Source organism: Sphingomonas sp. GW821-FHT04B01 (genome assembly GCF_059420425.1).
Genome location: NZ_JBWKTR010000002.1, coordinates 224,530 through 282,200 on the forward strand (window position 1 = coordinate 224,530; position 57,671 = coordinate 282,200).

Below are 57,671 nucleotides of genomic sequence, written 5' to 3' on the forward strand. Positions count from 1 at the left end.
CCAATAGGGCACCACCCAGTCGGTGTGGTAATGCGTCGCATAGCCGACCGGGCGATAGACCGCGCCGCCCAGCGCCATCGTCGCCACCTCGCGTGCCCGCCGCCAGGCGTCGGCGGTCGGCGTCCAGCGGGTCAGCGCATGGTCGCAGGCGAAGCTGAACTGGCAGCCTGTGCTGCGCTCCTGCCCCTCGAAGATCACGCCGCAGACGGTCTTGGGGAAGGCGGGATGGCGCAGCCGGTTGAGCACCACCTGCGCGACCGCGCGCTCGCCTTCGGTATCGTCGCCCGCCTCGTAGAGCACGCCCGCCGCCATACAGTCGGTCGCCCGCGCGCGATCCTCCGCGCCGCCGGCGAAGCGGAACGGCCGCGCCGCCGGATTGGGCAAATCGGAGAAGGGTACGCCGGCGTTGAACGCCTTGGCGTCCTCCGGCGTCAGATCGATGAACGTCACCGGTTCGACCGGCGGCAGTTCGGCGGGCGGCACGACTCGCCGTTGCAGCACGACACGCTTGTGCGGCTGCGGCATCGCGGGCGGATGGGTGACGACGAGGGCGGGGACGGCGACCGCGACGATCGCAGTCGCCGCCAGCACCGCGCGCAGCCACATCGGGCTGCGCGCCTGGGAAGGAACCGTCACTGTTCGGGCAGGAAGTCCGGCACCGACAGATAGCGCTCGCCCGTGTCATAGTTGAAGCCGAGCACGCGGACGCCGTCCGGCAGATCGGGCAGCTTCTGGAGGATCGCGGCGAGCGTCGCGCCCGACGAGATGCCGACGAGGATACCCTCTTCGGTCGCCGAGCGGCGCGCCATGTCCTTGGCGACCGCGGCGTCGACCTCGATCACCCCGTCGAGCGCCTGCGTGTGCAGGTTGCGCGGGATGAAGCCGGCGCCGATCCCCTGGATCGGATGCGGCCCCGGCTGGCCGCCGGCGATGACCGGCGAGGCGGCGGGTTCGACCGCGAAGACCTTGAGGTTCGGCCAATGCTTTTTCAGCGTCTCGGCGACGCCGGTGATATGGCCGCCGGTGCCGACGCCGGTGATGATGACGTCGATCGGCGAGTCGCGGAAATCGTTGAGGATCTCCTGCGCCGTCGTGCGGGTGTGGACATCGATGTTGGCGCCGTTTTCGAATTGCTGCGGCATCCACGCGCCCGGCGTCGCATGGACCAACTCGATCGCGCGCTCGATCGCCCCCTTCATCCCCTTCTCGCGCGGAGTCAGGTCGAAGGTCGCGCCATAAGCGAGCATCAGCCGCCGCCGCTCGAGCGACATCGATTCGGGCATGACGAGGACGAGCTTGTAGCCCTTGACCGCTGCGACCATGGCGAGGCCGACGCCGGTGTTGCCGCTGGTCGGCTCGATGATCGTGCCGCCGGGCTTGAGGTCGCCATTGGCTTCCGCCGCCTCGATCATCGCCAGCGCGATGCGATCCTTGATCGAGCCGCCGGGATTGGAGCGTTCGGATTTGATCCAGACTTCCGAATCGGGAAACAGCTTGGCGACGCGGATGTGCGGCGTGTTGCCGATCGTTTCCAGGATGGTGTTGGCCTTCATGGCTTGGCTTCTCCGTGCTGCGGTTCGATCTGTAACATGTCTGGCGGGTCGAAGGTCCGTGCGGCGCGCAGTTCGGGGAACAGCCGCGCCCAGAGCAGGGTGACGACGATCGCCGCGATCCCGCCGAACGCGACCGCGCCGACCGGACCCAGCAGCGACGCCATCAGCCCGCTTTCCGCCTCGCCCAGTTCGTTCGATGCCGAGATGGTGAGCTGCGACACCGCGCTCACCCGGCCGCGCATCTCGTCCGGCGTGTGGAGCTGGATCAGCGACTGGCGGACGTAGACCGACACCATGTCGGCGCCGCCCGCGACGATCAGCGCGGCGAGGCTGAGCGGGAAGGACGTCGACAGGCCGAAGGTCAGCACCGCCACGGCGAAGACGACCACCGCGATCAGCATCTTGGTGCCGACGTTGCTGTCCATCGGCCGTACCGAGAACCACACCGCGGTCACCGCCGCACCGATCCCCATGCCCGCGGCGAGCACGCCCAGCCCCTGCGCGCCGACGTGCAGGATATCGCGGGCGTAGATCGGCAGCAGCGCGGTCGCGCCGGCGAGCAGCACGACGAACAGGTCGAGCGTGATCGTTGCCAGCACCAGCCGGTTGTTGCGGACGTACTGGAAACCGTCGAGGATGCGGGTGAGCGGGTGTTTGTCGGTCTGCGCCGGCGGCTGCGGCACCGGCCCGATCAGGAACATCGTCGCCAGCGCCAGTACGAACAGCCCGGTGATCGTCGCATAGGCGACGTCGGGATGGATCGCATAAAGCAGCCCGCCGACGCTTGGCCCGGCGATCGACCCCACCTGCCACGCGATCGACGAGATCGCGATCGCGGTCGGCAGGCTCTCGCGCGGCACCAGATTGGGGGCGAGCGCCGAATAGGCCGGGCCGGTGAAGGCACGCACGACGCCGATTACCACCGCCGCGAAGAACAGGGCCGGCAGCGTCAGCTCGCCGAGCCAAGTCAGCACGCCGAGGAACGCGGCGACCAGCGCGATCACCGCTGTCGTCGCGCGGACGATCCAGCGCCGGTCGACGCTGTCGGCGACGAGGCCGGTGACGGGGGTCAGCACGAACAACGGCACAAACTGCGCCGCGCCAATCATCCCGAGTAGGAACGCCGCCTGCCGCACGTCCATCGTTTCGCGGGCGAGGCCATAGACCTGCCAGCCGATGACGATCGCCAATGCGGTCTGCGCGATCGTGCCGGACAGGCGCGACAGCCAATAGCTGCGGAAATTGGCGATGCGGAAGGGGTGGGTTGCCATCTGGCGCGCAGCTTTGCCGCGTGCGCAACCGAAGGGCAACATAGTTGCGCTTTTCAGCGGATGCACGGGAGGATGACGCCGCCTCCGCACTCGCTATAGACGCTGGCATGGCCGATCCCCGCGAAACCGAACTCGTCCTCGATCCCAAATACGACGCCGCCGGGCTGATCACCGCGGTCGTCACCACCCGCGACGGCGCGCTGCTGATGGTCGCGCACATGAACGCCGAGGCGCTTGCCGCGACGCAGGCGAGCGGCGAGGCGACCTTCTGGTCGCGCAGCCGCGCGCGGCTTTGGAAGAAGGGCGAGACGTCGGGCAACGTGCTGCGCGTCGTCGAGATGCGCATCGACTGCGATCAGGATGCGCTGTGGATCATCGTCGATCCCGCCGGGCCCGCCTGCCATACCGGCGCGGCGAGCTGTTTCTACCGCCGGGTCGACGGCGATCGGTTGCAGGCGATCGGATGAGGCGCGCGCTGCTCGCGGCGCTGCTACTCGCCGGCTGCGGATCGCCGCCGCCGGCGCCGCAGGATACGCCGGGCAGCCGGTTGGAGCGCGCGGCGCTGCGTGCCGGCCTCGTCGGCGATCCCGCGCGCGCCGGCCTCGCCGGATCGTGGGCCGCCGACACCGACCGGCTCTGCATCGTCCCCGCCGGCCGCGACCTCTTCCGGATCGGCGCGTTGATCGATTACGGCGAGGGGCAGGGCTGCGCCGCTGCCGGCACCGCCCGCCGGCGCGGCCAGACCGTCGCGGTCGCCTTCGGCCCCTGCCGATTCGACGCGCATTTCGACGGCGAACGCATCGTCTTCCCCGCCGCGATGCCCGCCGATTGCGATCGGTACTGCACCGGCCGCGCCTCGCTCGATTCGCTGACCGTCGAGCGGCTCAGCGGCGCAGTGGCCGAGGCGGCGACGCTGCGCGCGCCGTCTGGAAAACGGCTGTGCAGCGCAGGTGAGTAGGTTGACGTTGACGTAAACGTGACGTAACGAATCGGCCATGGCCTCGTCACCCGCTTATGCCGTGATCGAACATCGCCACGATCGCGACTCCTTCACGATTTCCGATCTGTGCGAAGAGTTCGGCGTCACCGCGCGGGCGCTGCGCTTCTATGAGGACGAGGGGCTGATCGCGCCCGAGCGGCGCGGTACCCAGCGCATCTACTCGCATCGCGACCGCGCGCGGCTCGCCTGGATCCTGCGCGGCAAGCGCGTCGGCTTCAGCCTCGGCGAGATCCGCGAGATGATCGACCTCTACGATCTCGACGACGGCCGCCGTCTCCAGCGGCAGGTGTCGATCGACCGCTGCCGCGCACGGATCGAACTGCTCGAACGCCAGAAGCACGACATCGACGCCGCGATCGCCGAGCTCACCGAATTCGTGGCGGTCGTCGAGGCCGTCCATATCGCCGACACACAAGGATAATCGGATGCCCCAGTATACGCCCCCCGTCCGCGACACGCGTTTCATCCTCGAGCATGTCGTCGGCCTGCAGAAATACGCCAATCTGCCCGGCTTCGACGCCGCCACCCCCGACGTGGTCGAGGCGGTGCTTGAGGAGGGCGGCCGCTTCGTCGCCGAGGTGCTGTTCCCGCTCAACCAGTCGGGCGATCTGGAAGGCTGCACCCGGAACGAGGACGGCAGCGTCACCACCCCCGCCGGCTTCAAGGACGCCTATAACCAGTACGTCGAGAGCGGCTGGGCGACGCTCGGCAACGCGCCGGAATATGGCGGGCAGGGCATGCCGCACGTCGTGTCGATCGCCTTCCAGGAATATATGATCTCGTCGAACATGGCCTTCGCCATGTATCCCGGCCTGACCCACGGCGCGATCGCGGCCTTGGTCGCCAAGGGCAGCCCCGAGCAGCAGCAGATGTACGTCCCCAAGATGGTGTCGGGCGAGTGGGGCGGCACGATGAACCTCACCGAGCCGCAATGCGGCACCGACCTCGGCCTGATCCGCACCAAGGCGGAGCCGCAGGCGGACGGTTCCTATGCGATCACCGGCACCAAGATCTTCATCTCGGCGGGCGAGCACGACCTCACCGACAACATCATCCATCTTGTGCTGGCCAAGACGCCGGGCGCGCCCGACAGTTCGAAGGGCATCTCGCTGTTCGTGGTGCCCAAGGTGCTGGTCAACGCCGACGGCAGCCTCGGCGAGCGCAACGCGGTCACCTGCGGCTCGATCGAGCACAAGATGGGCATCCACGCCAATTCGACCTGCGTGATGAACTATGACGGCGCCAAGGGCTGGCTGGTCGGCGAGGAGATGAAGGGTCTCGCCGCGATGTTCATCATGATGAACGCGGCACGGCTCGGCGTCGGCCTGCAAGGGCTCGGCATCGCCGAGGTCGCCTATCAGAATGCCGTCCAGTACGCCGGGGATCGTCGTCAGGGCCGCGCGCTGACCGGGCCGAAGCAGCCCGAGGAAAAGGCGGACACCTTGTTCGTCCATCCCGACATCCGCCGCATGCTGATGGAGGCCAAGGCGTGGACCGAGGGGCTGCGTGCGCTCTGCCTGTGGGGTGCGTTGCAGGTCGATCTGGAGCATCATGCCGGCACCGATGCCGAGCGCGAGATGGCGGGCGACCTGATCGGCCTGCTCACGCCGGTCATCAAGGGCGTCGGCACCGACAAGGGCTATGAGGTCGCGACCAACGCGCAGCAGGTCTATGGCGGCCACGGCTACATCGCCGAATGGGGCATGGAGCAATATGTCCGCGATGCCCGGATCGCGATGATCTACGAGGGCACCAACGGCGTGCAGGCGATGGACCTCGTCGGCCGCAAGCTCGCGCTGAAGGGCGGTCGTGCGGTGCAGGCGCTGTTCAAGATCGTCGCCGAGGAAACCGCGGCGGCCGAAGCCGTCGAGGCGACCGCGGGGATCGCCACCGCGCTCAAGAAGGCGCTCGGCGAGCTGCAGGCCGCGACGATGTGGTTCATGGCGAACGGCATGAAGAACCCGGAGAACGTCGGTGCCGGGGCGGTGCCGTACATGCATCTGATGGGGATCGTGGCCACCGGCCTGATGTGGCTGCGCATGGCGAAGGCGGCCGCCGAGCTGAAGGTTGCGGGCGAGGGCGACCCGGCGTTCCTCGACGCCAAGCTGGTCACCGCCCGCTTCTTCGCCGAGCGGATCGCGCCCGACGCGGGCGCGCTGCGCCGCAAGATCGAGGGTGGCGCGGAGAGCCTGATAGCGCTGCCGCCGGAAATGTTCCGCGCGGCGTGATCCGCGGGGGTGCCGGCGGTTGGCGCGGCAGTCCTGCGATAGTCGCCAAGGTACGCAAGAGCTGTACCCCGGCGGAGGCCGGGGTACAGCGACGCTTCATTGAGATCTTTCGCTTCCCGTGATGACGGCATGGGTGAGGGCCTGACGCAAAGGGTGGGCCGGGCGGCCGAGATTTACCCAATAGGTCCCGGCACGGTATACTGTGCCGCAAGACGATCAGATCGGCCGCCGCTAGGTCCGCCGATCGGAAACGAGGGGATGCCGTAACCAACGCGCGAGCGGCGCCCGCCCGCGTGTTCGATGCGGAGACGAAGCCATGACGTCCAAGACCCAGATCGTCATCGTCGGCGGTGGTGCGGCGGGCCTCGAACTCGCCACCCGGCTCGGTGCGCGCTACGGTCGCAAGGCGCACGACATCATCGTCGTCGATCGCAACCGCACGCATATCTGGAAGCCGCTGCTGCACGAGGTGGCGACCGGCTCGCTCGACGCCAACATGGACGAAGTCGGCTATCGCAGCCATTGCCATCGCTGGGGCTACCGCTTCTTCTACGGGACGCTGCGCGCGATCGACCGGACCGCACGGCAGGTCCATCTGGCGCCGGTGTACGACGATCAGGGTCGCGAGGTGATCGCCGCGCATGCGATCCGCTACGATTATCTGGTGCTCGCCTATGGCTCGGTGACCAACGATTTCGGCACGGCCGGCGTGGCGGAGAATTGCACCTTCCTCGACAGCCGAGCGCAGGCCGACCGCTTCCGCGACCGGCTGCTTGATCATTGCCTGCGCGTCTCGCGGACGATGACCGCCGATCCCGCCAGCGACGCGCACGTCCGCATCGCCATCGTCGGCGGCGGTGCCACCGGGGTCGAGCTGGCCGCGGAACTGTTCAACGCCGCCGCGGCGCTCGGCCATTACGGGCTGGAGGTGTTCGACGAGAGCCGGCTCGCGGTGACGCTGATCGAGGCGGGTCCGCGCATCCTTCCCGCTTTGCCCGAGCGGCTCGCCGATGCCGCGCGCGGCGAGCTGGAGGCGCTCGGCGTCCGCGTGCTCATCGACACGCCGGTGATCGCGGCGGACCGCGACGGCCTGACCACCGGCAGCGGCGACCGGATCGACGCCGACCTGATGGTCTGGGCGGCGGGGGTGAAGGCGGTGCCGATCGCCGACGGGCTCGACGGGCTCGACCTCGCCCGCGGCGGGCAGGTGGTGGTGACGCCGACGTTGCAGAGCGTCAACGACGATCGCATCTTCGCGATCGGCGATTGTGCGGCGTGCCGGCTGCCGGACAGCGACCGCCCGGTGCCACCACGGGCGCAGGCGGCGCATCAGATGGCTGCGGCGGTGTTCGTCAACCTCAAGCGGCAGATGGCGGGCAGGCCGTTGCGGCCGTTCGTCTACCGGGATCACGGCTCGCTGGTGTCACTGAGCCGCTTTTCTACCGTCGGCACGCTGATGGGCAATCTGGTCGGCGGCAAGCTGGCGATCGAGGGGCGGCTGGCGCGGTTCGTCTATCTGTCGCTGTACCGCATGCATCTGATCGCCATCCACGGCTGGATCAAGGGCTGCGCGCTGATCGTGATCGGCCACGTCAACCGCATCGTCCGGCCGCGGCTCAAGCTGCACTGATCCTGGCGGGCGCTGATATCCAGCCTTTGCGCGGGGCAAATCAAGCTGCTTTGCCAAGGCGCTGCGCTCCGCCCAGATGACGGGCCGCAGCAAGGATCGAAACCATGGTTGAGCTCAGCGCCGACGAATATCCGTCGATCGCCTTCCCGCAGGAGATCGACGTCGTCGTCGAGCAATTGCAGCGCGCCCGCATCGCCTGGCGCACCGCGCACCCGCACAACGACGAACGCGGCAGCCGCTTCCCCTCGCGTCAGGCGCTCAAGCGGATCACCGGAGAGCTCGGCACCGCCTTGTTCCCGTTGCGGCTCGGCCCATCGGAGCTGACCGCCGCCAACGAAAATGCGTTCATCGCCGCCTCGCTCGAATCGACGCTGGCGCAGCTCGCCGCGCAGATCGACCTCGAACTGGGCTATAGCGGCAGCGAGGGCGACGTCCGTGCGACGGCGCTGCGCGCCGAGCGGCTGATCGGGGCCTTTGCCGCCGGCCTGCCCGAGATCCGCCGCATCCTCGATAGCGACGTGGAAGCCGCTTATGCCGCCGATCCCGCGGCGCGCAGCGTCGACGAGGTGCTGGTCGCCTATCCGTCGTTCACCGCGATCATCCATCATCGCATCGCGCATTTGCTGTATCGCCTCGGCGCGCCGCTGGTCGCGCGCCTGATCGCCGAGATCGCGCACGCCGGTACCGGCATCGACATCCATCCCGCCGCGCGGATCGGCCGGCGGTTCTTCATCGATCACGGCACCGGCGTGGTGATCGGCGAGACCGCGATCCTCGGCGATCGCGTCCGCCTGTACCAGGGTGTCACGCTGGGTGGCGACCCCGATCTATTCGGCGACAAATCGGGCGCGCCGCGCCATCCGATCGTCGCCGACGATGTGGTGATCCACGCCAATGCGACGATCGTCGGCCGGGTGACGATTGGCGCGCGCTCGCGCATCGGCGGCGGCGTCTGGCTGCGCCAGGACGTGCCGGCGGACACGCTGGTCGAGGCGCCGGCGCCGCTGTTCCGCGCCTTGCCGATCCCCGCCGCAACGGGTTGATCAGGCGGTCAGCGCCATCAGATAGGGGTGCGCGAGGACGCGGTCGGCGTTGCGTGCGCCGATCGCGGTGTCGTTGACCAGCCGGCTGCCCGCGACGGTGCGATAGAGCGCCACGCACGCGTCGATCCGGGCGAAGCGCGCGCCCGCCGCGGCGGTCCGGGTGTAGAAGTCCCAGTCGTTGCAATTGTGGAAGCTGGGGTCGAATCCCCCGACCTGCGCCACCATCGCGCGGCGGACGATCGACCAGCTCGGCCCGATGACGCCGCCGCTGGCCAGGCCGCGACGGATGCAGCCGCCGTCCCAGCCGCATTCGGGCGCTTGCGGCGCGCCGTCACCCTCGACGCGGGCGAAATGGCCGACGACGATGTCGTGCAGTCCGCCCGCGGTGCCGTCGAGCAGCGCCCGCGCCGCGCCGGGCAGCCAGACGTCGTCGCTGTCGAGGAAGGCGATCCAGTCGGACCGGGCGGCACCCGCGCCGGTGTTGCGCGCCTGCGATGCGCCGACGTTGCGCGGCAGCACGATCGCATCGACCGAGGGATGCGCCGCGGCGAGGCCGCGGATTACCGCCGCGCTGTCGTCGGACGAGCCGTCGTCGACGACGATCACGCGGGCGGGCGGATGGTCCTGCGCCAGCACGCTGGCGACGGCATCGGCCACGACATGGGCACGGTTGTGGCAGGGAATGACGACGTCATAGGTCGCGAGCGGCGCGAACAGTAGCGGAACATGGAGCATCGCCGCTCCATGCCAGTTTCCGCCGCGCGATCAAGCGTCGGGCGGCTCAGCTGCCGCCGAACCGCATCTTCGCGCCCGCATAGAGATAGCGGCCGACCGGCGAGATCGGCACGTTGGTCTGGAATCCGATATCGGGCTTCTGTTCGGTCAGGTTGTTGACCCCGCCGTAGAAGGCGAAATCGCGGGCGACCTCGATCTGCGCCTGCACGTCGTGCTGCCACAGCGCCTTGTAGCGGAAATAGCGGGGATCGATGAGATTGGCGTTGCCGTCGCTCTCGAAGCGGCTGAAGCGGCGCACGCCGTTCTGCCAGCGCAGATTGTAGCTCAGGGTCAGCGGCCCGTCGCTCCACGTCGGCGACAGCGTCGCGTTCCAGCGCGGGCGGAAGATCTGGTCGACGTTGTTCTCGACCTCGGCGCCCGGCGTCGCGACCTGTTCGAGCGTGTTGAGATAGCCACCGACCAGCCGCACGTCGAAGGTCCCGGCGCCGGTGGTGCGGAAGCGATAGGCGACGTTGAGCTCGGCGCCCGAGGTGCGGAAGGCGGAGACGTTCTGCGGCGTGATCGTATAGCCGTTGATGAAGCCGCTGCCGGTGCGCCGGCTGATCTGCCCGCAGAACGGATTGGCGAGCGTCGGCTGGTCGACGCAGAGCGCAGCGATGCTGTTGGCGGCATCGCCATTGGGGTTGTTGATCGCGTCGCGCAGGCGGATGTCGTACCAGTCGACGCCGATCGACAGGCCGGGGACGACATCGGGGCGCAGCACGACGCCCGCGGTCCACGTCCGCGCCACCTCCGCCTTCAGATCGGGATTGCCCGACACCGAACCGGGGATGAAGATCGCAGCATCGGGATTGTTCGCCGCGGTGAAGGTCGCCGGATTGCCGCCCAGCCCGCTGATCAGCGCGACGCAATTGGCGGCGCGCGACGCGCTGCCGAGATTGCGGTTGCCGACGTAGCACGGGTCGGAAAAAAAGGCGCTCGACCCGGTCGTCGGGCGGAACAACTCGCCGATATTGGGCGCGCGTACCGAACGCCCGTAGGAGCCGCGGAAGCTGATCGCGCGGATCGGCGCCCAGATGCCGTTGAACTGATAGGCTTTTGTCGAACCGACCGTCGAATAGTCGGAATAGCGTCCCGCCGCGCCGACGGAGAGCAGGTGGAAGAACGGCCGGTCCTTGAGCAGCGGCGCGTTGAGCTCGCCGAACGCCTCCCACACGTCGAAACGGCCGCGCGACGCGGTCGGGATGATATATTCGTCATATTGGTAGAAGGCATTGTCGACGAGCGACTGCGCGGGCGTGAAGCGGCTCGACTCGCGCCGGTATTCGCCGCCCGCGGCGAAGGCGATCGGGCCGCCGGGCAGCTCGAAGAACCGGCCGAAGTCGCCGGTCAGCGCGGCATTGACGACATGCTGGGTGATCCGCGCGTTGCTCACCGGATTGTCGAGATAATAAGCGTAGGAGGCGGGATCGACGGTGGCCCCGCCGAAGGTGTTGACCGGTATGCAGCCCGCCGCCTGAGCGGCGGCCGATCGGCAGACGATCGTGCCGCCGGGGCCGCGTACCGCGTCGAGCGCTTCGAGGAAGCGCGTGTTCACCCGGTCGTTAAGCTTGGTCGCGCGGACGTCGGTCTGGCCGTAGGTGTAGGAGACGTCGTAGCTGGCATGGTCGTTCAACCGCCCGGCGACGTCGACGACACCGCGATAGGTGCGGCGGCGATCGGTCTCGCCGCGACGGGGGATGTCGAAATTGTTGCGGTTGACGTCGATCGAGGTCAGGCCGGCCGCGCGCGCCGCGGTGAGGATGGTCGCGGGGATGAACGGATTGTCGAGCGCGATCGTCGCCGGATAATTGCCGCCATAGCCGCTGAAGCTGGTGATCGTCGACTGGACGAACTTACCTTCGAGGCTGACCTTGAACGCGTCCGATGCGTCGTAATGCGCGAGCGCGTTGACCGCGTGGCGACGGGTGCGCGGGAAGATGTCGCCGATATAGCCCGCCACCGGCGTATCGTCGCCGCCGATGCTGTAGCCGTCGTTCTGCAGGACGCGGCCCGGCGTGTAGATCGCGCCGTCGCCGCGGAACGTCTGGTCGCCGATGTAGATGATGCCCTGGTTCGAACTATAGGGATAGCGCAGGTCTCCGAGCGGTGCCTTCTGGTAGCTGCCCGCCTGGCCGGGGACATAGCCATCGACATTAACGAAATACTGGCGTTGCGCGGCGGTGAGGTAGGAACGGTCGTCGTTGGCGAGCGGTTCGTCGGCGTTATATTCGTAGGCGAGCGTGACGTTGCCACGGCCATCGGCGAAATTGTGTCCCGCGACGATCGACGCGAAGCGGTTGGCGGCATCGCCGCGGTCGGAGATGCCGAATTGCGAACGCGCCGAAATGCCGTCGAAGTCGCGCTTCATCACGAAATTGACGACGCCGGACACGCCGTCGGCACCGTAGACGGCCGAAGCGGCGCCGGTCAGCACGTCGACGCGGTCGATCAGGTCGGTCGGGATCGCGTTGATGTCGACCGCGGCGGTGTCGGGCTGCCCCGCGACGTGGCGGCGGCCGTTGACCAGTACCAGCGTGCGGTTGGGGCCGAGCCCGCGCAGGTCGAGCAGGTTGAGGCCGACCTGGCCGAAGCTGCCGTCCGCCTGGTTGCTGCCCGCGGTTCGCGTGCTGTCGAGCGAGTTGGTCAGCGCCGGCACGCGCTGAAGGAAGGTGGTGACGTTGGTGTTGCCCGATTGCTGCAGGTCGGCCGCGCCGAACGACACGATCGGATTGGGCGCGGCATAATCGGGGCGCTGGATGCGCGATCCGGTGACGATGATGTCGTCGGCCGGTGCGTCGGCGGCAGGCTCGTCCGGGGGTGCGGCGGTCTGTGCCTGCGCGAGCGGCGCAAGGAAGAGCGCCGCACCTGACAATAGGCAGCGGCTGCGGTGAATGCGGCGCGACATGATGATCCCCCTGTGTGCCGGCTCGGTTTCGGCCGGCGTTCTGTTGTCGCGATCCTTACCGGCATCGCCCGGCGGTTCAATCGCCGCCGCGGCCACGTAGTAGATAAAACAGTCGACATATGAACGATTTAATCGATCGTATGGGTGGTGCCCCGGCAGCGGATGCGGCATCGTCGCCGCGATGGGAGAGGGCAGCACGGACGTCGCATGGACGCGCAGGTCCGCCCTCGGGCTGATCCCGGCGCTGGCGCTCGCCGGCTGTGCGGGGCCGGGCGGAACAGAAGCGCCGCTGTCGATGTGGGCGATGAGCTATGAAGGTGACTATTCGCCGCTGCTGATGCCCGCCTTCACCGCCGCGACGGGCGTCCCGGTCGAGGTCCAGTCGCTGCCGACCACCGCGAGCCACGAGAAACTGCTCACCGCCTTCGCCGGCGGGGCGATGCCCGACGTGTTGATGCTGTTCAACGGCTGGGTGCAGGAGTTCGCCACGATCGGCGCGATCGCGCCACTGCCGTCGCCCGACCTCGTCGACGACATGTTTCCCGGCGTGCTGGCGGCGACGCGTTTCGCGGGGCGGGACTATGCGGTGCCGTGGTCGGTCGCGCCGCAGGTGCAATTCTACCGCCGCGATATTCTCGGCGAGGCCGGCTATGACAGCCCGCCCGAGGACTGGGATGGCTGGCGGGCGATGGCGCGCGCGATCAAGCGCCGCCGGCCGGACGATTACGTCTTCCTCATGCTGCTCAACTGGCCCAACGGGCTCATCACGATGCTGTCGCAGGCCGGCGCGACGATGCTGCGCGATCGCAACACGCGCGGCGCCTTCCAGACCCCCGAGGCACGCGCCGCCTTCGCCTATTACGTCTCGCTCTACACCGATGGTTACGCGCCGATGGCGCTGTCGACCGAGGTGCAGGACCCCGTCGCTGCCTTCGCCACCGGCTATTGCGCGGTCTGGCCGAGCGGTCCGACGACGCTCAAGGATTTCGCCCGCCGTGCCGATCTGCTCCCGCGCGCGCGCTGGGCGACTGCGCGGCTGCCGGGACCGCACGGCGCCGGTCCGGTGTCGGGACTGAGCGCCAGCCTGTGCGTCTCGACACAGAGCAAGCGCCCACGCGAGGCCTGGGCCCTGGTCCGCCATCTGACCTCGATCGAGAGCGAATTGCGCTACCAGCGGCTGATCGGCAATCTGCCCGCCCGCGTCGGCGCCTGGACCGCCCCGCAACTCGCCGCCCCGGTGCTGCGCCCGTTCGCCGACCAGATGCGCCAGCCCGCCGCCGCCCCGCCGGTGATCGAATGGGAGCAGATCCAGACCGAGGTGCAGTTCGCCGCCGAGCGGATCGTCCGCGGCGTCCAGTCGATGGACGAGGCGTTGGCGGCGCTCGACCGCAGGGTAGACGGGCTGCTCGCCAAACGCCGCGCATTGGTCGAGGCGGGTCGGATCGCATGACCCGGCAGGAGCGGACCGGCTGGCTGTTCACCGCGCCGGTGCTGGCGATCATCGCGCTCGTCTTCGTACTGCCGACCGCGCTCGCGCTGGCGTTGTCGGTCACCGATTATTCGATCTACGCGCTCGCTGATTGGTCGAACCTGCATTTTGTCGGCCTCGGCAATTTCACCGGTCTGCTGTCGACGCCGTTGTTCTGGCGCGCGCTCGGCAACACCCTGCTGTTCGCCGCGCTCGGCGTGCCGATGGCGATCGGCACCTCGCTCTTCGTCGCACTGCTGCTCAACGATGCGACGGTGCGGTGGAAGCCGCTGTGGCGCGTGCTGCTGTTCGCGCCTTATGTGACCAGCGTCGTCGCGACCGCGGTGGTATGGCGTATCCTGTTCAACCAGCGCTTCGGCCTGATCAACCGCGCGCTCGCCGCCGTCGGCATCGCGCCGGTCGACTGGCTCGGCGACCCGCATGTGTCGATCCCCGCGATCCTGCTGTTCGTGACCTGGAAGATCTTCGGCTACAACATGATCGTCTTCACCGCCGCGCTGTCGGCGGTGCCGGGCGACCTGATCGAGGCGGCGCGGCTCGACGGGGCGGGGCGGTGGGGCCGCTTCCGGCACGTCACCCTGCCGGCGATCGGCCCGACGCTGCTGCTGGCGACGGTGATGAGCGTCGCCGGTTTCCTGCAGATCTTCGCCGAACCCTATGTGATGACGCTCGGCGGCCCGGCGCAGAGCACGACGACGGTGCTCTACTTCATGTTCGACGAGGGTTTCAAATGGTGGAACCTCGGGCAGGCGAGCGCGGTCGCGTTCGTGCTGTTCCTGATGATCCTCGCGGTGACGATCGCGCAGACGCGGATCGGAAGGCGCCACGAATGGCTGTGACGCGGCTGCGCACGATCGTCTCGACCGGCGCGGTGGCGGCGCTGACCGCGCTCACCATCGCGCCGCTGGCCTATATGGTCGTCGTCTCGTTCATGCCGCGCGGCGAATCGACCACCCTGCCGACGCCGCTGTGGCCGTCGCATTGGTCGGGCGAGAATTATTACGAGCTGCTGGTCCGGCGATCGATCGACGGCGCCTGGTTCGACTATCGCATCGTGCCGGCGCTGGTGAACAGTCTGGGGATCGCGGCGGTCTCGACGCTGCTCGGGCTGCTGCTGACCGTTCCGGCGGGCTATGCCTTCGCCAAGCTGCGCTTCCGCGGGCGGGCGCGGCTGCTCCAGCTGCTGATCGCGTCGCTGGTCGTGCCGGGGCAGGTGGCGATGCTGCCCTTGTTCCTGATCTTCAGGGAGCTGGGGCTGGTCAACAGCTATGCCGGCGTGATCCTGCCCAGCCTCGCCGGCATCTTCGCGATCCTGTTCGTCCGCCAGGCGACGCTCGCCATCCCCGACGAGATGATCGACGCGGCGCGGATCGACGGCGCGGGCGAGACGCGGATCTTCGTCAGCATCGTGCTGCCGCTGCTCACCCCGATCGTCGTCACGCTGGCGCTGTTCCTGTTCCTGGGGAGCTGGAACGATTTCCTGTGGCCGCTGATCGTGCTCGCCGACCAGCATCTCTACACCCTGCCGGTGGCGATCGCCGCGATCGGGCGGGAGCATGCCGCGGACGGCGAATTGATGATGGCGGCGGCGGTGGTGGCGACGATGCCGGTGCTGCTGCTGTTTCTCGCGCTCCAGCGTTATTATCTGACCGGACTGCTCGGCGGCAGCGTCAAGGGGTAGGCGCGGCCGTCCGCGGCGAACAGATGCGTGTCCGCCGCGGCGACGTCGAAGCGCAGCGTCTCGCCGAGCGTCACCGCGCGATCCCCGGGCAGTTGCGCGACGATCGTGCCGATCGCCCCCTGCGCGCCGAGATGCGCGAACGACAGCGGCCCGAGCCGCTCGAACAGCTCGACCACGCCGGCGAAGGCGCCATCCGCGGCCGCGACGAGATGCTCGGGCCGCACGCCCAGGGTCGCGGCGCCACCCACCGCATCGGCGGGGACGCGGGCGGCGGTGCGCACCGTGGCGCCCCCGGGCAGACGAACCGCGGCGCCGTCCTCGCCGGCCTGGGCGATCGTCACCGGCAGCAGGTTCATCCCCGGCGAGCCGATCGCCGCGGCGACGGCGAGGCTGGCGGGGCGGCGATAGACGTCGAGCGGCGCGCCGACCTGCTCGACGCGCCCCTCGCTCATCACGACGATGCGGTTGGCGAGCGTCATCGCCTCCAGTTGGTCGTGCGTGACGTAGATCATCGTCGTACCGAGCTGCTGGTGCAGCCGGGCAAATTCGTGCCGCATCCGCGCGCGCAGCGCGGTGTCGAGGTTGGACAGCGGCTCGTCGAGCAACAGCACGCGCGGCCGACGCACCACCGCCCGCGCGATCGACACGCGCTGGCGCTGGCCGCCGGACAGCGCGCGGGGGCGCCGGTCGAGCAGGTCGGAAAGATCGAGCATCGCCGCCACCGCCGCCACCCGTTCGGCGATCTCGCGCTTGGCGACGCCGGCGACCTTCAGCGGAAAGGCGATATTCTGCGCGACCGTCATCTGCGGATAGAGCGCATAGGATTGGAAGACCATCGCGACGCCGCGTTCGGACGGTGGCGCATGGGTGACGTCGCGCCCGTCGATCGCGACGTGCCCGCCGCTGGGGTCTTCGAGCCCGGCGATCATCCGCAGCAGCGTCGACTTGCCGCATCCCGACGGGCCGACCAGCACGAGGAATTCGCCGTCCTCGACGACGAGGTCGGTCGGCTGCAGCACGGTCACGCCGCCGAAGCCTTTGGTCAGTCCTGATATTTCGACGCTGGCCACGCTCGTCTCCCGATGCTCGGTCCTGCGAGGCGGCGGTGGCCGCTGTCAAACCAAAGTTACGGCCCCAGGTTGGCGGAATCGTGCGGGCCGCGCCGCGCTTGTGCGAATCGTCGGCGGGTGGCTAGGCTGGCGGCATGACCGAAGATGCAGCGACCCACCGGTTGGGCGAAGCCCTGAACCATCTCCACGCGTTCGCCGCGACCTTCGACGCGGGCGCGTATGTCGACGAGGCGAGCGCGCTGACCGCCGCCGACCTCCGCCTCATCCTCGACACGCTGGAGCAGGTCCACGGCATCGTGAAGGCGGCACCGGGCCTGTGAAGCGGCGCCACGCCGGGATCGATCTCGGCGCGACGGTCGCCACCGTGCTCTTCCTGGTGGGCTTCGGCGGCATGATCTACGCGTTGGGGGCGAAGATCGGGCTGTTCTGACGCGTACGCCGGCGCCGGGATAGCCGTTCGAGCGGTCAGGCCCGTCCGTCGCCAGCCAGCGCCGCCATCACGATCCCGCTATAGACGCGGTGCGTCGCATTCTCGGCATGATCGCCCACCGCCGCCGGCGCGATGCCGAGCGACGCCGCCGGGGTGAAGGTCAGTTCGCCGAAATAGATGCCGTCGCTGCCGTCGTAGAGATCGACGCGGACGAATTCGAACGGCGCGGACAGGGCGCGGGCCGCCGCCATCATCGCCGCGATCCGCTCGGCGGTGGGCAGCGCATGGCCGGCGGGCGGCGCCAGCCCGTCGTCGCGGTCCATCGGCTCGAAGCTCGGGACGCGATAGAGCCGGCTCCACGGCCGGCCGAAGCGGCTGTGATCGACCTGGCAGACCAGCGGCTGCCCGCGCACGCAATGGAATTTGTAATCGTCGGGCGATGTCCCCGCGGCGCTCGGGACCAGCGCCTCGACGATGATCTTCCGCGGCAGCCGCCAATATTGCATCTCCCGCAGGATCGACGCGTAATCGGCCTGCGCCAGCCAGAACAAGCGCCGCAGGTCCTCCGGCCCGGTGACGTCGCGCAGAAAGACGGTGCCGCCGCTGGCATGCGTCGGCTTGGCGATCGTCGCGGTGCCGACGAAGGGATGCAGCCGATCGAACAGCGCCTCCGGCGACGGTACGTCGTCCATCGCCACCACCAGCCGCGTCTCCGGCACGCGCAGGCCCGGTGACAGCCGCTGCGCTTCCCGTTTCGCGGTCTCCTTGTCGACGAAGGCGCGTTCGAGCGGCGTCCAGCGCGGATCGATCATCCGGTCGAAGATCACGTCGTTGATCGTCGAGCGCGGGTCGGCGGCGGGCAGGGGCCATCGCCCGAAGCGGCGCCGGAAATGCGGACCGGCGATGACATGGTTGAACGCGCGCGTCATCGGCGCGGCGGCATCGAACGCCACACCGTCGGCGGCCTGGCAGGCGTCGTCATCGGCCGCGGGCGTATCCGCAACGCGGCAGGAGACGGGCGGGCGGGTGCGATCCATCCCTTCGGGTAGCGTGGGGTTCGGGTGCAGGCAATCGCCACGACGGCGGACGCCCATATGCTCCGGCCACAAGCCATTAACAATAAGACATGGTTCAGCAATTGATATTGCTAGTGACTCGCAACAACGATGCCGTTAGGTCGCCGGCATCGAAGGGGAAGTGAAGTGATTTATCTGGGCGTTCTACTCGCAGGCGTGGCTTCGGTGAATGGTGCCGCGCCCATGCCGGCCTCGTCGGCCAAGGCCGAACCCGTCGCGGCTGGCGCTGCCGATCCGCAGCGAGATGACGAGATCCTCGTCGTCGGCAAGAGCTATGGCCGCGGCGTCGGCAAGACCGTCACGCCGCTCAAGGACACGCCCAACACGATCACCGTCGTCGACCGCGAACAGATCGAGGCGCAGAACCTCTTCACGCTCGAAGACGCGCTGACCGCGACCAACGGCATCACCGTCAACGGCGTCGGCAGCGAGGACCCGTCGTTCCTCTCGCGCGGCTTCGCGATCAACAACTATCTGATCGACGGCGTCCCGACGCTGTCGGTCAACTTTCCCTCGGCGGTGCCCGATCTGTTCTTCTACGACCGGCTCGAGGTGCTGCGGGGGCCGGCCGGGCTGTTCAGCGGCTCGGGCAATCCCGCCGGCAGCATCAATCTCGTGCGCAAGCGGCCGCTCGATACCGCCCGGATGCAGGCGAGCGCCGGCTACGGCAGCTACGACAATCTCCGCCTGGAACTCGACGTCTCGACCCCGGTCGGCGGCGTCGCCGCGCTCCGCGCCGGCGTCATGGCGCAGGATCAAAACCAGTTCTTCGACACGGCGCATCGCAACCGGCTCGACGCCTTCGCCGTGGGTACGCTGGAGATCGGTTCGCGGACGACGCTGACCGCGGGCGCGAATTACGATCGCTTCCGCCCGGCGGTCCAGTCCGGCCTGCCCGGCTATGCCGGCGGTGCCGACGGCAGCGACGGGCGTCTGCTCGACGTGCGGCGCTCGACCTATCTGGGCGCCGACTGGAACCGCTTCGATGCGAAGACCTGGTCGGGCTTCGTCGAGCTGGCGCATCGCGTCTCCGATCGCTGGACGTTGCGCGCGACCGGGCTCTACACCGATGTCGACCGCGTCGACGTCTACAGCTATATCGGCGCGCAGCCGGTGACGCCGGCCAACCGCGGCCTCACCAACCAGATCGCCTATCGCGGCGACAGCAAGCAGCAGACGCGGTCGTTCGACGTCAACGGCATCGGCAGCTTCCCGCTGTTTGGGCGCGACCAGACGCTGATCCTCGGCGCCGATTACCAGGCGAGTGCCGGCACCTCTTATTTCACCCGCCTGTCGAATTATGCGCGGATCGACGTCTTCAATCCCGTCTCGCCGGCCGAGCCGCCGCTCGATCCCTATGGCCCGCTGCCGCCCTATCCGGTGCAGGGCACCGCGGGGATCTGCACGCCGGTGCAGACGCCGCCGCAATGCGTCACGCAGGTCTATGGCGGATCGGTCACCCACCTCGAACAATATGGCCTGTATGGCCAGATGCGGCTCAGCCCGCTCGCCGGGCTGACGCTGATCGGCGGCGGAAGGCTGACCTGGTTCGATACCGACACGCGCACGGTGTTGCCGACCCCGGGGGCCCGCACCGGCTATACGATCGACAACCGCTTCACGCCTTATGCCGGATTGGTCTGGGACGTGACCCGCCACCTCAACCTCTACGCCAGCTATGCCGACAGTTTCACGCCGCAGGCGCAGCCGGTCGGTCGCCAGCGCGGCGACGGCGGCAGTATCGAGCCGATGGTCGGCGAGCAGTTTGAGGCAGGCAGCAAGGTCTCGCTGATGCACGACCGGCTGTTGCTCTCCGCCGCGGCCTATCAGATCACGCAGCGTAACCGGCTGTTCAACGACCCCGTCGACGCCAATCTCTACTACCAGCTCGGCAAGGTACGCGCGCGCGGCATCGAGCTGGAGGCGACGGGCGAGATCCTGCCGGGCTGGCGGATCAACGGCGGCTACAGCTACACGCGCACCAAGTTGTTGGAGGACATCAACCCGGCGCTGGAGGGCACATCGCTGGTCCCGGTGATCCCCCGCCACATGGGCAAGGTGTTCACCAATTACGCGCCGACAAACGGCATGCTGGCCGGCGCCAGCATCGGCGGCGGCCTGACCGTCTTCGGGGCGACCTCCGGCGGCACGCGGTCGTCGATCGCCGCCAACGGCACGCGCGTGCTGTCCACCCTGGTTCGACAGGGCAGCTACGCCGTGCTCGACCTGCGCGCGGGCTACAAGCTCACCGAGCAGCTCGGCGTGTCGATCAACGTCAACAACGTGCTCGATCGCACCTATTACGCACGCATCTTCTCGACCGCGCGCGGGAATTACTACGGCAGTCCCCGCACGGTATTCGCGACCTTGCGCTACACGCTGGGATAAGGCGTGTTGGATGTCGCGACGGCGCCGGCGATTGCCTCTGCTGGCGACGTCTGTCGATCGCGGCATTCGATCCGGCGAAAGCGGGGCATCTAGGCACCAACGCTCGAAAACTGCTGACGATAGGCGGTCGGGCTCGTGCCCAGCCTCGTGCGGAAATGATGCCGCAGGGTCTCCGCGGAGCCGAAGCCGCTGCCCTGTGCCACCCGCTCGATCGACACGCGGGTCGTCTCCAGGAGCAATCTGGCGCGTTCGAGCCTGAGGCTGAGCAACCACTCGCCCGGCGTCGTGCCGGTCGTGTCGTGAAACCGGCGAAGAAAGGTTCGTCGGCTCATGCAGGCTTCGGCTGCCAGGGCATCGATATCGACATCGACATCGATCCGGCTTCGCAGCGTATCGAGCAGCGGAGCCAAGGCGGCGTTCTCCCTGACCGGCAACGGCTGATTGACGAACTGGGCTTGTCCGCCCTGCCTGTGCGGCGGCACCACCATTCGCTGGGCGACGCGATTGGCTGCGATCGGTCCATGGTCGCGCCTGATCAGATGCAGGCAGACATCCAGTCCGGCAGCGCAGCCGGCGGACGTCAGTATATCGCCTTCATCAACATACAGAACGGCGGGCTGGACGTCGATCGCGGGATAGTGGGTCGAAAGCACCGTCGCATGGTGCCAGTGAGTGGTAGCGCGGCGACCGTCCAGCAATCCGGCGGCAGCCAATACGAAGCTGCCGGTGCAGATCGAGACAAACCGGCAGCCGCGCCGGCCAGCACGCTGCAAAGCCTCTACGAGCGCGTCCGGGACCGGCTCGTTTACGGCGCGCCAGCCGGGAACGACGATCGTCCCGGCTTCTTCGAGGAGTTCAAGCCCGCCGTCGATTGCCAGTCTTACGCCTCCGCCCGCGCGCAGCGGCGTCGCTTCCGCAGACGCAACAGCCACATCATACCATTGCTCCTCCCATCCGGGCGGCGGCGGCCCTAAGGTTTCGAGGGCAGTGCTAAATTCGAACAGGCAAAGTCCGTCATACGCCAGGATCACCACGAAGGGTCTGCAGGCCGGAGCCGACTCTGGCATGATCTTGACGATAGCTGTCATCGCTGCCGATGGCCAGCACGAGCACGCAAGCGCAAGCCATGCCCTCTTCTGTCATGCGGTGGGCCGGCACGATGATCGATCCTCATGAATGCAGCGCAGCGTCGACCCGTCGATGCTCGGTCGACGTTTGGACAACCACATGATCGCCATCGCCATGCTCATGGGCCTGCTCGCCGCGCTGAGCTGGGGGGCGGCTGACTATCTTGCGGGCAGTACAGCCAAACTGGTCGGGATACGCAGGACTGCACTGTTCACGCAGTCGATGGGATGGCTGGCGGTCACGCTGGTGCTGATCGCAATGCCGTCGCTGCGGGGAAAGGCATGCGCGGCATCCGCTTCGGGATGGTCGTACGGCGTTCTTGCCGTGGCGTTCAATCTCGCTGGCTCGATGTCGCTGCTCCGCGCCTTTTCGATCGGTCGCGCCTCGTTAGTCGCACCGTTAATCACGACTTATGCCGCCGTGACGGCATGTCTCGGTCTGGCGATCAGCGGCGATCGATTGAGCGGTTTTCGTCTGGCCGGACTCGTGATCTGCCTGATCGGCGCGCCGCTGGCGGCGGTCGCCCCAAGCCGCCAAGACGGGCGTCGAGCCGACGGCGTCGGTTACGCTGTGCTGACCGCTCTGTGCTTCGGCGTCGGCTTTTGGATACAGGGCAAGTTCTCCGTTCCCGCGATCGGCGCGACGCCCATGCTGTGGCTGTTTTTCGGGATCAGCATTCTCGTGCTCGCGCCGACGCTTGCGTTGCGCCGGGATCGGATCTTGCCGCACCGGAATGCGCTGCCGCTGCTCGTGCTGCAAAGCCTGTGCAATCTCATGGGCTATGGAACCTTCGCAGTGGGGTTGGCGACGGGTGCCGTCACGATCGTCACCGTGCTGAGCACCTTCGCCGCAGCCGTTACCGCGATATTCGGCCTCGTCATGCGGAGGGAGAGGTTGTCCCGCCCGCAAACCGCCGGCGTGTCCGCCATTCTAATCGGCGCGGCCCTCCTCGCCGTCTGATCTCGCGCGGCCGGCGGGTCGGGTTCAATCGTAGTAGAACGGCGACCGCGCCGTCCATCCGGAGCGCGGATACCGCCGGTGCAGTAGCAGGAACGCGCGGCGACCGAGATGGTCGTGATTGCCACCCCAGCGCGCGACACGGATCAGGCGATACAGGGCTTCGGCTGCCCGGGGGTCACCCGGATGGCGGACGACGTAAGTGAGCGCATTATTCCATAGCGATATACCTGCCGTCCGGACCGTTACCGGACGCCCGCTGTCGTCGAAGTGGCGCATCGAGACGATGAAGGCGCGGCGCTCCGCCAGGGCGCGGGGCAGCGTCGCCCGCACGAAGGGCGGATAATGCAGCGGCAGGATGCCGGAGCCACACTTTTCGAGACAGGCGAGATCCGCGCGGTTGGCCTCGCGATCCGACGCGTAGGCGCTGCCCCAATAGCCGTTGGGTAGATATGCGCTGGCGGGCGGGAACGGGCGGGACGGCCCGCGCTGGCCGGGGAGTGGCAGCAGCAGATCCACCCAATAGCCGCCGAACTGGCGTACCGTGCCGGTCGGACGGGCGTAATCCGCCAGATCGACGCGCAGGCTCGGTATCTTCATCATTACGAACGCCTCGGCAAACAGCTTGTCCGCGCCCGGCGGCGTCGCCGCGATCCGGCGCCAGTCTGCGGCGACCTGTGGGAGCAGAGTCACCAACCGGGCGGCGAGACGATCCACCGCCGCATCGTCGCGCAGCTGCACCGCCCGCACGAAGCTGGTGAGGGCGATGTCGAGCCGGATCTCGCGCGGCATCGCGGTCATGTCGGCGATCGCCATCCGCTCGCGCAGCGGCAGTCGGTCGATCACCGCGCGTGCGTCCGGCCCGAGGCCGGCGAACCCACCCGACGGGCGTCGGCCGATCAGGCCGTCGCCCGCCGTCCGGACGTCGGCGGTGCAGGTCGAGAGACCCGTCCGGCAATAAGGCGCACGCAGCGCATGGGCGGCGAAATCCGCAAGCGACGCGGCCGTCTGGGTGCGCACCGCCTCGAAGACGTTGCGATCCGACCGGATGAGGTCGTCGCGCGCCAGCACCGCGTCCGCCTCCGCCCGGATCTGTGCGGCGTCCGCCCGTGGCGTCAGCAGGCGGAGCCGATGATAACGCGCGGTCAGCCATGCCGGATCGGTAGGCGGCACCCGTCCCGCCGCCTCGGCCAGCGCGGCCGCGCCTGCGTCCGCCGGGTCGGCGAGCAGCAATGCGGCGACGAGCCAGGCGGTGCGGTGGCCGGCGTTCCAGCGTTCCTGCGCGTGCGTCGAAGCGGCGACACGATCCTTCGCCTGGATCGTCCGGATCCAGTCCGCCGCCTCCGGCTTGGCCGGATGACGGTCGGCGAGCGTGAGATAGTCGCGAACGGCGACCGCGACCTCGGGCAAGGGTGCGGGCGCGTTCAGGTCGCGGTCCAGCCGTGCGAGAAGCCGATCGGGATGCTCGTGGAAGGCGAGGATCTGGCGCATCCGCATCAGCTCGCCCCGTCCGAAGGTGCCGGCAGGCGCGGCGGCGAGCCGGTCGAGCGCCGCATGCGCCGCGGCGAAGCGCGCAGGTGCCGGGGCATCGAACGCGGCACGCAGCAGCGCCCGCGCCGACAGGTACAGGCCGGACGGTCGCCAGGGCGATGCCGCATCCCCGGCGATCGCGGCGAAGCGGCGGGCCGCCTCGTCGGCCTGACCGTTGTAGAGCGCCAATGCCGCCTCCTGATAGGCGCGATCGGCACGCAGCCACGACGGCGCAGCGGCCGGCAGCGGCGGCAGCGCGGCGACCGGCTTGGAACAGGCGGCGAAGACGGCGTCCTGCGCGTCGAGCCATGCCCGCACGGCAGGCGCCGCCTTGCCGTAGCGCCGCGCCCGGTCGGCGAGGGTCGCGGCGGCGGTGGTGAAGGCATCGTCGAAGCAGGTGGGGATCGCGACGAAGTTCGGACCGTTGCGCTCCGCCGCGATCCAATAGACCTCCGTCGCGCCCGGTATCGTGCGGCGGACGTCCAGCCAGTCGCGCTGCCTTGTCGCGGGCGTGCCGCAGCACGGCGCGACGAGGGCACCTGCGGCGCTCTGTCCCACCTGAAGTCCGGTCAGCCGCCGCCAGTCGAGGAACAACAGCGCATCCGTCGTCGCACCCTTCACGATCGGCAGCCGCCCGCCCGCCAGCGCGGCGCGTTCGGTCGCATCCTGCGGGTCGGCGAAGACGAATACGGGCCGGGGCGTCGGATCGCCCGAGCCGAGCGCCCGCGTCGCGAGCGCCGCCGCGAGGACGACACCGATCGGAACGCGCCACCTCACCGCCATCGCCGTACCTCCCGCTCCGCCGCGGCGAAGTCGCGCGGCGTCCAGCTTCGCGGATCGAACAGATACACCCGCCGTCCCGCCGGCGCCCGCGGCACCGGCGTGCCGACCGCCACCCCGAGCGCGCCGCGGCAGCGATCATGCCGCAGATCGCCGCCCTCCGCCAGCATCGCCCGCACGGTCTCACCCCGCCGTCCCATGCGGAAGAGCATGGGAACGACTTCGTCGACCGGCGCCCGACCCAGCCAGTCCTCGCCGCACCACGACGCCAGCGCGGTCATCGACAATACGGTAGCGCGGGGCAGCGCGCGGCGGACGTCGCCGAGGACGTCCAGCAATATCGCGCGCTCGGACGCACGCACCTCGAAATCGACCTGCACGCGCCGGGCGGACAGGCGGGTGGCGTAATGCAGGATCGCCGCGGCCGTCGTCGCGCGCATCGCCGCATTCCAGACGAGGGGGCGGTCGCGGCGGATCTCGACATGGACGACGCTGGTCGTCGGCGGCTCGGCGACGAGCAGCGGATGGCGCCGCCCGCGCGCCTCGACCGCCGCGCCATCGAGCACGATCGAGCCACTCTCGACCGCGACCTCCGCGCGGCCTTTGGCGAAGCGCAAATCCTCGGGCCGCTCCCACGCCCACAGGACGAGCGTGGCAGGCGGCGGCGACGGCCGGCACGCCGTCAGGGCGAGCAACAGGGATAGCCAATTGCGGCTGCGCATCGGGCGATTAGGCCGACGCCCCGCCATGTCGTCAAGCGGCGGTCCGGACGGACCGGCATGGGGCCGCAGCCCGCGGGGCGTCATCGACTCTCACGTCAGGAAACCGCCGCCCCACTGGCACGAACGGCGATTGCGGATTACGGCCGGGTGTCAGCCGTCGATCGGCCGGAACGAAGGATTGCGGATGCGTGCTCATGTCCTGTTGATCGCCGGCATCGCCGCGCTGGGCGGCCTGCTGTTCGGCTACGATACCGGCATCATCTCGGCGGCGTTGCTGTTCATCGGCGACAGCTTCCCAATCTCGGTCGTCGGCAAGCAGATCGTCACCGCCGCGATCGTCGCCGGCGCGCTCGTCGGATGCATGGGCGCCGGGCCGCTGTCGGACCGGATCGGCCGGCGGCCCACCGTCATGGTCGCCGCCTTCGTCTTCATGATCGCCTCCGTGGCGTCGACCATCGCCGGCTCGGTGGCGTCGTTGACCGCCGCGCGTCTCGTCCTCGGTCTCGCGGTCGGCGCGGCGAGCCAGATCATCCCGGTCTATATCGCCGAACTGGCGCCGGCGGCGCGGCGCGGCGCGATGGTGGTGATGTTCCAGCTCGCGGTCGTCGGCGGCATCCTGGTATCGACGATCGTCGGCTGGCTGCTCGGCGGCAGCCACGTCGCCGACGGTTTGCTGGGCGAGGGCGGCGACTGGCGGCTGATGTTCCTGCTCGGCGTCCTGCCGGCGGCGATTCTGCTGATCGGCATGATCGTGCTCCCGGAAAGCCCGCGCTATCTCGCGCTCAAGGGTGACGTTGCGAAGGCGCGCGCCATCCTCGCACGGCTGCGGCCGAGCGCGGCGGAGGTCGAGACCGAACTCGCGGCGATCGGCGAGACGGTGCACGTCGAGGGGCGCTGGCGGACGTTGCTGTCCGGCCGCATGCGCCCGGCACTGATCGCCGGCGCCGGGGTCGCGATGTTCTCGCAGATCACCGGCACCAACGCGGTAATCTATTACGCGCCCACGATCGCGACCAACGCCGGGCTCGGCCAGAATGCGGCGCTGCTGACCGCGCTCGTCGTCGGCGTGACGATCGTGCTGACGACGATCTTCGGCACCTGGGCGGTGGATCATTGGGGGCGGCGTAGATTGATGCTGCGGTTCCTGCCGGGGGCGGTGATCGGGCTGGCGATGATCGCGATCGCCTTCGCACACGGCGCGCCGACCGGCGCGATGCGCTGGGTCGCCGCGGCGGGGCTGCTCGGCTACGAGGTGTTCAACGTCGGCAGCATCTCGGCGGCGATCTGGCTGGTCGGCGCGGAGGTGTTCCCGCTGTCGGTGCGCGGCAAGGGGATGAGCCTCGTCGCTCTGTCGCACTGGAGCTTCGACCTGCTGGTGACGCTGACCACGCTCAGCCTCGTCGAGGGGCTGGGCACTGCTGCGACCTTCTGGCTGTTCGCGGGGATGAACCTGCTCGCCTGGGGGTTCGTCTGGCGCTTCGTTCCCGAGACGAAGGGCCGATCGCTCGAGGAGATCGAGGCGAGCCTGCAGAACGGCACCTTCGCGTCGGCGCGATGACGGAGGCGCTACCCGCACCGCTCGGCGACGCGATCCACGCCTTGCTCGCCCGCCGCGACCGCGCGCTGCTGGGCGTCGTCGGTCCGCCCGGCGCGGGCAAGTCGACGCTCGCCGACCGGATTGCGCGGCAGTTCGCCGACCGGTCGGTCGTCGTGCCGATGGACGGTTTCCATCTCGCCAATGCGGAGCTCGACCGGCTCGGCCGCGGCGATCGCAAGGGCGCGCCCGACACGTTCAACGTCGCCGGGTTCGTCGCATTGCTCGATCGCCTGCGGCATCCGGTCGCCGGCGAAACCGTCTACGCCCCCCGGTTCGAGCGCACGATCGAAGAGGCGATCGCCGGCGCGATCCCGGTGCCGGCAGGCACACCGCTGGTCGTGGTGGAGGGCAATTACCTGCTCCTCGACGGGCCGTGGTCGCCGGTGCGCGGTCTGCTGGATCGCTGCTGCTACGTCCGCACCCCGTCGGCACAACGCCGCGAGTGGCTGCTCGCGAGGCACATGGCATTCGGACGCAGCCGCGCCGAGGCGCTCGACTGGATCGATCGTACCGACGAGCCCAATGCCGTCCTCATCGAGCGGAGCGCGATGCGCGCCGATTTCGCCGTCGACGTGACGCCCGGCTGATCCCGCGACGCGGCCCAAGGCGATGGCGCCGGCTGGGCGGCGGCAAGCAAAAGTATCTCCCCTTCGGACGGCGCGTGGCTAGCATCGCGGTCGACACAGCACCCGCTCGAAGAGGACGATGGCCATGGTCGATCATACGCTGCACCCCGAAACGCTCGCGCTGCATGCCGGCTGGCGCGCCGATCCGGCGACGGGCGCGGTGGCGCCGCCGGTTTACCAGACCACCTCCTATCAGTTCCGCGACACGGATCACGCCGCCGACCTGTTCGCGCTGCGCGAACTCGGCAATATCTATACCCGGCTGGGCAATCCGACGACCGACGTGCTCGAGCGGCGGATCGCCGCGATCGAGGGTGGCGCGGCGGCGCTGGCGGTGGCGTCGGGACAGGCGGCGTCCGCTTATGCGGTGCAGAATCTCGCGTGTGCCGGCGACAATATCGTCAGCGGCACCGATCTGTACGGCGGCACGTGGAATCTGTTCGCCAACACGCTCAAGGACCAGGGGATCGAGGTGCGCTTCGTCGATCCCGCCGATCCCGACGCCTTCGCGCGCGCGAGCGACGGGCGGACGCGCGCCTGGTATGTCGAGACCTTGCCCAATCCCAAGCTGATCGTCGGGCCGATCGCCGAGATCGCAGCGCTGGGCCGGCCGCTCGGCATCCCCTTGATCGTCGATAATACCGCGGCGCCGCTGCTCGCCCGGCCATTCGATCACGGCGCGGCGATCGTCGTCTATTCGACCACCAAATATATCGGCGGCCACGGCACGTCGATCGGCGGCATCATCGTCGACGGCGGCAATTTCGACTGGGAGGCGTTTCCCGAGCGCCAGCCGCTGCTCAACACGCCCGACGCCAGCTACCATGGCGCGGTGTGGAGCCAGGCGGCGAAACCGCTGGGTCCGATCGCCTATATCCTGCGCGCACGTACCGTGCTGCTCCGCGATCTCGGCGCCGCATTGTCGCCGTTCAACGCCTTTCAGATCCTGCAGGGGCTCGAGACGCTGCCGCTGCGCATGCCGCGTCATTGCGCCAATGCCGCGGCGGTCGTCGCCTTCCTCCAGTCGCGGCCCGAGGTGATCCGCGTCATCCATCCCTCGGTGCAGACCGACGTGCAGGCAGAACGGGCCGCGCGATATCTGACCGGCGGGCAGGGTGGCCTCGTCGGCTTCGAACTGGCCGGCGGCGAGGCGGCGGGGCGCGCCTTTATCAACGCGCTGGAGCTCTTCTATCATGTCGCCAACATCGGCGACGCGCGCAGCCTCGCGATCCATCCGGCGTCGACGACCCATTCGCAGCTGTCGTCCGGGGAACGGCAAGCGACGGGCGTCTCCGACGGCTACGTCCGCCTGTCGGTCGGTCTGGAGCATGAGGAGGACATCCTCGCCGACCTGCGCCAGGCGCTCGACCGCGCCGCGGTCTAGTCAGCCGGCCGATCGACAAAACCCTCGCCGAACAGCCTGCTAGGCCGGCGAGCTTGGCGGCCGGCAGACCCGGCGATAGACCAACGACGAAAGGACCGACCATGGCCGATCAGGATAGCGCGAACAATCTGCCCGCCGGCTACGTACCGCCCGAGGTGTGGACGTGGAATCAGGCGAACGGCGGCCAGTTCGCCAGCATCAACCGCCCCGTCTCGGGCGCGACGCACGATGCGCCGCTGCCGGTCGGCCGCCATCCGCTCCAGCTCTACTCGCTCGGCACGCCCAACGAGCAGAAGGTGACGATCCTGCTCGAGGAGCTGCTCGCGGCGGGCCATGCCGGCGCCGAATATGACGCCTGGCTGATCGAGATCGGCAAGGGCGACCAGTTCGGCAGCGGCTTCGTCGCGCTCAATCCCAATTCCAAGATCCCGGCGCTCGCCGATCACGGCACGACGCCGCCGACGCGGGTGTTCGAAAGCGGCTCGATCCTGCTCTATCTCGCCGAGAAATTCGGCGCCTTCCTGCCGACCGGTCCGGCGGCGCGGGTCCAGGCGATCAACTGGCTGATGTGGCAGATGGGCTCGGCACCGTTCGTCGGCGGCGGCTTCGGCCATTTCTTCGCTTATGCGCCGATCAAGATCGAATATGCGATCGACCGCTATGCGATGGAGGCCAAGCGCCAGCTCCACGTGCTCGACACGCATCTGGCGGAGCACAGCTATCTGGGGGGCGACGAATATTCGGTCGCCGATATCGCGGTCTGGCCCTGGTATGGCGGGCTGCTGACCGGCACCTATGGCGCGAGCACGTTCCTGAGCGCCGGCGACTATCCCAATCTGCAGCGCTGGACCGACCGGATCGCCGCGCGCGAGCCGGTGCGGCGCGGGCGCATCGTCAACCGCATCATCGGCGAGCCGGGCAGCATCCTGCGCGAACGGCACGAGGCGGCGGATATCGACGCGGCGCTGGCGGCCACGACCAATCTATAAGGGGGAGAGACGAATGACCTTGGCGAAGCGATCGATATGGGGGGCTGCGCTCGCCATCGTGGCGGCGACGACGGGCGCGCATGCGGAGGCCCCGGCGCGCAGCTTCGCGGTCAGCGGCGCCGGCTTCGTCAAGGACGGCAAGCCGTATCAGGTCATCTCGGGCGAGATCCACTACGTCCGCATCCCGCGCGCCTATTGGCGCGACCGCCTGCGCAAGGCGAAGGCGATGGGGCTCAACACGATTACCACCTACGCCTTCTGGAACGTCCACGAGCCGCGGCCCGGCGTCTATGATTTCAGCGGCCAGAACGACCTCGCCGCCTTCATCCGCGACGCGCAGGCGGAGGGGCTGAACGTCATCCTGCGCCCCGGCCCCTATGTCTGTGCCGAATGGGAATTGGGAGGCTATCCGGCGTGGCTGCTCAAGGATCGAAAGCTCGTCCTGCGCTCGACCGACCCCGAATATACCGCCGCGGTCGAGCGCTGGATCGTCCGGCTCGGGCAGGAGGTGAAGCCGCTGCTGCTCGCCAACGGCGGGCCGATCGTCGCGGTGCAGCTCGAGAACGAATATGGCGCGTTCGGCGACGACAAGGCGTATCTGCAGGGACTGGAGGCGACCTATCGCCGTGCCGGCCTCGCCGACGGCATCCTGTTCACCTCGAACCAGGCGTCGGACCTCGCCAAGGGCTCGCTGCCGCATCTGCCCTCGGTGGTCAATTTTGGCTCGGGCGGCGCGGCCAATGCGGTCGCCAAGCTCGAGGCGTATCGGCCCGCGGGACTGCGCATGGTCGGCGAATATTGGGCGGGCTGGTTCGACAAATGGGGCGAGGACCATCACGAGACCAACGGCCGCAAGGAGGCCGAAGAGATGCGCTTCATGCTGCAGCGCGGCTATTCGATCTCGCTGTATATGGTCCACGGCGGCACGACGTTCGGCTGGATGAACGGCGCCGATTCGCACACCGGCACCGATTATCATCCCGATACGACCAGCTACGATTACGACGCGCCGATCGACGAGGCGGGCAATCCGCGCTACAAATATGCGCTGATCGCCAATGCCATCGCCGCGGTCACCGGCAAGCCTGCCGCGCCGACCCCGGCGCCGACGGTCGCGGTCACCTTCCCGGTCTCGCCGATCCGGCGCAGCGCGTCGCTCTGGGACCATCTCCCCGAGCCGGTCCGCGCCAAATTGCCGATGACCTTCGAGGAGCTCGACCAGAATTACGGCTATGTCCTGTATCGCGTCACGCTGCCGGCGGGCGCGGGCAAGACGCTGACGCTCAAGGGCATGCACAGTTATGCGCAGGTCTATGTCGATCGCAAACTGGTCGGCACGCTCGATCGCCGCCTGGGGCAGGAGACGGTGACGCTGCCCGCCCGCGCCGGTGCCGCGACGCTCGACGTGCTGGTCGAGAACACCGGCCGCGTGAACTATTCCCACGCGATCCGCACCGAGCAGACCGGGCTGACCGGCGCGGTGACGCTCGACGGCGCGGTGCTGGAGGACTGGCGGATGTACCGCCTGCCGATGGACGATCTGTCGGGGCTGCGCTTCACCGTCGCGCCCTGCACCGGCCCCTGTTTCTACGAGGCGGAGATGACCGTCGACCGGCCGGTCGACACCTATCTCGACATGCGCGGTCTGCATAAGGGGCAGCTCTGGCTTGGCACGCACAATCTCGGCCGCTTCTGGTCGATCGGTCCGGTGCACACGCTCTATGCGCCCGCGCCGTGGATGCAGGTCGGCACCAACCGCATCGTCGCCTTCGACCTCACCGGCGACGCCACCGATCGCCTGACGACCGTCAAGGCTCCGGTCTACGGCAAGATCACGACGACGCGCGAGGCGCAATAACGCGCCGCAGCACGCGACGCTCACGGCTGCGGCCGGGGCGTCGCGTGGGGCTGGCTCAATCGGTTGGCGTGTTCGAACGCGCCGATCAGGCCGCATCGCTGTGGATCGGGATGCGGCGGACCGTGTCGGCGGCGGCCGCCGATTTCGGCAGCGTGACGGTCAGCACGCCGTTGCGGAAGCTTGCGCTCGCCTTGTCCGTTTCGACGGTGCGCGGCAACGCGATCCGCCGTTCGTATCGGCCATAGCTGCGTTCGGAATAGCCGCGGTCCTTGTCCTCGACCTCCGACTTCTTTTCGCCGCGCAGCGTCAGCACGCCGGCCTCGGCGACGATCTCGACGTCCTTCTCGTCGAGCCCGGGCAGCTCGGCAATGACGCGGATCTCCGCATCGGTCTTGCCGAGTTCGAGCCTGGGCGTCAGCAACGCGCGCGCCGTACCGGCGAAGGCGGGCACGCCGAAGCCGCGAAGGACATCGTCGAACGGGCGGTTCACCTCGCGGTGCAGCGACAGCAACGGATCGCGCCGGTCCTGCTCGACCACGAACGGCGCCGGGACGCGATCGTCGGTGCGGCTCCAGGGGATCAGATCACGAATGGCCATGGGTCCTGTCTCCTTTCTGGTCAGTGGCATGATGCAGGTCGATCGACGGATCAGGCGGCGCGGAGCGCGTCGCTGCCGCCCTCGCCGAGGCGCGCGGGGTGGCGGACGAACCACCCTCGATCGCGATCCGGCGCGGCTTTAACGCGTCGGGAACGACACGCTTCAGCGCGATGCTGAGCAGGCCGTTGTCGCAACGCGCCTCGCCCACCTCGATGAAGTCGGCGAGCTGGAAGCGCCGCTCGAACGGCCGCGCGGCGATGCCATGGTGCAGATAGCGCGCCTCGCCGCTCTCCTCGTCGCGCTTGCCGGTGACGATCAGCTGGTTCTGCTGCCCGATCACCTCGATCTGGTCGGGACGGAAGCCGGCGACCGCCAGCGTGATGCGATAAAGGTCCTCGCCCTCGCGCACGATGTCGAACGGCGGATAGCCGTCGGCGGCGTCGCTGCGGCCCGTTTCGAGCAGATCGAACAGGCGGTCGAACCCCACCGTCGAGCGGCGGAATGGCGTGAAATCGAAATTGGTCCTCATCTCCAAATCCTCCTGTGAAGCGATCTGGACATGAGCGGCACCGGCGCGTGAACCGGCGCCCTCGATGTCCGGTCCGGACCCGGTTCGGCGTCCGGCGCGCGAAAACTGGGAATGGTCATCGCAAGATCAAGAGGCTGCCGACAGATTTTTAAACGTGGCGCGGACGCGCGAACCTAGCCGCCGACCGCGCGGTGAAGCTGGATACGCGCGAGAGTGGCGGCGACCCGCTGTCGTATGGCCGCGCGTTCCGCCGGCAGGGCCGCCTGCCGTGCCTCGATCACCGGCCCCGCCGCCAGATCGCCGCGCGCATGACGCGCCTCGACCATCGCCACCGTCCGCCGCCGCGATGCGAGGTCGCGGTCGGACAGATCGAGGCGCGCCGTCGCCGCGCGGCTGGCCGACAAGGCGTCATCCACTTCGCGCCACGCGGTAACGACGGTCTGGCGATAGGCGAGTGCAGCGCTGCGCGCTTCGGAGCGGCGCAGGTCGAGCTGTTGCTGCAATCGTCCGCCGGAGAAGATCGGCAGCGACAGGCCCGACCCGATGCTGGTGCTGCGCGCGTCCCAGCCGAAATCGGCGAGATGGAGTACGTCGATGTCGAAGAGGCCGGTCAGGCTGATCTTCGGATAGAAATCCGCCTGCGCGACGCCGATCTGCGCGGCGGCCGCGTGGAGCCGTGCTTCAGCCTCGACGATATCGGGGCGCAGGCGCGCGACCGCCGAGGGCAGGCGCACCGCCACCGGCGGCAACGGTCGTGGCGGCGGCTGCGTCGCCGGGTCGACCGGCACGCTATCCGGGGTCGCGCCGATCAGGATCGCCAGCGCGCGCATCGCCATCGCCGCCTGTTGGTCGAGATCGACGATCTCGCCGCGCAGGGTTCGCAAGGCCTCCTCGCGCGCGGCGAGGTCGATCGGCGTGGCGAGACCGCGCGCCAGCAGCGTGCGGGCGATCCCGACGTTGCGCTCGGCGAGGCCGGCGCCGTCCTGCGCGATGCGGCGCTCGTCCCACAGGCCGCGCAACTGGAAACAGGTACGCGCCACCTCCGCCTCGACCGACAGGCGCACGCCGCGCGCGGCGGCGTCGCTGGCCTCGACCACGGCCTGTGCCGCCTCGGCCCGCCGGCGGTGGCCGCCCCACAGGTCGAGTTCCCAGCTCGCGCCGACGCCGACGCTGTAGAGATCGAAGTCGACGCCTTTGGGTGGGGTCGTCGCCGGCGTGATCCCGAGCAGCGTCTGCGTGACCGAAGCGATCCCTGCCGTGCCGAGACGCTCGCGGCTATAGCCCGCTTGCCCCTCGACCTGCGGTGCGCCGGCGGCGCGCGCTTGGCCGCGTTCGATCCGCGCGGCGGTGATCCGTTCGATCGCCGCTGCGATATCGAGATTGGCGGTGCCGGCGCGCACCTCCAGCGCGTCGAGCACCGGATCGTCGAAGCTGCGCCACCAGGGCACATCGCCGGGGGTCGGCGACGCGGCGGTATCCGCCGCCTGCCAGACCGGCGGCAGAATCGGTGCGGGCGGCGTGAAATCCGGCCCGACGGTGCAGCCCGCCAGCGCGACGGCGAGCATCAGCGGCCATTTGCGATCACCCATGTCGATTGTCCTGTTCTGTGAGGGGCGACGGGCGATCGAACGCCAGCGCATAGAGCGCCGGCAGCGCCACCAGGGTCAGCGCGGTCGCGCCGATCAGCCCGCCGATCATGACGATCGCCATCGGTCCCCAGAAGATGTTGAAGCACAGCGGAATGAACGCGAGCACCGCCGCCAGCGCGGTCAGCACCACCGGCCGGGCGCGACCGATCGTCGCCGCGACGATCGCCGCGTGGAGCGCCATGCCCCCGGCCTGGTTGTGCGTCACCTGATCGACTAGAATGATCGAATTGCGCATAATCATGCCCGCAAGCGCGATCAGCCCAAGCAGCGCGACGAAGCCGAACGGCGCGCCGGTCAGGATCAGCGCCGCCACCGCGCCGATCACGCCGAGCGGCGCGGTGGCGAGCACCAGCAGCGTGCGACCGATGCTCTGCAACTGGATCATCAGCAGCAGGAGCATCAGCGCGACGGTGATCGGCAGCAGCCGGTAGATCGCGTCATTGGCCTTGGCGGACAGTTCGCCGTCGCCGCCCGCCTCGATCCGGTAGCCGGCGGGCAGCGATCGCGCGATGGCGGCGATGCGGTCCTCGGCGGCCGCGGCGATGTCCGACGCCTGGACGTCGCCCGTCATATCCGCCTGCACCGTCATGCAGAGCATATTGTCGCGTTTCCAGATGATCGGCTGTTCGGTGGTCACGCCGATCCGCGCGATCTCGCCGAGCGGGACCGGACCGCCGGGGGTGCTCACCGCCAGATCGGCGAGCCGCCCCGGATCGTTACGCTCCGCCGCGCTGCCGCGCACGACGATGCCGATCCGCTTGGTTCCGCGCAGCACCTCGCCCGCCGGCCGACCCGACATCATCGTCGCGACCTCGCCAGCCAGCCGTGCCCGGTCGAGCCCGAGCCGCGCCACCCGCGCGCCATCGAGATCGAGCCGCATTGCGACCGACGGCGTTCCCCAGTCCACCTGTACCGCGGTCGTATTCGGCGTCGCGCGCAGCACCGTCGCGATGCGCGCCGACAGGCGTCGCAACGTCTCGGGATCGGGGCCGGTCACGCGATATTGTACCGGGAAGCCCGCACTTGGTCCGAGCGACAGGCGACGGATATGCAGCCTGGCTTCGGGCGCGGCGCGGTTCGCGGCAAGCCGCGCGATGACGCGTTCGCGTGCACGCAGATCGGTCGCGACCAGGACCATCGTCGCGGTCGCCGGATCGGGCAGGGCGGGGCCGTAGGGCAGATAGAAGCGCGGAGCGCCCCCGCCGACATAGCTGTCGACCTGCGCGACGTCGCGATCCGCGACGATGCCCGCCTCGATCCGTTTCACCGCCGCCGCGGTGGCGGTCAGCGAGGAACCGGGCCGCAGGCTGACGTCGACGATGATCTCGGGCCGGTCGGATATGGGGAAGAACTGCTGGCGGACCAGCAGCGCGCCGGTGAGGCTCGCTGCGAGCAGCAAGGCGGTGGCGGCGACCACCACCCTGCGGTGGGTCATGCACCCCTCGACCACGCTGCGGAGCCGGCGATAGAGCGGCGTGTCGTATCGCGCGGCGGCGTCGTGCCGCGCCTGCGCCTCGGGGAGCAGGCGCACGCCGAGATAGGGGGTGAACACGACGGCGACGACCCAGCTGACCAGCAACGCCGACCCGGTTACCCAGAAGATGCCGCCGGCATATTCGCTGGTCGTCGATTGCGCGAAGCCGACCGGCAGGAAGCCGACGATCGTCAGCAGCGTTCCCGTCAGCATCGGGAAGGCGGTGTGCGTCCACGCATAAGCGGCGGCATCGGATCGCGTCGCACCCTGTTCGAGCTGGACGACCATCGCCTCGACGCTGATGATCGCATCATCGACGAGCAGGCCGAGCGACAGGATCAGCGCGCCGAGCGAGATCCGCTCGAGCCCGATCCCGCTCACCCCCATGAACAGCGCGACGATCGCCAGCGTCAGCGGCACCGACAGCGCGACCACCACGCCGGTACGCCACCCCAGCGTGACGAACGCGACCAGCAGCACCACCGACAGCGCGCAGAAGAACTTGATGAGGAACGCATCCACCGCCTCGCGGATGTTGCGGCTCTGGTCCTGGACCTGCGTCATCCGGACCCCGGCGGGCAGCGTCCGGCCGAAATCCGCGGCGGCCTGCGTCAGCTGCCGGCCGAAGCCGAGCCCGTCCGCGCCGGGCGCCATCGCGATCGCCAGTACCACCGCGGGTCGCGCGCCATGGCGGACCAGCCCGTCGGGCGGATCGGCAGAGCCGTTGCTCACCACGCCGAGATCGCCGATGGAGATCGAGCCGGTTGCGGCAGGGACTGCGGTGGCCGCGACCGTATCGACTCCGTCGATCGCACCGCCGATCCGGACCGGCACGCGCATCGAACGCTCGGCGGTACCCGACGGCGCGACGCTGCTGCGATTCGCTAGCGCCTGCACGACGGCATCCGGCGACAGGCCCATTGTGGCGAGCCGGCGGCCGTCGAGATCGACGAACACGCGGCGCGGGATCTCGCCGATGATCCGCGCCTTGCCCGCACCGGGGACGCGTAGCATCGCCTCGCGCGCGCGTTCGGCAAGCGTCACCAGCCGGGCATTGTCCGCGCCGGTCAGTGTGAAGACGTAGCCGTAGACATCGGCATAATCGTCATCGGCGGCGACCGACGCCCCCGCGGGCAGATCGGGCTCGATATCCTTCAGCCGATTGCGCACCTGTTGCCAGATCGCCGGTACGCGGCTGCTGGGTGCGCCGTCCTTCAGCGAGACGCGGATGACGCAATGGCCGTCGACGCAATAGGTCTGGAGAAAATCGAGCTGCTCGGTGGCGCGCAGCCGGCGCTCGATCGGATCGCCGACCTGCGCCTGCATCTGCGCGGGCGTCGCGCCGGGCCAGGCGGCGGCGACGATCATCTCCTTCAGCGTGAAGCCCGGATCCTCGTCGCGGCCGAGCGCGAAGAACTGGGCGGCACCCGCCGCGAACAGCAGCGCGATCAGGAAGCCGACGAGCGCCGGGTGACGGATCGCCCAGCGCGACAGGTTGAACCGGTCCATCGCTCAATTGCCGCCCGGGACGACGCCGGTCATGACGACGCGCTGCCCCTCGGACAGCGTATCGCCGCCGCTCGCGACGATCCGCTCGCCGTCGCGCAGTCCGGCCACGATCGCGTCGTCGCCGCGCAGATCGACGAGCCGCACCGCCCGGCGATGGACGCGGTCGCCGGCCATCGCCAGCGACCAGACGTGCGGCCGGCCGCCGCGCGCGCCGAGCGCGGTCAGCGGCACGCGGACGGTCGCATCGGCATCGGGCGTTCGCAGCGTGACGGTGGCCGAACTGTTGAACGGGATCGGCGGGAGGTCGCGGAGCAACGCGAACCGCGCGGTGCGGAGGCGCAGCGCGCCGTCCGCCGCCGGTCCGACCAGCCGCAGCCGTACCTCGGCGATCGTATCGGGCGCCGACCAGAAGCTCGCCTCCGCCAGCGTGCCGACGGCCGGATGCGCCCGCTCGGGCAGGCGCACCTCGATTTCGGGAGCGCCCGCCGCGAGCCGGACGACGGGGCTGCCGGCCTCGACGACGATGCCGGGCTCCACCGTGCGTTCGGTCACCACCCCGTCCTCGGGCGCGACCAGCAAAGCGTCGGCGAGCGTCGCGCGGCTATGTGCGAATGCCGCCGCGGCCGCCGCGCGCTTCGCCGTGGCGGCGCTGGCGGCCAGCGCGCGGTCGCGCACCTCGGCGGTCGACAGCGCACCGATCCCGTCCAGCCCCGCCGCACGTCGTGTCGCCTCGTGGGCCCGCACCGCCTCGGCGCTCGCCGCCGCCAGTTCGGCGCGCGCCTGTCCGCTATCAGCGATCGCCGCGTTGCGCGACAGACGGGCGAGCACCTGCCCGGCGCGGACATGGTCGCCGACCTGGACCGTCAATGCGAGCACCCGCCCCCCCGTCTTGAAGCCGAGCGCGAGATCGCGGCGTGGACGCACGATGCCGTCGAACGAGGCGGTGCGCCCGCCGGCATGATGGATCGTAACGGTATCGACCAGCGTGGTATCGCGCCGCGGCGATGTGATCGGCTCGGGGGAACAGCCGGCGCAGGCGAGGGTCAGACCGGTGGCGATCAGCCCGACCGGGAAAGGGAGAATATTCGGCATCGACGCGTCCTGTTGGTGAACGCGGTCGCCCTGCCGGTCCGGAGCGGTGCGGGCCTGCAATTCCTCGAAATCGACCGGTCATTTTCGGAAAGGACCGGTCCGCGACCGGGTTAGCCGCCGATATGCCGTCGCCGGAATGCGCTCGGCGTCTCGCCCAGGCGCTGCTTGAAGACGCGGTTAAACATCACGAGGCTCCCGAAGCCCGCGTCCATCGCGATCGTCAGGATCGGCACGTCCGCTTGCGCCGGGTCGGCCAGCGCGTCGCGAACCTCGGCGATCCGATGTTCGTTGAGATAGTCGCTGACGTTGCGATAGCCGAGGCCGCGATTGATATGCCGGCGCACGCGATATTCCGGCGTCTCGACGCGGGCGGCGATCGTGCCGATCGTCAGTTCGGGATCGCGATAGGCGCGCTCCTGCGTCATCATCGTCGCGAGCCGGTGTTCGAGGGCCGCGTCGAGCGGTTCCGGCACGGGCTCCGGCACCGCGTCCTCGTCCGTTATGCCGGCAATCGTGCTGGGGAAGACCTCGGGATGCCGCAATCCGAACAGCAGCGCGGTGATCGCGAACGCCCCGAGGAACAGTCCGGCCGCGGCCGCCATGCCGGACAGCGCGCGCTCGCCCGTGACGCGGCCGACGATCTCGCTGCCCAGCAGCCACAGGATGATGAGCCCGATCGACGCGACGAAGATCGTCCGCGCCGTCCGTCGCGCCTCGACCAGATCGCCCGATCGGTTGCGCCAGACCAGCCATTGCGCATGGACGGCGAACGCCATCCCGCCGAGATAGACCGCCACCTCCAGCCCGACGATCGGCGGCGCCCAGCCGCGTGCCGTTAGGCTGGCGTACAGCGTGCAGCCCAGAAACGCCGCCGACAGGCCCAGGGCGGCGGGCGTGGGGCGAAACGCATCGTCGAACCACGCGCGCGCGAACAGCCAGAACAACGGTATCGCCGCGCTCGCGCTCAGATCCAGCAGCGGATCGAACACGCCCGGTGGATGAGGCAGGCCGGCGAGCGTTCCGACGATCGTACACGATGTCAGCGCCACGCCGAACCGGCTGGGCAGCGAGGCCGGCGCACGCGCGAATACCACCGCCGCCAGCATCAGCAACCCGATCGCCCCGCCGCGAAACAGAAGGTCGAGGTCTGCGATCACCGGCGGTACGGGCTGCGGGTCATGCGTCGCCGAAACCATGGTGCGGCCGATATGTCCAGTACCGCCGTCGTGCGCGCCGCCCGCGGCATCCCCGTCCGTTCAGAAGCGGAACAACGTGCCGAGATAATAGGCACGGCCATTCTCAAGCTCTTCGCTGAGCAGGCCGAAGCCGGGACCGACCATACGCGTCGGGCGATTGTCCGACAGGTTCTTGCCCTGTGCCACCACGGTGATCGCGCGCGACAGGCGTATGCGCACCTGCGCATCGAAGGTGTCGCTCGTCTTGTAGCGGACGTCCTGCGTCGGGTCAGTGGTCGAGACGGTCAGCAACAGTGGCGAGAGGTGGTTCCATGCGCCCTGCACCGTCACCGGGCCGACGGTGTAGAACGCACGGACATTGGCGACGACGTTCGCGCTCTCGACCAGGCTGGACAGGCGGCGGCGGGTGCCGTTGGTCATCATCACCGTCGGCGGCGTCGGTTGCAGCAGGGTGACGTTGGCGGCGAGACCGAGGCCGTCGAGCGGCTGCGGCAGGAAGGCCATGCGGGTGACCACCGCATTGAGTTCGACGCCGTGGATCACCGTGCCGCTGGCATTGACCGGTCGCGTTGTGGTGACCTGCGTGACGACGCCGTTATACGGTTGCAGCGCGGTGTCGCTGACCGTCAGGATCTCGTCGCGCACCGTCTTGATGAAGCCCGCTGCCGAGAACAGGACGTCGCGGCCGGCGTAATATTCGAGGCTGACGTCGTAATTGTCGCTCCGGCGGGGGCGGAGCTGCGCATTGCCGGTCGTGATGGTGACGAAGTTGGTCCCGGTGTTGATCGCGATCGACTGCCGTCCCGCCAGATCGTTGTAATTGGGCCGTGCGAGCGTCCGGCTGAAGGCGGCGCGGGCGCGCAGATTCGCGGTGACGGTCCAATCGAGCTGCGCGGACGGCAGCCAGTCGTGATAATGCTGGCGCTGCTGCCCGTAGCCGAGACGCGTCGTCTTGCCGAGCGTGGTGAAATTGTACGAGCCCGTCGACAATCCGGTGTCTTCGTAGCGGATGCCGGCGGTCAGCCGCACCGCGTCGCGGGCGTAGCGCCCCATCAGATAGCCGGCCTTGATCTCTTCGGTCAGCGTATAGTCGGATTGCAGGCTTGCCTGGCCGTTGGTCGCGTTCGCCGTGAACTTGCCGGGATTGGCGTGGAAATAGGCGGTGACCGCGGCCGGATCGAAGAACATCACGCGCTGTCCGCTGCCGTTATAGGGCGTATAACGCTGCGGCGCGATGAAGCTGGAGAGTGGTGCGGCTCCGGCGACGGGGGTGTAATCGCTGACGGTGCGGTCGTAGCGGCGGTCAAGGAAGCGGGCATAGGCGCCCGTCGCAAAGCCGAAACCGTCATCCTCATTCGCCATGTTGACCGTCAGATTGGCGCGCGCGGTCAGCGCTTTCTCCTTCTGATCGTCGGGCGTGGTCTGATAGTCGTAGAAATTGTACCTGGTCGGATCGGTCACATAGGCCGGCTCCGCGAAGGTGAATTGCGGGAAGCCGCCCGGCGTGAGCGCATAAGCGTAAGCGAGACGTGTGCCGGCGGGGATACGGAAGACCGACGTCGTCGCATCCTGACGATAGGTGACGACCGCATAATTGACCCCGAGGTCAGCACGGATATGGTCGCCGAGCGTCAGTTCGCCATGCAGGTCGGCATATTTGATGCCGCGCTTCTGGAAGAAGCGGGACTCGTCGGCCTGAGCGTAATTGCCGCTGGTGACCTTGCCGCCCGACGGCGTGACATCGGTAATATAGGTGTAGGTGTTGGTCGCCGCGGTCACCGCCGTGTTCGGTGTGACGCTGTTCGCCTGACGATCCTCGTCGTTGGTGTGATGGAAGTCGGCGACGGTCAGTGCGCCGCTGAACATCGCATGATCGTCGAACTCCAGCTTGGCGAAGCCGCCGTAGCGCTGGCGAAGATTGTCATAGTGCAGCCAGCGGCGCACCGACGGCACGACGGCGGCATTGCTGGCATCGCTGATCGCCGGGTTCAGCCGCCGCCCGCTCGCGGGATCGACGTAGAACGGTGCCGTGCTCGCGCTGTCGAGCGACGCGCTCACCCGGCGGAAATAGCTGCCGGCGACGACGATGCCGAATTGCCGCTCGGAACCGAAGGTCGTCGAACCGACCAGTTCGGCCTGGCCCGACGGCGGGTTGCCGCCGCGCGTGCGCCGGAAGTCCCAGCGGCCGATATCGACGCGACCGCCGACGAAGCTCTTGCCGCCATTGTCGAACGCGCTGCGCGTGCGCAGGTTGGCGATGCCGCCGATCGCGTTGCCGTTCATCGCCGCGGTCATCGACTTGTAGACCTCGACCCGGCTCGCCAGCGACGACGGGATCACGTCGAGCGAGACGTTGCGGCGCGCAATCTCGTTGGCGGGCAGCGGCACGCCGTCGATCTCGACGAGATTGTAATCGGCGTTGAGCCCGCGGATCGAGAGGAATTGCGCCTCGCCACGGCCGTTGTTCTGGATCGTCGAGACGCCCGGCACGCGGGTCAGCGCCTCGCCGAGCCCGAAGTCCGGCAGCGTACCGACCTCGTCGGAACTGATGCTGTCGGAGATGACAGCGATCTCGCGCTTCGCAGCGATGTCCTTTTTGGCCTGCAACCGTGCGCCGGTGACGACGATATCCCCCTCCGCCTCCGGTCCGGCGGTGGCCGACGCATTCTCGCGCAACACCGATGGAAGCGTGTCGCTCTGCGCGGCAGCGATCGCGGGGATAGCGCCGGACAGCATCAACAGGACACGGCAAGTGGTACGCAGCAACATGACATTTCCCCCTAGGTCTGACTTGGGAACGTCATTTAATAACTATAGGTGACATAACGGTGACGCGGAGCGATTTGGCGCAGCCGCGCAGACGAAGGAACCTATGACGATGATGTTGCTCGGCATGTTGCTCGCCGCCGCGTCGGTGGAGGTGTCCGGCCTGGTCTATGCCTGCGGCGACGATCAGGTGCGTGAGTTGAAGATCGACAGCAAAGCCGCCACCGAGTCGTGGCGCTGGTCGGCCAAGGCCGCAGCCGATCTGCCGCGCGACTATCGCGACCGCCTGCTCGGCCATATCGACGAATGCAAACCGGTCGAGGACGGCCGTGCGATCCTCGTCACCGCCTCGACCGGCGGCGCGGTGCTGATCGATCGGGCGACGGGGAAGGTCCAGTTCCGGGCCCGCGTGCCGATGGCACATTCGGCGGCACTGCTGCCCGGCGGCCTGGTCGTGATCGCGCTGTCGATCGATCCCGCCGGCGACCGGCTTGACCTGTACGATCTCCGGCACAGCGAGCGGGTCATCCAGACCCTGCCGCTGCCCTCCGGTCATGGCGCGGTGTGGGACGAGCGCCGGCAACGGCTGTTCGCCTTGTCGCACGATCTCGTTCAGGCCTTCCGCCTCGACCGTGGCGCGGCCGGGCCGCGGCTGGTCGAAAGCGCGCGCTGGTCGCTGCCGGGCCGGCACGACGGCCATGATCTGTCGCCTGCTCCGGACGGCGGCTATTTTGTCACGACCGACGACGGCGTATGGCGCTTCGATCCCGATGGCGGCAGCTTTGCAGCCTATGCGCCGCTCAATCCCGGCCGGCAGGTCAAGGCGGTGAGTGCGGTCGACGATCGTATCGCCTGGGTGCAGGCCGAGGCGAGCTGGTGGGCGCACGGCTTCACGGTGATGCGCCCGGACGGCAGCGAGCGGCGGCATGTGCCGGTGCCCGATCTGCATCTCTACAAGGTGCGCTGGGTACAATGAACCGCCGCCGCATCTTTTTCGACGGCGTCTTTGCCCTTGGCCGGTTGACACGGCGCGGCGGGCGCGGTGTCGAGGAGCGATGACCGATCCGTTCGCCGGCGCCTTCCCGGCATCCTTCCTGCGCGACGACGGCCGTCGGACGGCGACCGCCAACGAGCGCGTGGTGATGACGCTGCTGTCGAAGCGGGGGGCTGCCTCCCGTGCCGATCTCTCGCGGGCGACCGGCCTCGCCCCGCATTCGATCACCCGCCTGGTCGAGCCGCTGCTCGAGCGCGGCCTGGTGGGGGAAGGGATGCCGGAGATCAGCGGCCGGGGCAAGCCGAGCGCGCCGCTGCGCCTGCTCGCCGACGCCGCCTTCGCCGTCGGCATCTCGGTGATGACCGATGCGGTCTCGCTCGCGCTGATGGATATCACCGGTGCGATTCGGGCACGCGCCTCGGCGCCGCTCGAGAGCGCGGATTTCCCGGCCGCGGCCGATCAGCTCGCGCGCCTGATCGACGATACCGTCCGGACCGCCGGGCTCGATCCGGCGCGGCGGATCGGCATCGGCGTAGGGGTGACCGGCTATTTCGTCGGTGACGGAGCGCGGCTCAATCCGCCTGCGCAACTCGATCCCTGGGCGTTGATCCCGCTCGATACAATGCTGGCCGATCGGCTCGGCGGGCCGTTATGGGTCGAAAATGACGGCAATGTCGCGGCGGTGGGCGAGGCGATGCTGGGGGTCGGGCGGACGGTCGGCGACTTCGCCTATCTCTATTTCGCGGCAGGCTTCGGCGGCGGTGTGGTCGCGGGCGGCGCGCCGATGCGCGGTGCGCATCGCAACGCCGGCGAATTCGCCTCGATCCTGCCCGAAGGCTGGGCGCAACCGAATCTGGAGACACTGCGGCTCTGGCTTGCGGCGCATGGCCATTCGTGGCCCGACCTGCATGCCATGCTCTCTGGCTTCGATCCGCACGATCCGGCCATCAACGGCTGGCTCGACACGTGCGCGCCCTCGCTCAACCTCGTCGCCTCGGCGATCTCCGCGATCCTCGATCCCGAACTGATCGTACTCGGCGGCAGACTGCCGCCCGCACTGGCCGACCGGATCGCCGCCCGCATTCGCTTCACCAACCCCGAGCGTCGCGGGCATCACCGTCCCGCCCCGCGGATCGTCGGCTCTGCGATCGGCACCGACGCCCCCGTCATCGGTGCTGCAATGCTGCCGATGCGCGCCGCGTTCTTCACCTAACGCATTGATTGGCAGTGTGATGCCGGCGCCGTGCGCGGCGTGACCGTGGCGCCTTCCGCCGGTCGGGAAGCCCCATCGCGGCCCGGCATCGCCCCATGCCGGGCCGCGCACCGGACCGTCAGTCCGTGCTGCGCTCGGCGAGCAGGTCAAGCAGCCGCTGCGCGGCATCTGCCGACGAGCCGGGGTTCTGCCCCGTGATGAGCAGGCCATCCGCCACGACGTGCGACGCCCAATCGTCTCCGCGGGTGAATTTGCCGCCATTCGCCTTCAGAATGTCCTCGACGAGGAAGGGTACCACGTCGGTCAGGCCGACCGCGGCTTCCTCGCTGTTGGTGAAGCCAGTGACGGTCTTGCCGGCGACCAGCGACGTGCCATCGGCAGCCTTGACGTGGCGCAGGACACCCGGCGCGTGGCAGACCAGCGCCACCGGCTTGTCCGCCGCGATGGCCGTCTCGATCAGGCCGATCGACCGCGGGTCTTCGGCAAGGTCCCACAGCGGGCCGTGACCGCCGGGATAGAAGATCGCGTCGAAATCCGCCGCCGATTGCTCGGCCAGTACGTGCGTGTCGGCCAAGGCGGCCTGCGCCTCCGGGTCGGCGGCGAAGCGGCGGGTGGCATCGGTCTGCGACGACGGTTCGTCGCTCTTGGGATCGAGCGGCGGCTGGCCACCCTTTGGCGAGGCGAGCGTGATCTCGGCGCCAACGTCCTTGCAGACATAATAAGGCGCGGCCAGTTCCTCAAGCCAGAAGCCGGTCTTCTTGCCGGTATCGCCGAGCTGGTCGTGCGAGGTGAGGACGATCAGGATCTTCATGTCTGGCTTCCTTCGCTGTGATGAAGCCCGACATAGCTCATATTAGACCGGTCGTCTACAACCCCGTAGATTGATTGTGCAGGATGCCAGCTCGACTTCCGTCACGGCGTCAGACCGAGAAGCTGTCTGGTCGAGCGCAGGGCGGTGTCGAACGGCGCGTGCGTTCTGACAATCTTCGCCATTACACTGGCGCCAAGCCAGAGATGGTAGAGCGACGCGGCCACGTCTTCGGCCGCCCCGGTCACGCCGACCGAGCCATCGGCGACGCCATCTCCAACCATGCGGGTCATACGCGCGATGATCGCGGCGGTACCCGTCTTCAACGTCAGCCGCATCGGCTCGGACAGATCGGCGACCTCGGCCCCGAGCTTGACCGCCAGGCAGCGCCCCTGACAGTCGAACGCGCCCTGATTGTCGCGCCAGGCCGCGAAATAGGCGCTGAGCCGCTCGGCACCGGTCAGGCCGGGCCGCGCGACCAGCGCATCCATCTCGGCGAGATACTCGTCGAAATAGGCGGCGAGCATCGCCTCGCCGAACGCGTCCTTCGATGCGAAATAATGGTAGAAGGAGCCCTTGGGCACGCCGGCGTCCTTCAGGATCTCGGTCAGGCCGACGGCGGAAAACCCCTTGCGGCTCATGATCGTCTGGCCCGTCGCGAGGATCGTGGCACGCGTACTGGTATCTGGAGGCGGAGGTGACATGGACCTGACGTATCATCGGCTAGACCGATCGTCTAGGATTGCTTGCCGCCTCCCGCCGTCTCGCGTGCCCAGCGGCCGCCCAAGGCGCGGAACAGGTAGATCTGCGCGGTCGCGATCGCAGCGTCCTGCCCGGCGAGCGCGGCCTGCGCATCGGCGAGCGTACGTTCGGCGTCGAGCTGCGACAGGCTGTCGATCCGCCCCTCGCGGCGTTGCGCGCGGGTGATGCGGGTGGCGCGATCGGCCTGGTCGAGCGCGCGTTGCAGCGCGGTGCGGCGGTCCAGCGCGCGGGCATAATTGGACAAGGCCGTCTCCGTTTCGCCGAGCGCGGTAAGAACGGTGCCGTCGAAGCTCGCCAGCGCCGCCTGCGTATCGGCCTTCGCCCCGGCGATCCGCGCCCGCGCGCGGTCGCGGTTGACCGTCCAGTTGAGCAGCGGACCGAGCAGGAAGTTGAGCGGTCCGGCGCCGAACAGATTGCCCAGCCCGGTACTGGTCTGCCCGATCGACCCGCCTAGGGTGATCCGCGGATACAGGTCGGCGGTCGCTACGCCGATGCGCGCGGTCGCCGCCGCCAGCCGGCGCTCGGCGGCGCGCACGTCGGGGCGGCGCGCCAGCAGCGTGGCGCCGTCGCCGACCGGGATCGGCTGCGTCAGGCGCAGCGTCGCGGTGCGCTGCGCGGCGATCGCGGGTAGCTCCTGCGGCGTGCGGCCGGTCAGCGTCGCGAGGCGGAACAAGGCCGCCTGCCGCTCGGCCTGCAACAGCGGGATATCGGCGCTGCGCTGGTCGCGAAGCGCGGCGATCCGCGCGGTGTCGAGCGGGGTGGTCATGCCGACGTCGACGCGGCGTTCGGTGGTGCGCACCTGCCGATCCAGCAAAGCGACGATCCGCTCGGCCACCGCGATCCGCTCGGCCGCGGCGGCGGCGTCGGCATAGGCGCGGGTCGTGTCCGCGACGATCGCGACGCGGACCGCATCGGCGTCGGCATCGGCGGCCGCGACGTCACCGCGCGCGGCGGCGACGTTGCGCGCGATGCGGCCGAACAGGTCGACCTCGTAGGACAGGTCGAGTCCGCCGTCGATCAGCCACGTCTCGCTGCCGACGCCGGGCGGGCGCTGCGCCTGTGAAAAACGGTTGTAGCTGGCGCCAGCGCCCAGCGTGGCGCGCGGGGTGCGGTCGGTACGCACCTCGCGCAGCGTGGCGCGCGCTCGGGCGAGGCGGGCGACCGCGACACGCAGATCGGTGTTGGCGGCCAGCGCCTGTGTCACCAACCCGTCGAGCACGGGGTCGTCGTAGAGCCGCCACCAATGATCGTCGGGTGCGGCGACGCTGGTCGCGGCACTCGTCGCGACGAACGGCGCGGCGGCGGTCGGCGGTGTCACCGGCAGGCGATAGTCCGGTCCGGTAGCACAGGCGGCGAGCGCGAGCAGCGAGACGGCGGCGGTCAGGGATTTGAGCATCTTGGCCCTCCTCATTCGGCAGGCTGGAGCGCGGGATCGGCGGCACCATGGCGGGTGCGGCGCGCGGCGAGCCGCAGGCCGAGCACGCGGCAAACGACGTAGAAGGTCGGCGTGAAGATCAGCCCGAAACCGGTGACGCCGATCATCCCGAAGAACACCGCCGTCCCCAGCGCCTGTCGCAGCTCCGCGCCCGCACCGCTGGCGACCAGCAGCGGCACCGTGCCGAGGATGAACGCGAAGCTGGTCATCAGAATCGGGCGCAGCCGCACCTGCGCGGCCTGTACCGCCGCCTCGACCGGCGAGAGGCCGTCCTGCTCCTCGGCCTGTTTGGCGAATTCGACGACGAGGATCGCATTCTTGGCGGCGAGCGCGATCAGCACGACCAGCCCGATCTGCGTCAGGACGTTGTTGTCGAGCCCGCGCAGATTGACCCCGATCATCGCCGCCAGCAGGCACATCGGCACGATCAGCACGATCGACAGCGGCAGCAGCAGGCTCTCATATTGCGCCGCCAGCACCAGGAAGACGAACACCACTGCCAGCGCGAAGACGATCCCCGCGGTGCTGCCCGCCGCTTTCTGCTGATAGGCGATGCCGGTCCATTCGCTGCCATAACCGCGCGGCAGCGTGTCGGCGGCGAGCTTCTCCATCGCGATCAGCGACCGTCCCGAGGAATAGCCGGGCGCGGTGTCGCCATCGACCTCGACCGCCGGATAGAGATTGTAGCGCGTGACGCGATACGGACCGGTGCGGTCCTGGAAGGTCGCGACCGACCCAAGCGGCACCATCCCGCCCTTGTCGGATCGCGTCTTGAGGTCGGCGATGTCGGCGGGGGTCGAGCGGAACGGCGCGTCGGCCTGTGCGGTGACGCGATAGGTGCGGCCGATCAGGTTGAAGTCGTTGACGAACGCACTGCCCAGATAGACCTGCAACGCCTCGAACACGCGCGCCGGCGGCACGCCGAGCATATCGGCCTTGGGGCGATCGACATCGGCGAAGATGCGCGGCGTCGCGGTGTTGAAGAAGGTATAGACCTGCGCGAGCCCCTCGGTCTGGTTGGCCTTGGCGATCAATGCGCCCGCGGTGGCGTCGAGCTGCTTGTAGCCGGCACCCTGCCGATCCTGCACCATCAGCCGATAGCCGCCCGCCGATCCGATCCCCTGGATCAGCGGGGGCGGGACGACGAGAATGCGTGCCTCGTCGATGTCGGCGGTCGCCTTGCGGGTGGCGTCCATCAGCCCCGCGAAGGTGACGCCCAGCTTTTCGCGCTCGGCGAACGATTTCAGGGGCACATAAGCGGCGGCGGTGTTGGGGGCGAGCGTCTGCGACGGGCCGTCGAAGCCCGCCAGCATCACCACGCCCTTGACGCCGGCGAGCGGCAGGATGCGCTTGGCGACCTTCTGCACCACCGCGTCGGTACGCTCGACCGAGGCGCCCGCGGGGAGCTGGACGATCGTCAGGAAATAACCCTGATCCTGCGCCGGGATGAAGCCGGTCGGCGTCGCCCAGAACAGACCGACGGTGGCGACGATCAGCCCGGCATAGACCGCCATCATCCGCTTCGGCCGTCGCACCAGCCGGGCGGTGAGCGCGGCGTAGCGCACGCTCAACCGCTCGAATCCGGTGTTGAAACGGTCACCCGCGGCACGAACGAAGCGGATGGCGCGGTTGCCGCCCTCGTGCGTGTCGTGCGCGCGCAGCAGGATCGCGGCGAGCGCGGGCGACAGCGTCAGCGAGACGATCAGCGAGATCACCGTCGCCGTCGCGATCGTCACCGCGAACTGCTGGTAGAAGGCGCCGGACAGGCCGGTGAGGAACAAGGTCGGCACGAACACCGCACAGAGCACCAGCACGATCGCGACCAGCGCGCCGGAAACCTCGTCCATCGACACCATCGCCGCCTCCAGCGGCGGCAGGCCGCGCGCCAGATTGCGCTCGACATTCTCGACCACCACGATCGCATCGTCGACGACGATGCCGATCGCCAGCACCAGCCCGAACAGCGACAGCGTGTTGAGCGAATAGCCGACCGCCGCGAGCACCGCGAACGTGCCGACCAGCGACACCGGGATCGCCACGATCGGGATGATCGCCGCGCGCCATTTCTGGAGGAACACCAGAATGACGAGCACGACCAGCACCATCGCCTCGAACAGGGTGTGGATCACGGCATCCACCGATTGCGCGATGAATTCGGTGGGATTGTAGATGACGCGATATTCCAGCCCCTTGGGAAAGGATTTCGACATCGCCTGCATCTCCGCCTCGACCTTCTCGGCGGCGGCGAGCGCATTGGAGCCGGGACGCTGGAACACCGCCGCGATCACGGTCGGCTGGCCGGACAGATAGGTGTTGGAATTATAGTCCTGCGCACCCAGTTCGACGCGCGCGATGTCGCGGACGCGCACCTGCCGTCCGTCGGCGTCGGTGCGGATCACCACGTCGGCGAATTGCCCCGGCTCGAGCAGGCGGCCCTGCGTCTCGACGTTGAGCTGGAAGGCACTGCCGTGCGAATAGGGCGGCTGGCCGAGCGAACCGGCGGCGACCTGCACGTTCTGCGCGCGCAGCGCCGCGACGATATCGCCGGCGGTGAGGTTCAGCGCGGCGGCGCGGCCGGGATCGATCCAGACGCGCATCGCATAGTCGCGGCTGCCGAACAGCCGCACGTCGCCGACCCCGTCGATCCGCGCGAGCCGGTCGCGGACCTGGGTCAGCGCGTAATTAGAGATATAGCCGCGATCGAGCGAATTGTCGGGCGAGATCAAATTGACGACCATCAGGAAGTCGGGGCTGGTCTTGCGCGTGACGACGCCCAGCCGTTGCACCTCCTCGGGCAGGCGGGGGACCGCGATCGCGACCCGGTTCTGCACCAGCACCTGCGCCGCATCCAGATCGGTGCCGATCTTGAACGTGACCGTGATCGTGACGTTGCCGTCGCCGGTCGACTGGCTCGACTGGTACAGCATGTTGTCGACGCCGTTGATCTCCTGCTCGATCGGTGCGGCGACCGTCTCCGCGACGGTCTCGGCGGACGCGCCGGGATAGCTCGCGGATACGGTGACGGTCGGCGGCACGATGTCGGGATATTGCGCGACCGGCAGCCCCCAGTAAGCGATGGCGCCGACCAATGTGATGATGACCGCGATGACGCCCGCGAAGATCGGGCGGGTGATGAAGAAGCGCGACAGGCGCATGATAGGCTCCCCCTTTACGAGGATGAAGACGGCCGGGACGTGGGTCGGCGAAGCGTCAGGAGGTGAAGGTCGCCTCGCCGGTGGTCGGCGACAGGCCGCCGGGGGCGGGGGCGGCGACGACCGGCGCGATGCGGCCTGCGCGCACCTGCACCTTCGTTCCCGGCATCGCCATCTGCGTGCCGCCGATCACGACGCGATCGCCGCGCGACAGCCCGCCGCTAACGATCCGCAGCCCGTCGACGACCGGGCCGAGCGTCACCGGCTTGACCACCACCGTGCCGTCGCGGGCGACGGTCAGCAGCGTCTTGCGCGCCTGATCGGTCTGCACCGCCGAATCCGGCACCAGCAGCGCATGCGTGGTGCCGCCGCTGGCCAGCCGCATGTTGCCGAACAGACCGGGGGTCAGGAACATGTCCGGGTTGGCGAGCACGGCGCGATTGCGGATCGTGCCGGATCGCGGATCGAAGCCGTTGTCGGTGAAGTCGAGCGTGCCGTGCCAGCGATAGTCGCTCTCGTCCTGCAACCGTACGTCGACCGCCGGCGCGGCACCGGTGTGTGCGCGCTTCCCCTTGAGAAACAGCGCCTCCGAGCCGTCGAAGGTGAAATAGATCGGATCGAGCGCGTTGATCGTCGTGAGCAGCGTGCCGCTGGTGTCGCCGCCCGCGACGAGGTTGCCGGGGTCGACGCGGCGGCTGGAAATCCGCCCGCCGATCGGCGCACGGATCTGCGTGAACTCGACATCGAGCGCGCGGGCGCGGACGCGCGCCTCCGCGGCAGCGATCGCCGCGGTGGCGGCGCGGACGCGGGCGCTCAGTTGGTCGAGCTCGCCCTTCGACACCGCATCCTCCGCCTCCAGCCGGTTGGCGCGGTCGAGGTTGGCGCGAGCGAGCGCGAGGTCGCTGCGCGCGCTCGCCAGCCCGGCGCGGGCCTCGGCCAGCGCGGCGGCGAACGGGCGCGGATCGATCGTGAACAGCAACTGGCCCGGCCGCACGGTCGCGCCGTCGGTGAAGTGCAGCGCGGTCACCGCGCCGGATACGCGCGCGCGGACCTCGACGGTGCGGCTCGGTTCGAAGCGGCCGACGAAATCGTCCCATTGCGCGACGTCGCGTTGCAGCGGTGCGGCGACCGTGACGGTCGGTGCGGGGGCGGCCGAGGCGGTCGCCGGCTCGCTGCGATTGACCACCACACCGGCGGCGATCGCGAGCAAGGCGGGGACGCCGAGCCACAGCGACCGCCGCAGCAGCGACGACGACGCGGCCGGCGGGGCGAGCGGCGTCGCGTGGGTGGTGTCCACGGGGGCATGCACGGTCATCGACGCGCTCCCATCGTCTTGCGGCGGGCAACGCCGATACTGTCCGTCATCAGCGCATATTGCGCCGGCGAGAAGCCTGCGTTGAGGAAGCGGGTCAGCTCGGCGCTCGGTATCGTATAGCCGTAATGCCACGCGAACACCGCGATCCGGCGCAGCGCCTCCAGACGCTCGTCCGCAAGCATCGGGTTGTGCGGCTGCCTGAACAGCGCGCCGAGCGCGCTGGCCATGCGGCCGGGGCGGCGCAGCGACGACAAGGCGTCCTTGCGTGCCAAAGCGACGACCGACCATTCCAGCCCGGTGAGCCGCGCGGCAGGTTGGTCGTCGACCGACGGCACCGCGGGCGGTGTGGCAGGGGGAAGGGCGGGGAGGCGGTCGGCGTCGAGCATCAGATAGGCCATGCGAGATCCCTGAATTGGACGTGCGCGAACACCGCCCGCCATCGCGGACGACGACCGGACACACCGATCGATCGGTGGCGGGCGCACGGAGCCGGCGGGCGCTGGCGGCCCGTTGCGGCAGGTCGTGATGAGAAGTGGCGGGCGCGACCGTCAGGTCGCGTCAGGTCGTCCGGTCAGTCCAGGATCCATGTTGGCTCCTTCGATCGTGAACCGCCGGCGTGGCGTTTCATTCCGTACCGCATGGTATATTAACCGCTTCCGGGAAGATCAACGTCTTTCTGTACCGGCCGGTAATTTATTTCGCGTTCAGCGGCTGGGCCACATCATCAGCCCGATGTCGACGACGCGGTCCAGATCGGCGCGGGTCGCGCCGGAGCCGGCCTGCACCGCCATGCCCTGCAGCATCGCGTAGAGATATTGCGCGAGTCCTTCCGGATCGGCGCCGGGGGCGAGGTCGCCATCGCTCTGCGCCGCACGGAAGCGCTCGACCAGCGCCGCATGCGCAGCGGCGCGACGCTCGATGATATGGCCTCTGATCGACTCGGCCTCGGCCCCGCAGGCGGTGGCGCTGATGACGCCCAGACAGCCCTTGGGATCGGAAGTGCTGGTCTGCGCCACGACCGCGCCGCGCATGAGATGCTCGGCGACCGCGCGGGCGGTCGGCTGTTTGAGGGCGTCGCGGGTATAGGCCATCTTCTCGGCGCCGTAGAGATCGAGCGCACGATGGAACAGCTGTTCCTTATTGCCGAACGCGGCGTAGAGGCTGGGTTTGGTGATGCCCATCGCCGCGGTCAGATCCGCCATCGACGCGCCGTCATAGCCCTTCGCCCAGAATACGCCGAGCGCGGCGGCCAGCGCCGCTTCGGTGCAGAATTCGCGTGGACGGCCACGCGTCGCAACGGCAGGAGCAGATTGCATAACGCTCGGTATATAATGGTCGACAACGCCCGCGTCGAGGGCCGTCACATAGTAAGTCATTCGTCCGCGATCGGTTTTCGAAAGCGGTCAGGCGTTCGGGAGTGAAATGTGGGTCGACCTCGGTCGGATCACGCCTAAGCCTGATCCGGCGGCCCCGCCTCGATGGCGGCGGGATCCATCCAGAACGGCCCGAAGCCATGACCATCGAGGTCCTCGAACGCGCGGCTGTACATGAAACCCATGTCTTGTGGTTCGTGCAGCTCGCGTCCACCCGCCTCGACCGCTGCGCGCGTGATCGCGTCGACGTCCTCGCGACTGTCGAACGACAGCGCGTAATGGCCGGTGGAGTGCGTCGCGGCATCGACGATCGTCTTCTCCGTGAATGTCGCGAAGAAGGGCTTGGCGAGAAGCATGATGTAGATCGCGTCCGACCACACCATCGACGACGACTGCGCATTGCTGAACCGCGCGTTCTTCGCGAAGCCGATCGCCTCGTAGAAAGCAGTCGATGCCGCGACATCGGCGACCGGCAGGTTGACGAAGATCATCTTTGGCATGGTTGAGGTCCTCTCCATCGTAGCGACGGCCGTCGACTCGGCTCGTACGCGAACTATGCGCTTCCCGATGCCGCCCGTCGTCCCCGCATTCCATAGCCGGGGCCGTGGGCAGCGTCGGACCGACAGCAATGTTGCAGACGTGCAATGCGGTGGATACGTTCGGCGTCCATCATCGCCCCATGCCAGAGCCCGCGCCCGTCTTGAATCGCGAAACCGCCATCCTCGTCGTGGACGATGATCCGGACATCCGGGAACTGCTCGCGGGCTTTCTCATCGGTCATGGCTATATTGCGGATACGGCCGCGGACGCCGACGCGATGCGTATCGCGCTGTCGCGCCGTCCCTATGCGCTGATCGTGCTGGATGTCATGATGCCGGGGGAGGACGGTCTGGCCGTCCTGCGCTCGCTCGACAGGGCCAGTGCGCCGGCGGTGATCATGCTGTCGACGATCGCCGGCGACGTCGATCGCATCGTCGGTCTCGAGATGGGCGCAGACGATTACATCGCCAAACCGGCCAATCCGCGCGAGTTGCTGGCGCGGATCCGCTCGGTGCTGCGCCGCAAGGAGACGGCCATGCCGGCTCCGCGGCGGACGGCGCACAGGGCGTTCCAGCGTTTTGCGGGGTGGCGCTTCGATCCGATCGGCCGGGAATTGTACGACCCCGACGACGTCCTCATCCATCTGTCCGACGGCGAGTTCCGCCTGCTGATCACGCTGACCGAGCGCCCGCGCCGGGTGTTGTCGCGGGACATGCTGCTCGATCTGTCCCGCGGTCCCGCCGCGGAGAATTTCGATCGGGCGATCGACGTCCAGATCAGCCGCCTGCGTCGGAAGATGAGCCGGCTGGACGGGCAGGGCGGTGACGATCTGATCCGAACCGTCCGCAACGAAGGCTATATGTTCTCGGCAGATGTCGAGGTCCGCTAACGCCCCCTCGATCGTCTGGCCGATCTTCGCGCTGGTCATCGTCTCGGTCATCGTCGCCGCGATGGTGCTGTTCGCCGTCACCTTCAGCGGTCCGCCGCCGCGCGAGATGGCCGGAGGCGTCGCGAAGGCCGCGCAGATGCTACGGAGCGGGGTGCCGCCGGGACGGGACGGGCCGAGCCCGACGTTCCGGACGATGCCGACCGCCCCGACCGCCCCCGCAGGCTTTCACGTCGATGGCGCAGCGGCCGCGCAACTCGCCGCCGCGCTCGCCGTGCCGCGCCGCGACGTCCTGGTCCTTACGATGCGGCCGCAGGACGAGCCGGGCGGCGGCCTTGGCCGCGACTTCGTGCTCGGCTGGCGCACCGCGGCCGGATGGCGGGTGTTGGAGAGCCCGCGGCCCTTGCTCGGCGCCTGGCATGTGCGGACGCTGGCCGCGATGCTGCTCGCGATCGTCGCGCTGGCGGTGCCGGCCTGGGCGCTGGCGCGGGCGATCTCGCGGCCCCTGGCGGCGGTCGCGCGGGCGGCGGAACAGGCGCATGCCGGCGCGAGCCTCCCGCCCCTGCCGCAGGGCGGCGCGCGCGAGGTCCGGGCCCTGTCGCGCTCGGTGGCCGGCATGCATGCGCGCCTCGCCGCTCATGCCGAGGGGCGCACGACGATGCTGGCCGCGATCGCGCACGATATGGGCACCCCGCTGTCGCGGCTCGCCTTCCGGATCGAAGCACTGCCCGAGGCCGCGCGGGAGCGGGCGCTCGGCGATATCGCCGAGATGCGCGGCATGATCGCTGCGGCGCTGTCGTTCGCCCGCGACGAGCGCAGCGACGTCACCGCCCGGCTCGACCTCGGCAGCCTGATCGAAAGCCTCGTCGACGATCTGGCGGATGTCGGCACGCCCATCGTCGCGGCGCCGGGGCCGCGCGCCGTCATCCGCGGCGATGCCGCCAGCCTGCGCCGGCTGTTCGCCAATCTCATCGAGAATGGCGTGCGCTACGGTGGCGGTGGCGAGATCGGCTGGCAGCTCGTCGATGACGCGGTCGTCGTCCGGATCGACGATCGTGGCCCGGGCATCGCGCCGGACATGCTCGAACGGGTGTTCGAACCCTTCGTCCGCGGCGATCCCTCGCGCAATCGCGCAACGGGCGGGACCGGTCTCGGCCTCGCCATCGCCCGCTCGATCGCCACCCGGCATGGCGGACAGGTGCGGCTGGAGAACCGCGCGGTCGGCGCGCGCGCGACGGTGACCCTGCCGATCGCCTGATGTGACAGCGACCGTCATATTGTTGCAGCCGGCTGACATACGCCGGTGACGCCGGGGCTCGATGCAAGGTCATCAATCCTTGCGGAGCCTATATGACCCAGCATCACGACGATCACGGCCACAGCCTGGCAGAGGACATGCCGCTGATGGAGGCGATGATCGGGCGTCGTCGCGCGCTGCGCTGGTTCGCCGGCGCCGGCACCGCCGCCCTCGTCGCCGGCTGCGGCGGGAACGGCAGCGATGCCTCGTCGGCGAGCGTCGCGGTGGTGACCGGCACGACCCCGACGCCTACGCCGACGGCGACGACGGCCACACCCACGCCGAGCGCCACGACCGGTACCTGCGTCAAGGATGCCAGCGAAACGAACGGGCCCTATCCGGCCGACGGCACCAATACGTCGAGCGGCTCGACGTCCAACGCGCTGACGGCGAGCGGCATCGTGCGCAGCGATATCCGGTCCAGCTTCCTCGGATCCAGCACGACGACCGCCACCGGTGTGCAGTTGAAGCTGACGCTGACCGTCGTCGACGTGAACAGCAGCTGTGCCGCACTGGCCGGCTATGCCGTCTACATCTGGTGCTGCGATCGCAACGGGCTCTATTCGCTCTATACGGCCGCGGCGGAAAGCTATCTGCGCGGCATTCAGGTGACCGACGCCAACGGGCAGGTGACGTTCACGCTGATCTTCCCCGGATGCTATTCGGGACGATGGCCGCACATCCACGTCGAGGTGTTCTCCTCGCTCGCCACCGCGACCAGCGGCCGCTACGCCTCCCTGGTCGGGCAGTTGGCGATGCCCGCCGCCGCTTGCTCGACCGTCTATGCCGATACCGCGACCTATCCGTCGAGCGCCCGCAATTTCGCGCAGATCTCGCTGTCGAGCGACAACGTCTTCGGTGACAATAGCGCGGCGCAGATCGCACAGCAGACGCCGGCACTTACCGGCAGCGTTGCGGCCGGCTACGCCGGCACCGCGACGATCGGCCTGGCCCGCTGACTTGCCCGCGAT

Annotated in this window: 47 protein-coding genes (1 of these 47 running past the window's edge); 22 read left to right on the plus strand and 25 right to left on the minus strand. The window is 68.9% G+C overall.

All coding sequences use genetic code 11. The features are described from left to right. The 3 genes in view from AC07UH_RS07310 to AC07UH_RS07320 are tightly spaced (at most 26 nt apart) and all read right to left on the minus strand, a layout consistent with a single transcriptional unit that may run on beyond the window. Positions 1-606: the 5' portion of a cell wall hydrolase gene (locus AC07UH_RS07310; protein ID WP_495180492.1), read on the minus strand. The gene continues 753 nt to the left of window position 1, outside the view; 606 of the gene's 1,359 nt are visible here — the first part of the coding sequence; it begins with the start codon at positions 604-606; the stop codon falls past the left edge of the window. Positions 607-632: 26 nt separating this feature from the next. Beyond that, positions 633-1,553, minus strand: a complete 921-nt coding sequence (gene cysK, locus AC07UH_RS07315; protein WP_038659080.1) for a cysteine synthase A — start codon at positions 1,551-1,553, stop codon at positions 633-635. Then, positions 1,550-2,824, minus strand: a complete 1,275-nt coding sequence (locus AC07UH_RS07320; RefSeq protein ID WP_495180312.1) for an MFS transporter — start codon at positions 2,822-2,824, stop codon at positions 1,550-1,552. The genes cysK and AC07UH_RS07320 overlap by 4 nt, the downstream gene beginning before the upstream one ends. Positions 2,825-2,931: 107 nt before the next feature. Here AC07UH_RS07320 and hisI point away from each other — a divergent pair, with 107 nt between their 5' ends. The 6 genes from hisI to epsC all read left to right on the plus strand — a co-directional run bounded on the left by hisI (position 2,932) and on the right by epsC (position 8,725). Continuing rightward, positions 2,932-3,291, plus strand: coding sequence for a phosphoribosyl-AMP cyclohydrolase (gene hisI / locus AC07UH_RS07325; RefSeq protein ID WP_495180311.1), 360 nt, complete (start codon positions 2,932-2,934; stop codon positions 3,289-3,291). Beyond that, a complete protein-coding gene (locus AC07UH_RS07330) occupies positions 3,288-3,782 on the plus strand; it encodes a hypothetical protein (protein WP_495180310.1) in 495 nt (164 codons plus the stop codon). Before hisI ends, AC07UH_RS07330 begins: the two co-directional genes overlap by 4 nt. Before the next feature lie 37 nt (positions 3,783-3,819). Then, entirely contained in the window at positions 3,820-4,245 is a 426-nt protein-coding gene (locus AC07UH_RS07335; protein WP_038659092.1) for a MerR family transcriptional regulator, read from the plus strand. 4 nt (positions 4,246-4,249) lie between these two features. Then, the gene (locus AC07UH_RS07340) at positions 4,250-6,052 is read left to right on the plus strand and encodes an acyl-CoA dehydrogenase C-terminal domain-containing protein (protein ID WP_495180309.1); all 1,803 of its coding nucleotides are present in this window, start codon (positions 4,250-4,252) and stop codon (positions 6,050-6,052) included. Between the two features lie 316 nt (positions 6,053-6,368). After that, a complete protein-coding gene (locus AC07UH_RS07345; RefSeq protein ID WP_495180308.1) occupies positions 6,369-7,682 on the plus strand; it encodes an NAD(P)/FAD-dependent oxidoreductase in 1,314 nt (437 codons plus the stop codon). Between the two features lie 104 nt (positions 7,683-7,786). Continuing rightward, positions 7,787-8,725, plus strand: a complete 939-nt coding sequence (epsC, locus tag AC07UH_RS07350; RefSeq protein WP_495180307.1) for a serine O-acetyltransferase EpsC — start codon at positions 7,787-7,789, stop codon at positions 8,723-8,725. Here the strand turns inward: epsC and AC07UH_RS07355 are convergent, their stop codons facing one another. Next, positions 8,726-9,460: a glycosyltransferase family 2 protein gene (locus tag AC07UH_RS07355; RefSeq protein WP_495180306.1), complete on the minus strand. Its 735-nt coding sequence runs from the start codon at positions 9,458-9,460 to the stop codon at positions 8,726-8,728. A 46-nt stretch (positions 9,461-9,506) separates the two neighbouring features. Further along, on the minus strand, positions 9,507-12,407 hold the full coding sequence (locus AC07UH_RS07360; RefSeq protein ID WP_495180305.1) for a TonB-dependent receptor plug domain-containing protein: 2,901 nt from the start codon (positions 12,405-12,407) through the stop codon (positions 9,507-9,509). A 181-nt stretch (positions 12,408-12,588) separates the two neighbouring features. Between AC07UH_RS07360 and AC07UH_RS07365 the strand changes: the two genes are divergently transcribed. The 3 genes from AC07UH_RS07365 to AC07UH_RS07375 are packed head-to-tail and all read left to right on the plus strand — an operon-like array spanning position 12,589 to position 15,577. Further along, a complete protein-coding gene (locus tag AC07UH_RS07365) occupies positions 12,589-13,857 on the plus strand; it encodes an extracellular solute-binding protein (protein ID WP_495180304.1) in 1,269 nt (422 codons plus the stop codon). Continuing rightward, entirely contained in the window at positions 13,854-14,735 is an 882-nt protein-coding gene (locus AC07UH_RS07370; RefSeq protein WP_495180303.1) for a carbohydrate ABC transporter permease, read from the plus strand. The genes AC07UH_RS07365 and AC07UH_RS07370 overlap by 4 nt, the downstream gene beginning before the upstream one ends. Next, a complete protein-coding gene (locus tag AC07UH_RS07375; protein WP_495180302.1) occupies positions 14,726-15,577 on the plus strand; it encodes a carbohydrate ABC transporter permease in 852 nt (283 codons plus the stop codon). Before AC07UH_RS07370 ends, AC07UH_RS07375 begins: the two co-directional genes overlap by 10 nt. Here the strand turns inward: AC07UH_RS07375 and AC07UH_RS07380 are convergent. After that, positions 15,538-16,647 (minus strand): ABC transporter ATP-binding protein, encoded by a 1,110-nt coding sequence (locus AC07UH_RS07380; protein WP_495180301.1) that lies wholly within the window; start codon positions 16,645-16,647, stop codon positions 15,538-15,540. The genes AC07UH_RS07375 and AC07UH_RS07380 overlap by 40 nt on opposite strands. 134 nt (positions 16,648-16,781) lie before the next feature. On the opposite strand from AC07UH_RS07380, the gene AC07UH_RS07385 reads away from it, so the two are divergent. Next, positions 16,782-16,967, plus strand: coding sequence for a hypothetical protein (locus AC07UH_RS07385; RefSeq protein WP_137897828.1), 186 nt, complete (start codon positions 16,782-16,784; stop codon positions 16,965-16,967). 145 nt (positions 16,968-17,112) lie between these two features. On the opposite strand, the gene AC07UH_RS07390 is transcribed toward AC07UH_RS07385, so the two are convergent. After that, on the minus strand, positions 17,113-18,114 hold the full coding sequence (locus AC07UH_RS07390) for an ATP-grasp fold amidoligase family protein (protein ID WP_495180300.1): 1,002 nt from the start codon (positions 18,112-18,114) through the stop codon (positions 17,113-17,115). Positions 18,115-18,336: 222 nt separating this feature from the next. Between AC07UH_RS07390 and AC07UH_RS07395 the strand changes: the two genes are divergently transcribed. Beyond that, positions 18,337-20,541: a TonB-dependent siderophore receptor gene (locus tag AC07UH_RS07395; RefSeq protein WP_495180299.1), complete on the plus strand. Its 2,205-nt coding sequence runs from the start codon at positions 18,337-18,339 to the stop codon at positions 20,539-20,541. An 89-nt stretch (positions 20,542-20,630) separates the two neighbouring features. Here AC07UH_RS07395 and ftrA read toward each other — a convergent pair whose 3' ends face one another. Next, positions 20,631-21,629 (minus strand): transcriptional regulator FtrA, encoded by a 999-nt coding sequence (gene ftrA / locus AC07UH_RS07400; protein ID WP_495180298.1) that lies wholly within the window; start codon positions 21,627-21,629, stop codon positions 20,631-20,633. A 139-nt stretch (positions 21,630-21,768) separates the two neighbouring features. On the opposite strand from ftrA, the gene AC07UH_RS07405 reads away from it, so the two are divergent. Further along, entirely contained in the window at positions 21,769-22,629 is an 861-nt protein-coding gene (locus tag AC07UH_RS07405) for an EamA family transporter (RefSeq protein WP_495189838.1), read from the plus strand. Between the two features lie 24 nt (positions 22,630-22,653). Here AC07UH_RS07405 and AC07UH_RS07410 read toward each other — a convergent pair whose 3' ends face one another. Continuing rightward, the gene (locus tag AC07UH_RS07410; RefSeq protein ID WP_495180296.1) at positions 22,654-24,939 is read right to left on the minus strand and encodes a hypothetical protein; all 2,286 of its coding nucleotides are present in this window, start codon (positions 24,937-24,939) and stop codon (positions 22,654-22,656) included. Continuing rightward, positions 24,930-25,631, minus strand: coding sequence for a hypothetical protein (locus AC07UH_RS07415; protein ID WP_495189837.1), 702 nt, complete (start codon positions 25,629-25,631; stop codon positions 24,930-24,932). Before AC07UH_RS07415 ends, AC07UH_RS07410 begins: the two co-directional genes overlap by 10 nt. A 211-nt stretch (positions 25,632-25,842) precedes the next feature. Between AC07UH_RS07415 and AC07UH_RS07420 the strand changes: the two genes are divergently transcribed. The 5 genes from AC07UH_RS07420 to AC07UH_RS07440 all read left to right on the plus strand — a co-directional run bounded on the left by AC07UH_RS07420 (position 25,843) and on the right by AC07UH_RS07440 (position 32,112). Continuing rightward, the gene (locus AC07UH_RS07420) at positions 25,843-27,216 is read left to right on the plus strand and encodes a sugar porter family MFS transporter (protein ID WP_495180294.1); all 1,374 of its coding nucleotides are present in this window, start codon (positions 25,843-25,845) and stop codon (positions 27,214-27,216) included. Beyond that, positions 27,213-27,842, plus strand: a complete 630-nt coding sequence (locus AC07UH_RS07425; RefSeq protein WP_495180293.1) for a nucleoside/nucleotide kinase family protein — start codon at positions 27,213-27,215, stop codon at positions 27,840-27,842. The genes AC07UH_RS07420 and AC07UH_RS07425 overlap by 4 nt, the downstream gene beginning before the upstream one ends. A gap of 124 nt (positions 27,843-27,966) precedes the next feature. Further along, a complete protein-coding gene (locus AC07UH_RS07430; RefSeq protein ID WP_495180292.1) occupies positions 27,967-29,265 on the plus strand; it encodes an O-acetylhomoserine aminocarboxypropyltransferase/cysteine synthase family protein in 1,299 nt (432 codons plus the stop codon). A gap of 101 nt (positions 29,266-29,366) precedes the next feature. Next, complete coding sequence (gene yghU, locus AC07UH_RS07435; protein ID WP_495180291.1) at positions 29,367-30,254, plus strand: glutathione-dependent disulfide-bond oxidoreductase; 888 nt, start codon at positions 29,367-29,369, stop codon at positions 30,252-30,254. A gap of 13 nt (positions 30,255-30,267) precedes the next feature. Next, positions 30,268-32,112, plus strand: coding sequence for a glycoside hydrolase family 35 protein (locus AC07UH_RS07440; RefSeq protein ID WP_495180290.1), 1,845 nt, complete (start codon positions 30,268-30,270; stop codon positions 32,110-32,112). Positions 32,113-32,197: 85 nt separating this feature from the next. Here the strand turns inward: AC07UH_RS07440 and AC07UH_RS07445 are convergent, their stop codons facing one another. The 7 genes from AC07UH_RS07445 to AC07UH_RS07475 all read right to left on the minus strand — a co-directional run bounded on the left by AC07UH_RS07445 (position 32,198) and on the right by AC07UH_RS07475 (position 42,928). After that, complete coding sequence (locus tag AC07UH_RS07445; RefSeq protein ID WP_495180289.1) at positions 32,198-32,710, minus strand: Hsp20/alpha crystallin family protein; 513 nt, start codon at positions 32,708-32,710, stop codon at positions 32,198-32,200. Further along, positions 32,697-33,239 (minus strand): Hsp20 family protein, encoded by a 543-nt coding sequence (locus tag AC07UH_RS07450; RefSeq protein ID WP_495180288.1) that lies wholly within the window; start codon positions 33,237-33,239, stop codon positions 32,697-32,699. Before AC07UH_RS07450 ends, AC07UH_RS07445 begins: the two co-directional genes overlap by 14 nt. 173 nt (positions 33,240-33,412) lie before the next feature. Continuing rightward, positions 33,413-34,828: an efflux transporter outer membrane subunit gene (locus AC07UH_RS07455; RefSeq protein ID WP_495180287.1), complete on the minus strand. Its 1,416-nt coding sequence runs from the start codon at positions 34,826-34,828 to the stop codon at positions 33,413-33,415. Then, a complete protein-coding gene (locus tag AC07UH_RS07460) occupies positions 34,821-37,871 on the minus strand; it encodes an efflux RND transporter permease subunit (RefSeq protein ID WP_495180286.1) in 3,051 nt (1,016 codons plus the stop codon). The genes AC07UH_RS07455 and AC07UH_RS07460 overlap by 8 nt, the downstream gene beginning before the upstream one ends. 3 nt (positions 37,872-37,874) lie before the next feature. Continuing rightward, positions 37,875-38,963, minus strand: a complete 1,089-nt coding sequence (locus AC07UH_RS07465) for an efflux RND transporter periplasmic adaptor subunit (RefSeq protein ID WP_495180285.1) — start codon at positions 38,961-38,963, stop codon at positions 37,875-37,877. Positions 38,964-39,073: 110 nt separating this feature from the next. Next, positions 39,074-40,159, minus strand: a complete 1,086-nt coding sequence (locus AC07UH_RS07470; RefSeq protein WP_495180284.1) for an AraC family transcriptional regulator — start codon at positions 40,157-40,159, stop codon at positions 39,074-39,076. Between the two features lie 60 nt (positions 40,160-40,219). After that, positions 40,220-42,928 (minus strand): TonB-dependent receptor, encoded by a 2,709-nt coding sequence (locus AC07UH_RS07475; RefSeq protein ID WP_495180283.1) that lies wholly within the window; start codon positions 42,926-42,928, stop codon positions 40,220-40,222. 103 nt (positions 42,929-43,031) lie between these two features. Here AC07UH_RS07475 and AC07UH_RS07480 point away from each other — a divergent pair, with 103 nt between their 5' ends. Together AC07UH_RS07480 and AC07UH_RS07485 are read left to right on the plus strand one after the other, a co-directional pair. Further along, complete coding sequence (locus tag AC07UH_RS07480; protein ID WP_495180282.1) at positions 43,032-43,901, plus strand: DUF6528 family protein; 870 nt, start codon at positions 43,032-43,034, stop codon at positions 43,899-43,901. 79 nt (positions 43,902-43,980) lie between these two features. Further along, positions 43,981-45,132, plus strand: coding sequence for an ROK family protein (locus AC07UH_RS07485; protein WP_495180281.1), 1,152 nt, complete (start codon positions 43,981-43,983; stop codon positions 45,130-45,132). 118 nt (positions 45,133-45,250) lie between these two features. Here AC07UH_RS07485 and AC07UH_RS07490 read toward each other — a convergent pair whose 3' ends face one another. From AC07UH_RS07490 to AC07UH_RS07525, 8 genes are all read right to left on the minus strand, one after another. Continuing rightward, the gene (locus tag AC07UH_RS07490; protein ID WP_495180280.1) at positions 45,251-45,943 is read right to left on the minus strand and encodes a type 1 glutamine amidotransferase domain-containing protein; all 693 of its coding nucleotides are present in this window, start codon (positions 45,941-45,943) and stop codon (positions 45,251-45,253) included. Between the two features lie 101 nt (positions 45,944-46,044). Beyond that, on the minus strand, positions 46,045-46,644 hold the full coding sequence (locus AC07UH_RS07495) for a TetR/AcrR family transcriptional regulator (RefSeq protein ID WP_495180279.1): 600 nt from the start codon (positions 46,642-46,644) through the stop codon (positions 46,045-46,047). A gap of 32 nt (positions 46,645-46,676) precedes the next feature. Then, positions 46,677-48,098, minus strand: coding sequence for an efflux transporter outer membrane subunit (locus AC07UH_RS07500; protein ID WP_495180278.1), 1,422 nt, complete (start codon positions 48,096-48,098; stop codon positions 46,677-46,679). A gap of 11 nt (positions 48,099-48,109) precedes the next feature. Continuing rightward, the gene (locus AC07UH_RS07505; protein WP_495180277.1) at positions 48,110-51,292 is read right to left on the minus strand and encodes an efflux RND transporter permease subunit; all 3,183 of its coding nucleotides are present in this window, start codon (positions 51,290-51,292) and stop codon (positions 48,110-48,112) included. Between the two features lie 55 nt (positions 51,293-51,347). Next, positions 51,348-52,604 (minus strand): efflux RND transporter periplasmic adaptor subunit, encoded by a 1,257-nt coding sequence (locus AC07UH_RS07510; RefSeq protein ID WP_495180276.1) that lies wholly within the window; start codon positions 52,602-52,604, stop codon positions 51,348-51,350. Next, positions 52,601-53,002 carry a hypothetical protein gene (locus tag AC07UH_RS07515; RefSeq protein ID WP_495180275.1) on the minus strand — a complete coding sequence of 134 codons (402 nt, stop codon included), beginning with the start codon at positions 53,000-53,002 and terminating at the stop codon, positions 52,601-52,603. Before AC07UH_RS07515 ends, AC07UH_RS07510 begins: the two co-directional genes overlap by 4 nt. A 306-nt stretch (positions 53,003-53,308) precedes the next feature. Beyond that, on the minus strand, positions 53,309-53,920 hold the full coding sequence (locus AC07UH_RS07520; RefSeq protein WP_495180274.1) for a TetR/AcrR family transcriptional regulator: 612 nt from the start codon (positions 53,918-53,920) through the stop codon (positions 53,309-53,311). Between the two features lie 134 nt (positions 53,921-54,054). Further along, positions 54,055-54,477: a VOC family protein gene (locus tag AC07UH_RS07525; protein ID WP_495180273.1), complete on the minus strand. Its 423-nt coding sequence runs from the start codon at positions 54,475-54,477 to the stop codon at positions 54,055-54,057. Between the two features lie 179 nt (positions 54,478-54,656). On the opposite strand from AC07UH_RS07525, the gene AC07UH_RS07530 reads away from it, so the two are divergent. The 3 genes from AC07UH_RS07530 to AC07UH_RS07540 all read left to right on the plus strand — a co-directional run bounded on the left by AC07UH_RS07530 (position 54,657) and on the right by AC07UH_RS07540 (position 57,659). Then, positions 54,657-55,406 (plus strand): response regulator, encoded by a 750-nt coding sequence (locus AC07UH_RS07530; protein ID WP_495180491.1) that lies wholly within the window; start codon positions 54,657-54,659, stop codon positions 55,404-55,406. After that, positions 55,390-56,661: a sensor histidine kinase gene (locus tag AC07UH_RS07535; RefSeq protein WP_495180272.1), complete on the plus strand. Its 1,272-nt coding sequence runs from the start codon at positions 55,390-55,392 to the stop codon at positions 56,659-56,661. Before AC07UH_RS07530 ends, AC07UH_RS07535 begins: the two co-directional genes overlap by 17 nt. 92 nt (positions 56,662-56,753) lie before the next feature. Further along, complete coding sequence (locus AC07UH_RS07540) at positions 56,754-57,659, plus strand: intradiol ring-cleavage dioxygenase (protein WP_495180271.1); 906 nt, start codon at positions 56,754-56,756, stop codon at positions 57,657-57,659. Positions 57,660-57,671: the final 12 nt, after the last annotated feature.

Bases quoted from the DNA above. Each gene is read 5' to 3' on its own strand.
- AC07UH_RS07365 (WP_495180304.1), top strand. From the start codon at position 12,589: ATGGGAGAGGGCAGCACGGACGTCGCATGGACGCGCAGGTCCGCCCTC.
- AC07UH_RS07460 (WP_495180286.1), bottom strand. From the start codon at position 37,871: ATGGACCGGTTCAACCTGTCGCGCTGGGCGATCCGTCACCCGGCGCTC.
- AC07UH_RS07465 (WP_495180285.1), bottom strand. From the start codon at position 38,963: ATGCCGAATATTCTCCCTTTCCCGGTCGGGCTGATCGCCACCGGTCTG.
- AC07UH_RS07530 (WP_495180491.1), top strand. From the start codon at position 54,657: ATGCCAGAGCCCGCGCCCGTCTTGAATCGCGAAACCGCCATCCTCGTC.
- AC07UH_RS07425 (WP_495180293.1), top strand. From the start codon at position 27,213: ATGACGGAGGCGCTACCCGCACCGCTCGGCGACGCGATCCACGCCTTG.
- AC07UH_RS07370 (WP_495180303.1), top strand. From the start codon at position 13,854: ATGACCCGGCAGGAGCGGACCGGCTGGCTGTTCACCGCGCCGGTGCTG.
- AC07UH_RS07520 (WP_495180274.1), bottom strand. From the start codon at position 53,920: ATGCAATCTGCTCCTGCCGTTGCGACGCGTGGCCGTCCACGCGAATTC.
- AC07UH_RS07385 (WP_137897828.1), top strand. From the start codon at position 16,782: ATGACCGAAGATGCAGCGACCCACCGGTTGGGCGAAGCCCTGAACCAT.
- AC07UH_RS07375 (WP_495180302.1), top strand. From the start codon at position 14,726: ATGGCTGTGACGCGGCTGCGCACGATCGTCTCGACCGGCGCGGTGGCG.
- ftrA (WP_495180298.1), bottom strand. From the start codon at position 21,629: ATGACAGCTATCGTCAAGATCATGCCAGAGTCGGCTCCGGCCTGCAGA.
- AC07UH_RS07470 (WP_495180284.1), bottom strand. From the start codon at position 40,159: ATGGTTTCGGCGACGCATGACCCGCAGCCCGTACCGCCGGTGATCGCA.
- AC07UH_RS07540 (WP_495180271.1), top strand. From the start codon at position 56,754: ATGACCCAGCATCACGACGATCACGGCCACAGCCTGGCAGAGGACATG.
- AC07UH_RS07430 (WP_495180292.1), top strand. From the start codon at position 27,967: ATGGTCGATCATACGCTGCACCCCGAAACGCTCGCGCTGCATGCCGGC.
- AC07UH_RS07500 (WP_495180278.1), bottom strand. From the start codon at position 48,098: ATGCTCAAATCCCTGACCGCCGCCGTCTCGCTGCTCGCGCTCGCCGCC.
- AC07UH_RS07345 (WP_495180308.1), top strand. From the start codon at position 6,369: ATGACGTCCAAGACCCAGATCGTCATCGTCGGCGGTGGTGCGGCGGGC.
- yghU (WP_495180291.1), top strand. From the start codon at position 29,367: ATGGCCGATCAGGATAGCGCGAACAATCTGCCCGCCGGCTACGTACCG.
- AC07UH_RS07510 (WP_495180276.1), bottom strand. From the start codon at position 52,604: ATGACCGTGCATGCCCCCGTGGACACCACCCACGCGACGCCGCTCGCC.
- AC07UH_RS07480 (WP_495180282.1), top strand. From the start codon at position 43,032: ATGACGATGATGTTGCTCGGCATGTTGCTCGCCGCCGCGTCGGTGGAG.
- AC07UH_RS07490 (WP_495180280.1), bottom strand. From the start codon at position 45,943: ATGAAGATCCTGATCGTCCTCACCTCGCACGACCAGCTCGGCGATACC.
- AC07UH_RS07535 (WP_495180272.1), top strand. From the start codon at position 55,390: ATGTCGAGGTCCGCTAACGCCCCCTCGATCGTCTGGCCGATCTTCGCG.
- AC07UH_RS07455 (WP_495180287.1), bottom strand. From the start codon at position 34,828: ATGGGTGATCGCAAATGGCCGCTGATGCTCGCCGTCGCGCTGGCGGGC.
- AC07UH_RS07515 (WP_495180275.1), bottom strand. From the start codon at position 53,002: ATGGCCTATCTGATGCTCGACGCCGACCGCCTCCCCGCCCTTCCCCCT.
- AC07UH_RS07495 (WP_495180279.1), bottom strand. From the start codon at position 46,644: ATGTCACCTCCGCCTCCAGATACCAGTACGCGTGCCACGATCCTCGCG.
- AC07UH_RS07360 (WP_495180305.1), bottom strand. From the start codon at position 12,407: ATGTCGCGCCGCATTCACCGCAGCCGCTGCCTATTGTCAGGTGCGGCG.
- AC07UH_RS07525 (WP_495180273.1), bottom strand. From the start codon at position 54,477: ATGCCAAAGATGATCTTCGTCAACCTGCCGGTCGCCGATGTCGCGGCA.
- AC07UH_RS07340 (WP_495180309.1), top strand. From the start codon at position 4,250: ATGCCCCAGTATACGCCCCCCGTCCGCGACACGCGTTTCATCCTCGAG.
- AC07UH_RS07440 (WP_495180290.1), top strand. From the start codon at position 30,268: ATGACCTTGGCGAAGCGATCGATATGGGGGGCTGCGCTCGCCATCGTG.
- AC07UH_RS07320 (WP_495180312.1), bottom strand. From the start codon at position 2,824: ATGGCAACCCACCCCTTCCGCATCGCCAATTTCCGCAGCTATTGGCTG.
- AC07UH_RS07330 (WP_495180310.1), top strand. From the start codon at position 3,288: ATGAGGCGCGCGCTGCTCGCGGCGCTGCTACTCGCCGGCTGCGGATCG.
- AC07UH_RS07505 (WP_495180277.1), bottom strand. From the start codon at position 51,292: ATGCGCCTGTCGCGCTTCTTCATCACCCGCCCGATCTTCGCGGGCGTC.
- AC07UH_RS07405 (WP_495189838.1), top strand. From the start codon at position 21,769: ATGATCGCCATCGCCATGCTCATGGGCCTGCTCGCCGCGCTGAGCTGG.
- AC07UH_RS07410 (WP_495180296.1), bottom strand. From the start codon at position 24,939: ATGGCGGTGAGGTGGCGCGTTCCGATCGGTGTCGTCCTCGCGGCGGCG.
- AC07UH_RS07450 (WP_495180288.1), bottom strand. From the start codon at position 33,239: ATGAGGACCAATTTCGATTTCACGCCATTCCGCCGCTCGACGGTGGGG.
- AC07UH_RS07355 (WP_495180306.1), bottom strand. From the start codon at position 9,460: ATGCTCCATGTTCCGCTACTGTTCGCGCCGCTCGCGACCTATGACGTC.
- AC07UH_RS07335 (WP_038659092.1), top strand. From the start codon at position 3,820: ATGGCCTCGTCACCCGCTTATGCCGTGATCGAACATCGCCACGATCGC.
- AC07UH_RS07475 (WP_495180283.1), bottom strand. From the start codon at position 42,928: ATGTTGCTGCGTACCACTTGCCGTGTCCTGTTGATGCTGTCCGGCGCT.
- cysK (WP_038659080.1), bottom strand. From the start codon at position 1,553: ATGAAGGCCAACACCATCCTGGAAACGATCGGCAACACGCCGCACATC.
- AC07UH_RS07420 (WP_495180294.1), top strand. From the start codon at position 25,843: ATGCGTGCTCATGTCCTGTTGATCGCCGGCATCGCCGCGCTGGGCGGC.
- hisI (WP_495180311.1), top strand. From the start codon at position 2,932: ATGGCCGATCCCCGCGAAACCGAACTCGTCCTCGATCCCAAATACGAC.
- AC07UH_RS07485 (WP_495180281.1), top strand. From the start codon at position 43,981: ATGACCGATCCGTTCGCCGGCGCCTTCCCGGCATCCTTCCTGCGCGAC.
- AC07UH_RS07445 (WP_495180289.1), bottom strand. From the start codon at position 32,710: ATGGCCATTCGTGATCTGATCCCCTGGAGCCGCACCGACGATCGCGTC.
- AC07UH_RS07395 (WP_495180299.1), top strand. From the start codon at position 18,337: ATGCCGGCCTCGTCGGCCAAGGCCGAACCCGTCGCGGCTGGCGCTGCC.
- AC07UH_RS07390 (WP_495180300.1), bottom strand. From the start codon at position 18,114: ATGGATCGCACCCGCCCGCCCGTCTCCTGCCGCGTTGCGGATACGCCC.
- epsC (WP_495180307.1), top strand. From the start codon at position 7,787: ATGGTTGAGCTCAGCGCCGACGAATATCCGTCGATCGCCTTCCCGCAG.